The sequence below is a fragment of the Ralstonia flaminis genome (assembly GCF_958415495.1).
Lineage (GTDB): Bacteria > Pseudomonadota > Gammaproteobacteria > Burkholderiales > Burkholderiaceae > Ralstonia > Ralstonia flaminis.
Genome location: NZ_CATZLL010000012.1, coordinates 56,733 through 113,545, shown reverse-complemented (window position 1 = coordinate 113,545; position 56,813 = coordinate 56,733). Strand labels below are relative to the sequence as shown.

56 protein-coding genes (2 of these 56 cut by a window edge) are annotated in these 56,813 nt (G+C 63.6%); 20 read left to right on the top strand and 36 right to left on the bottom strand.

Annotation, left to right across the window (positions count from 1 at the left end):
• The 14 genes from R2N11_RS18375 to R2N11_RS18310 form a co-directional block, all read right to left on the bottom strand.
• Positions 1–80, bottom strand: the start of a protein-coding gene (locus R2N11_RS18375; RefSeq protein ID WP_199030062.1) for a glutaredoxin family protein. The gene continues 196 nt to the left of window position 1, outside the view; the window shows 80 of its 276 coding nt (coding positions 1–80); its start codon is at positions 78–80; its stop codon lies beyond the left edge, outside the window.
• Complete coding sequence (locus tag R2N11_RS18370; protein ID WP_199030063.1) at positions 77–1,591, bottom strand: DegQ family serine endoprotease; 1,515 nt, start codon at positions 1,589–1,591, stop codon at positions 77–79. The genes R2N11_RS18375 and R2N11_RS18370 overlap by 4 nt, the downstream gene beginning before the upstream one ends.
• 76 nt (positions 1,592–1,667) lie before the next feature.
• Positions 1,668–2,777, bottom strand: coding sequence for a MucB/RseB C-terminal domain-containing protein (locus R2N11_RS18365; protein ID WP_199030064.1), 1,110 nt, complete (start codon positions 2,775–2,777; stop codon positions 1,668–1,670).
• Between the two features lie 11 nt (positions 2,778–2,788).
• Complete coding sequence (locus tag R2N11_RS18360) at positions 2,789–3,418, bottom strand: sigma-E factor negative regulatory protein (RefSeq protein ID WP_199030065.1); 630 nt, start codon at positions 3,416–3,418, stop codon at positions 2,789–2,791.
• Between the two features lie 116 nt (positions 3,419–3,534).
• Entirely contained in the window at positions 3,535–4,134 is a 600-nt protein-coding gene (gene rpoE / locus R2N11_RS18355; RefSeq protein WP_199030066.1) for an RNA polymerase sigma factor RpoE, read from the bottom strand.
• 61 nt (positions 4,135–4,195) lie between these two features.
• Entirely contained in the window at positions 4,196–4,558 is a 363-nt protein-coding gene (locus R2N11_RS18350; protein WP_233176869.1) for a hypothetical protein, read from the bottom strand.
• 179 nt (positions 4,559–4,737) lie between these two features.
• Entirely contained in the window at positions 4,738–5,973 is a 1,236-nt protein-coding gene (gene fabF, locus R2N11_RS18345) for a beta-ketoacyl-ACP synthase II (RefSeq protein ID WP_316681915.1), read from the bottom strand.
• A gap of 113 nt (positions 5,974–6,086) precedes the next feature.
• Positions 6,087–6,326 (bottom strand): acyl carrier protein, encoded by a 240-nt coding sequence (gene acpP / locus R2N11_RS18340; protein ID WP_021195372.1) that lies wholly within the window; start codon positions 6,324–6,326, stop codon positions 6,087–6,089.
• Positions 6,327–6,512: 186 nt separating this feature from the next.
• Positions 6,513–7,262, bottom strand: a complete 750-nt coding sequence (gene fabG, locus R2N11_RS18335; RefSeq protein WP_199030070.1) for a 3-oxoacyl-ACP reductase FabG — start codon at positions 7,260–7,262, stop codon at positions 6,513–6,515.
• Between the two features lie 14 nt (positions 7,263–7,276).
• On the bottom strand, positions 7,277–8,206 hold the full coding sequence (fabD, locus tag R2N11_RS18330) for an ACP S-malonyltransferase (RefSeq protein ID WP_316681914.1): 930 nt from the start codon (positions 8,204–8,206) through the stop codon (positions 7,277–7,279).
• Between the two features lie 32 nt (positions 8,207–8,238).
• Positions 8,239–9,219: a beta-ketoacyl-ACP synthase III gene (locus tag R2N11_RS18325; protein WP_316681913.1), complete on the bottom strand. Its 981-nt coding sequence runs from the start codon at positions 9,217–9,219 to the stop codon at positions 8,239–8,241.
• Between the two features lie 37 nt (positions 9,220–9,256).
• The gene (plsX, locus tag R2N11_RS18320; protein ID WP_199030073.1) at positions 9,257–10,318 is read right to left on the bottom strand and encodes a phosphate acyltransferase PlsX; all 1,062 of its coding nucleotides are present in this window, start codon (positions 10,316–10,318) and stop codon (positions 9,257–9,259) included.
• A 188-nt stretch (positions 10,319–10,506) separates the two neighbouring features.
• Positions 10,507–10,686 (bottom strand): 50S ribosomal protein L32, encoded by a 180-nt coding sequence (gene rpmF / locus R2N11_RS18315; RefSeq protein WP_003268823.1) that lies wholly within the window; start codon positions 10,684–10,686, stop codon positions 10,507–10,509.
• 115 nt (positions 10,687–10,801) lie between these two features.
• Entirely contained in the window at positions 10,802–11,338 is a 537-nt protein-coding gene (locus tag R2N11_RS18310) for a YceD family protein (protein ID WP_316681912.1), read from the bottom strand.
• Between the two features lie 220 nt (positions 11,339–11,558).
• On the opposite strand from R2N11_RS18310, the gene R2N11_RS18305 reads away from it, so the two are divergent.
• Together R2N11_RS18305 and R2N11_RS18300 are read left to right on the top strand one after the other, a co-directional pair.
• Positions 11,559–12,155, top strand: coding sequence for a Maf-like protein (locus R2N11_RS18305; RefSeq protein ID WP_316681911.1), 597 nt, complete (start codon positions 11,559–11,561; stop codon positions 12,153–12,155).
• A 3-nt stretch (positions 12,156–12,158) separates the two neighbouring features.
• Positions 12,159–12,890 carry an SAM-dependent methyltransferase gene (locus R2N11_RS18300; RefSeq protein WP_199030076.1) on the top strand — a complete coding sequence of 244 codons (732 nt, stop codon included), beginning with the start codon at positions 12,159–12,161 and terminating at the stop codon, positions 12,888–12,890.
• Here the strand turns inward: R2N11_RS18300 and R2N11_RS18295 are convergent, their stop codons facing one another.
• From R2N11_RS18295 to R2N11_RS18280, 4 genes are read right to left on the bottom strand one after another with little or no spacing between them, the layout of a single operon-like run.
• Positions 12,891–14,003: a S49 family peptidase gene (locus R2N11_RS18295; RefSeq protein ID WP_199030077.1), complete on the bottom strand. Its 1,113-nt coding sequence runs from the start codon at positions 14,001–14,003 to the stop codon at positions 12,891–12,893.
• A gap of 48 nt (positions 14,004–14,051) precedes the next feature.
• Positions 14,052–14,453, bottom strand: a complete 402-nt coding sequence (locus R2N11_RS18290; protein ID WP_316681910.1) for a Rieske (2Fe-2S) protein — start codon at positions 14,451–14,453, stop codon at positions 14,052–14,054.
• Positions 14,446–15,105, bottom strand: coding sequence for an HAD-IA family hydrolase (locus R2N11_RS18285; protein ID WP_316681909.1), 660 nt, complete (start codon positions 15,103–15,105; stop codon positions 14,446–14,448). The genes R2N11_RS18290 and R2N11_RS18285 overlap by 8 nt, the downstream gene beginning before the upstream one ends.
• Complete coding sequence (locus R2N11_RS18280) at positions 15,086–16,126, bottom strand: RluA family pseudouridine synthase (protein WP_316681908.1); 1,041 nt, start codon at positions 16,124–16,126, stop codon at positions 15,086–15,088. Before R2N11_RS18280 ends, R2N11_RS18285 begins: the two co-directional genes overlap by 20 nt.
• 739 nt (positions 16,127–16,865) lie before the next feature.
• Between R2N11_RS18280 and R2N11_RS18275 the strand changes: the two genes are divergently transcribed.
• The 5 genes from R2N11_RS18275 (at position 16,866) to R2N11_RS18255 (ending at position 23,626) form a co-directional block, all read left to right on the top strand.
• On the top strand, positions 16,866–19,886 hold the full coding sequence (locus R2N11_RS18275; RefSeq protein WP_316681906.1) for an Rne/Rng family ribonuclease: 3,021 nt from the start codon (positions 16,866–16,868) through the stop codon (positions 19,884–19,886).
• Positions 19,887–20,067: 181 nt separating this feature from the next.
• Positions 20,068–21,201 carry a GTP 3',8-cyclase MoaA gene (moaA, locus tag R2N11_RS18270; protein ID WP_316681904.1) on the top strand — a complete coding sequence of 378 codons (1,134 nt, stop codon included), beginning with the start codon at positions 20,068–20,070 and terminating at the stop codon, positions 21,199–21,201.
• Between the two features lie 20 nt (positions 21,202–21,221).
• A complete protein-coding gene (mobA, locus tag R2N11_RS18265) occupies positions 21,222–21,836 on the top strand; it encodes a molybdenum cofactor guanylyltransferase MobA (RefSeq protein ID WP_199030082.1) in 615 nt (204 codons plus the stop codon).
• Positions 21,837–21,863: 27 nt separating this feature from the next.
• A complete protein-coding gene (moeA, locus tag R2N11_RS18260) occupies positions 21,864–23,144 on the top strand; it encodes a molybdopterin molybdotransferase MoeA (protein ID WP_316681903.1) in 1,281 nt (426 codons plus the stop codon).
• A 203-nt stretch (positions 23,145–23,347) separates the two neighbouring features.
• Positions 23,348–23,626, top strand: a complete 279-nt coding sequence (locus R2N11_RS18255) for a membrane protein (RefSeq protein WP_021195388.1) — start codon at positions 23,348–23,350, stop codon at positions 23,624–23,626.
• A 68-nt stretch (positions 23,627–23,694) separates the two neighbouring features.
• Here the strand turns inward: R2N11_RS18255 and R2N11_RS18250 are convergent, their stop codons facing one another.
• The 5 genes from R2N11_RS18250 to pncB form a co-directional block, all read right to left on the bottom strand.
• Positions 23,695–25,167, bottom strand: a complete 1,473-nt coding sequence (locus R2N11_RS18250; protein ID WP_316681902.1) for a DNA recombination protein RmuC — start codon at positions 25,165–25,167, stop codon at positions 23,695–23,697.
• A gap of 17 nt (positions 25,168–25,184) precedes the next feature.
• Complete coding sequence (locus R2N11_RS18245) at positions 25,185–26,189, bottom strand: 2-hydroxyacid dehydrogenase (RefSeq protein WP_316681901.1); 1,005 nt, start codon at positions 26,187–26,189, stop codon at positions 25,185–25,187.
• 19 nt (positions 26,190–26,208) lie between these two features.
• Positions 26,209–27,618, bottom strand: a complete 1,410-nt coding sequence (locus tag R2N11_RS18240) for a sodium:proton antiporter (protein WP_316681899.1) — start codon at positions 27,616–27,618, stop codon at positions 26,209–26,211.
• Positions 27,619–27,756: 138 nt separating this feature from the next.
• The gene (locus tag R2N11_RS18235; protein WP_316681898.1) at positions 27,757–28,488 is read right to left on the bottom strand and encodes a LutC/YkgG family protein; all 732 of its coding nucleotides are present in this window, start codon (positions 28,486–28,488) and stop codon (positions 27,757–27,759) included.
• 96 nt (positions 28,489–28,584) lie between these two features.
• Positions 28,585–29,766 (bottom strand): nicotinate phosphoribosyltransferase, encoded by a 1,182-nt coding sequence (gene pncB, locus R2N11_RS18230; RefSeq protein ID WP_316681896.1) that lies wholly within the window; start codon positions 29,764–29,766, stop codon positions 28,585–28,587.
• A gap of 180 nt (positions 29,767–29,946) precedes the next feature.
• On the opposite strand from pncB, the gene prfB reads away from it, so the two are divergent.
• From prfB to R2N11_RS18210, 4 genes are all read left to right on the top strand, one after another.
• A protein-coding gene (gene prfB / locus R2N11_RS18225) for a peptide chain release factor 2 (RefSeq protein ID WP_199031832.1) occupies positions 29,947–31,051 on the top strand; the annotation gives its coding sequence in 2 pieces (ribosomal slippage) (positions 29,947–30,027 and positions 30,029–31,051; 1,104 coding nt in all).
• Positions 31,052–31,073: 22 nt separating this feature from the next.
• Positions 31,074–31,814 carry an SDR family oxidoreductase gene (locus R2N11_RS18220; RefSeq protein WP_199031833.1) on the top strand — a complete coding sequence of 247 codons (741 nt, stop codon included), beginning with the start codon at positions 31,074–31,076 and terminating at the stop codon, positions 31,812–31,814.
• A 24-nt stretch (positions 31,815–31,838) separates the two neighbouring features.
• Positions 31,839–33,374 carry a lysine--tRNA ligase gene (lysS, locus tag R2N11_RS18215; protein WP_316681895.1) on the top strand — a complete coding sequence of 512 codons (1,536 nt, stop codon included), beginning with the start codon at positions 31,839–31,841 and terminating at the stop codon, positions 33,372–33,374.
• Between the two features lie 270 nt (positions 33,375–33,644).
• The gene (locus R2N11_RS18210) at positions 33,645–34,394 is read left to right on the top strand and encodes a glycine zipper 2TM domain-containing protein (RefSeq protein ID WP_316681963.1); all 750 of its coding nucleotides are present in this window, start codon (positions 33,645–33,647) and stop codon (positions 34,392–34,394) included.
• A gap of 81 nt (positions 34,395–34,475) precedes the next feature.
• Here the strand turns inward: R2N11_RS18210 and iscX are convergent, their stop codons facing one another.
• The 9 genes from iscX to iscR all read right to left on the bottom strand — a co-directional run bounded on the left by iscX (position 34,476) and on the right by iscR (position 40,521).
• Entirely contained in the window at positions 34,476–34,670 is a 195-nt protein-coding gene (gene iscX / locus R2N11_RS18205; protein ID WP_199031835.1) for a Fe-S cluster assembly protein IscX, read from the bottom strand.
• A gap of 34 nt (positions 34,671–34,704) precedes the next feature.
• Positions 34,705–35,043, bottom strand: coding sequence for an ISC system 2Fe-2S type ferredoxin (gene fdx / locus R2N11_RS18200; RefSeq protein ID WP_199031836.1), 339 nt, complete (start codon positions 35,041–35,043; stop codon positions 34,705–34,707).
• 44 nt (positions 35,044–35,087) lie between these two features.
• The gene (hscA, locus tag R2N11_RS18195) at positions 35,088–36,953 is read right to left on the bottom strand and encodes a Fe-S protein assembly chaperone HscA (RefSeq protein ID WP_316681894.1); all 1,866 of its coding nucleotides are present in this window, start codon (positions 36,951–36,953) and stop codon (positions 35,088–35,090) included.
• A 72-nt stretch (positions 36,954–37,025) separates the two neighbouring features.
• Complete coding sequence (gene hscB, locus R2N11_RS18190) at positions 37,026–37,553, bottom strand: Fe-S protein assembly co-chaperone HscB (protein ID WP_316681893.1); 528 nt, start codon at positions 37,551–37,553, stop codon at positions 37,026–37,028.
• A gap of 35 nt (positions 37,554–37,588) precedes the next feature.
• Positions 37,589–37,789 carry a DUF3565 domain-containing protein gene (locus R2N11_RS18185; protein ID WP_316681892.1) on the bottom strand — a complete coding sequence of 67 codons (201 nt, stop codon included), beginning with the start codon at positions 37,787–37,789 and terminating at the stop codon, positions 37,589–37,591.
• A gap of 19 nt (positions 37,790–37,808) precedes the next feature.
• On the bottom strand, positions 37,809–38,129 hold the full coding sequence (iscA, locus tag R2N11_RS18180) for an iron-sulfur cluster assembly protein IscA (protein WP_199031840.1): 321 nt from the start codon (positions 38,127–38,129) through the stop codon (positions 37,809–37,811).
• A 34-nt stretch (positions 38,130–38,163) separates the two neighbouring features.
• Positions 38,164–38,565 carry a Fe-S cluster assembly scaffold IscU gene (gene iscU / locus R2N11_RS18175; RefSeq protein ID WP_064804064.1) on the bottom strand — a complete coding sequence of 134 codons (402 nt, stop codon included), beginning with the start codon at positions 38,563–38,565 and terminating at the stop codon, positions 38,164–38,166.
• Positions 38,566–38,633: 68 nt separating this feature from the next.
• Positions 38,634–39,851: an IscS subfamily cysteine desulfurase gene (locus R2N11_RS18170; protein ID WP_316681890.1), complete on the bottom strand. Its 1,218-nt coding sequence runs from the start codon at positions 39,849–39,851 to the stop codon at positions 38,634–38,636.
• A 76-nt stretch (positions 39,852–39,927) separates the two neighbouring features.
• A complete protein-coding gene (gene iscR, locus R2N11_RS18165) occupies positions 39,928–40,521 on the bottom strand; it encodes a Fe-S cluster assembly transcriptional regulator IscR (RefSeq protein ID WP_199031842.1) in 594 nt (197 codons plus the stop codon).
• Positions 40,522–40,947: 426 nt separating this feature from the next.
• On the opposite strand from iscR, the gene R2N11_RS18160 reads away from it, so the two are divergent.
• The 5 genes from R2N11_RS18160 to rbsK are packed head-to-tail and all read left to right on the top strand — an operon-like array spanning position 40,948 to position 46,604.
• On the top strand, positions 40,948–41,919 hold the full coding sequence (locus R2N11_RS18160) for a sugar ABC transporter substrate-binding protein (RefSeq protein ID WP_316681889.1): 972 nt from the start codon (positions 40,948–40,950) through the stop codon (positions 41,917–41,919).
• Positions 41,920–41,956: 37 nt separating this feature from the next.
• Positions 41,957–43,537 (top strand): sugar ABC transporter ATP-binding protein, encoded by a 1,581-nt coding sequence (locus R2N11_RS18155; RefSeq protein ID WP_316681888.1) that lies wholly within the window; start codon positions 41,957–41,959, stop codon positions 43,535–43,537.
• The gene (locus R2N11_RS18150; protein WP_316681887.1) at positions 43,527–44,558 is read left to right on the top strand and encodes an ABC transporter permease; all 1,032 of its coding nucleotides are present in this window, start codon (positions 43,527–43,529) and stop codon (positions 44,556–44,558) included. Before R2N11_RS18155 ends, R2N11_RS18150 begins: the two co-directional genes overlap by 11 nt.
• An 18-nt stretch (positions 44,559–44,576) precedes the next feature.
• Complete coding sequence (locus tag R2N11_RS18145; RefSeq protein ID WP_199032896.1) at positions 44,577–45,617, top strand: LacI family DNA-binding transcriptional regulator; 1,041 nt, start codon at positions 44,577–44,579, stop codon at positions 45,615–45,617.
• Positions 45,618–45,650: 33 nt separating this feature from the next.
• On the top strand, positions 45,651–46,604 hold the full coding sequence (gene rbsK / locus R2N11_RS18140) for a ribokinase (RefSeq protein WP_199032897.1): 954 nt from the start codon (positions 45,651–45,653) through the stop codon (positions 46,602–46,604).
• 289 nt (positions 46,605–46,893) lie between these two features.
• On the opposite strand, the gene R2N11_RS18135 is transcribed toward rbsK, so the two are convergent.
• Together R2N11_RS18135 and uvrB are read right to left on the bottom strand one after the other, a co-directional pair.
• Entirely contained in the window at positions 46,894–48,981 is a 2,088-nt protein-coding gene (locus R2N11_RS18135) for a site-specific recombinase (protein ID WP_199032898.1), read from the bottom strand.
• Between the two features lie 193 nt (positions 48,982–49,174).
• On the bottom strand, positions 49,175–51,265 hold the full coding sequence (uvrB, locus tag R2N11_RS18130) for an excinuclease ABC subunit UvrB (RefSeq protein ID WP_199032899.1): 2,091 nt from the start codon (positions 51,263–51,265) through the stop codon (positions 49,175–49,177).
• A 333-nt stretch (positions 51,266–51,598) separates the two neighbouring features.
• Between uvrB and R2N11_RS18125 the strand changes: the two genes are divergently transcribed.
• Complete coding sequence (locus tag R2N11_RS18125) at positions 51,599–52,795, top strand: amino acid aminotransferase (RefSeq protein ID WP_316681885.1); 1,197 nt, start codon at positions 51,599–51,601, stop codon at positions 52,793–52,795.
• A gap of 195 nt (positions 52,796–52,990) precedes the next feature.
• Complete coding sequence (locus R2N11_RS18120; protein ID WP_199031070.1) at positions 52,991–54,262, top strand: polyhydroxyalkanoate depolymerase; 1,272 nt, start codon at positions 52,991–52,993, stop codon at positions 54,260–54,262.
• Between the two features lie 63 nt (positions 54,263–54,325).
• On the opposite strand, the gene R2N11_RS18115 is transcribed toward R2N11_RS18120, so the two are convergent.
• Complete coding sequence (locus tag R2N11_RS18115; RefSeq protein ID WP_199031071.1) at positions 54,326–55,024, bottom strand: TetR/AcrR family transcriptional regulator; 699 nt, start codon at positions 55,022–55,024, stop codon at positions 54,326–54,328.
• A 140-nt stretch (positions 55,025–55,164) separates the two neighbouring features.
• On the opposite strand from R2N11_RS18115, the gene rsxB reads away from it, so the two are divergent.
• Both rsxB and nth read left to right on the top strand, forming a co-directional pair.
• The gene (gene rsxB, locus R2N11_RS18110) at positions 55,165–55,995 is read left to right on the top strand and encodes an electron transport complex subunit RsxB (RefSeq protein ID WP_316681883.1); all 831 of its coding nucleotides are present in this window, start codon (positions 55,165–55,167) and stop codon (positions 55,993–55,995) included.
• Between the two features lie 9 nt (positions 55,996–56,004).
• Positions 56,005–56,649, top strand: coding sequence for an endonuclease III (gene nth, locus R2N11_RS18105; RefSeq protein WP_048931750.1), 645 nt, complete (start codon positions 56,005–56,007; stop codon positions 56,647–56,649).
• 50 nt (positions 56,650–56,699) lie between these two features.
• Here the strand turns inward: nth and R2N11_RS18100 are convergent, their stop codons facing one another.
• A protein-coding gene (locus R2N11_RS18100; protein ID WP_199031073.1) for a malonic semialdehyde reductase crosses the window boundary here: on the bottom strand, positions 56,700–56,813 show its end. Its footprint extends 474 nt past the window's final position; only the last 114 of its 588 coding nucleotides appear in the window; its start codon lies beyond the right edge, outside the window — the gene reads right to left on this strand; the stop codon is at positions 56,700–56,702.

The window sequence follows — 56,813 nt, the reverse complement described above, 5'->3', positions numbered from 1 at the left end:
CGCCGGAGCGGTTCCAGCGCGACCTTCATGTCGTCGCACAGATGGCAGTACGTGCGGCCGTAGAGCGTCAGCTCAATCACTGACCGCTGCCCGAACGCGCCGCACTCGGACGCATCGTCACCACCTGCGTGGCATCGCCTCGACGCACAAACACGGCCACCATGCGGTTCTTGTCGAGCTTGCCGACCACGTCGTTGAACTGCTTGGCGCTGGTGATGTCGGTATCGCCCACGCGCAGAATCAGGTCACCAGCGCGGATGCCGACCCGTGCCGCCGGACCTTCCGCCACTTGCACCTCGACCCCCACCTTGGTCTTGAACTCGCGCTGCGCGCCCTCAGACAGATCGGCCACCACCAATCCCAGCGCATTCGGCTTGCCTGGACCCTGCTGGCTGTTGTCGGGCTGGGAACCCTTGCCGCGCTGCGCGACCTTGGTATCAGCCTGCAGCTCAGCCACAGTCACAGACAAATCGCGCGTTGTGCCCTTGCGCCAGACCTGCACGGTCGCACGCGTGCCCGGTTTGGTCTCGCCAACCTGGCGCTGCAGGTCGCCCGCGCGCTCGACATCGCGGCCATTGAATTTCAGAACGATGTCGCCCGCTTCGATGCCCGCCTTGTCGGCCGGACCACCCGCCTCGACGTTGCCCACGTAGGCACCGCGCGCCCGTCCCAGGCCCAGCGATTCCGCCGCGTCCTTCGGTACGTTATCGATGGCCACGCCGATGCGACCCCGCGTCACGCGCCCCGACGCCTTGAGCTGTTCAGCCACACGCATCGCCTCGTCGATCGGGATCGAGAACGAGATGCCCATATAGCCGCCGCTCTGGCTATAAATCTGGTTGTTGATGCCGATCACCTCACCACGCAGGTTGATCAGCGGGCCGCCTGAGTTGCCCGGATTGACGGCCACATCCGACTGGATAAACGGCAGATAATCGCCCGTATCGCGCCCCTTGGCCGACACGATGCCAGCCGTGACCGTGTTGTCCAGCCCAAACGGCGAGCCAATCGCCAGCACCCACTCACCCACGCGCACCTTGTCGGAATCCCCTTGTTTCAGGCTCGGCAGGCCACTGGCCTCCACCTTGACGAGAGCGACATCGGTACGCTTGTCCAAGCCGATCAGCTTGGCCTTGAACTCACGCTTGTCGAGCAGCGTCACGTAGATGGTCTCGGCGCCATCCACCACGTGGGCGTTGGTCAAGATGTAGCCATCGCCGGAAATGATGAAGCCGGAACCGACACCACGGCTCTGCTCTTCTTCTTGCGGCTGCGGTGTGCTGCGGCGCTTCTGACCTTGCCCCTGACCGGGCATGCCAGGCATCGGCACGCCGAAGAAACGGCGAAAGAACTCGGCCATGTCATCGTCGCTCGGGCCGCCCTGCATGCGGACCTTCTCGGTCGTACGGATGTTGACGACAGCGGGGCTGACCTTCTCGACCAGGTCGGCAAAATCGGGCAAGCCGTACGTGCCGGTGGCCACGCTGCCGGTCGCATTCTGCGCATGGGCGGGCAAGAGCGCGCCTCCAGCCGCCATGAGGGCAGCAACGCACAACAGACGCAAGGCATGAACGGTTCGAGCGGTACGCATGAAGGCTCCCCGGAACAAAGTCAGATAGAGAAATGCGCTGCGTGATCTAGTCACGCAGCTTGAGGCAGGCGCCGGCTTATTGTGGTGCGTTGGCCGGCTTGTTGGTTGCCGAGTTGGTCGCGTTGGCGGAAACCGGCTTGTAGTCGACCGCTGCACCGAATTGCTTGATGGTAGCAAACGGCACTTCGCCCACCACCGTCAGCCAGAAATCGGCAATGCGGCGCACCATCACGTGTGTCGCACCCTGCGAAATGAAGCCCTCGCGGCGCGTGCGCTTCTCGGAAACCGGCTCGATGAAGAGCGACAATCCGGCGAGCCCGTCGCTGAACACGACCTGCTGCACTTCGAAGCTCGAACTGCCTTTGCCCGCCGGCGCAATATCGCCCAGCGGACGACGCACTTCGCGAATCTTCTGGAAACCCTTGATGGGCGTACCGATGGTCCAACCCTGATCAGCCAGGTTGGTCGGCTGTGTCACGATCTCGTATTGGTTCCAGCCACTCAGATTCTTGAGCGCCGCAATGATCTTCTGCTTTTCCGACGGCACACCCACCTCGACCTGCGAGAAGGCAACCTGTTCCAGCACCTTGCCGTCGTCGCCGATGGTCTGTGCACGCATCAGCAAACCGCTGTTGCGGTCAGCCCAGATGCGATAGGCATAACGGAAGCCATCTTTCGGATCGAGCTGGAAGACTTCGCAATCCATGCCGGCCACGCGCTCAGACGGCAGGTGACGCATGTCGTACTGGTCAAGCACGTCGCCATTGGTCGTGGCGAGCAGCGCCGGGAAGCTGTCTTTGTGCTCCTGTTTCTCGGTCACGACCAGCTTGACGTCGTAGATCAGGTTCCGGACGACGTCGTTCTGACGCAGCATCTCGCGCTGCTTGCCGTCCAGCGCTTCAACGCGCTCGTACTCGTTGTTGAAGAGATCGGCGTAGTGCTGAATGCGCGTGGAATGCATGCCGGTACCACGCTGGTACGTCAGCGTGCCGACATAGTTCTGCTTGAGTGCCGCGCGATGAATCTTGGCCAGCCACGAGGCGGCCTCCTTGCGCGGCATGGGTTCGACTTGCGGCTGCGCAGCGGCAGCCAGCGTCGATGCACAGAGAAGAAGGAAAACGGACCGACGAACGGCCTGCAGCTTGCGGGCGCCTGCCCCGGCAACGGGGTGCCACACCTTCGACATGGATGCCCGCATTATTCCTGATTGGAGTCCTGGGTGTTCGACACCGCGTTGGCCACCGCACGCAGATACGGAACCACCATGCCGTTGGTCGCCGACTGCCGATGCGCGCTCAGGTATTCGTCCAGGCGGGCGTCGCGGATCATGGGCGTATTGTCGGCCGAGGCCAGCGTCACGCCCGGTGCGTCGGCACCCTGTACCGCCTTGGCAACCAGTGCCGGCGAGGCTCCGCTGTCGGCGGGACCACGCAATTGCGGCACGACCACCCAGCTAACGGCCGCCACCGCCGCAGCCACGGCAGTCGTTGGCATGATCCGGCGGACCCACGAGGGGCGGACCAGGAAGCGATGCCTCTCTTCGGCTTGCGCGCGCTGCGCCACGGCCGGCACCAGCAGATGCGGCTCGGCGTCGAGCTTGGCCGAGAACCGGCTAAGGAAATCTTCGGAGGAGCGCGTGTTCAGCAGGTCTTCCGACCGGAGCACGTCACCGATCAGCTGATACTCGCGCCAGTGCGCCGCGCCCTCGCCGTCCTTGGCGAGTTCGACAGCCGACGACACCTCGTGCGCCGCCACTTCACCGTCCATCAACGCGGAAATACGCTGCGCGAATTCCGCTTCTGCTGCCTGCATTTGAGCCTGACCCATTTCCCGACCCCAAAAACTCCAACGTCCAATCAACGATCCGAGAGAAGACTTCCCGAGGTTTCACCGTTTGCAGCCGGGGCTTACGCCCGCGGCCGCCGGCTTGTCATATCGGCTGGCTACCACCGTTTGCCCTCCACCGTTCCCAGCAGGGGGCGCAATTTCTCGGCAATCGCCTCGCGAGCCCGGAAAATCCGTGACCGGACCGTCCCAATTGGGCACGCCATCGCTTCGGCGATTTCCTCATAGCTCAGACCCTCGATCTCCCGGAGCGTGATTGCGGTACGCAATTCCTCGGGCAGCGCCTCCATCGCACGGTTGACCGTTTCGGCCACCTGCTTGGTGTGCAGCATGGAGTCCGGCGTATTGATATCCCTTAGTTGTTCACCGTCGGCAAAAGTTTCAGCCTCTTCGGTGTCAATGTCGCTGGACGACTCAGGGCGCCGGCCCTGTGTCGCCAGGTAATTCTTCGCCGTGTTGACGGCAATGCGATACAGCCACGTATAGAACGCGGATTCACCCCGGAACTGGGGCAACGCACGGTAGGCCTTGATAAAGGCATCCTGTGCCACATCCTCGACTTCGGCCGGGTCACGGATCAGGCGCGAGACGAGACGAATGATCTTGCGGTGGTACTTGACCACCAGCAACTCAAACGCCCGCTTGTCGCCTTGCTGGACGCGCTCGACGAGGATCTGGTCGGCTTCGCGTTCACTCACGGATTCTTCACCTGCAGTGTATCGCCTTGAATTTTTGTGACTTCGAAACGTTGTATTTTACCTACGACACACCGGTCGCCTGAGTAGCCATCGGAGGCGGCCCCAGACGCAACAGACTTCGTATGCGGCGCAGCAGCCCGGCAGTAAACCAGGGTGGCATCAGCACAAAGATCTGTGGACACCACCCGCGCTGCGCGACACCCAGAATCAAGACGCGCTCGCCGAGAGACCAAGACCATAACAGAAGCGCATTTCGGACCGCTTGGGGCATTTCCAACCGGACCTGCCAGATAGGCTGGCCTGGTTCACCATCTGCTTTGAGACGAGCGCGCCACATCAGTTCCATCGCAAGCGGTGAACGGTTCACTGCCAGCGGAATGCAAGCCACCACTGCCAGTGCGCCGATCCCGACCCACGTCAGCATCGGGAGCGCCGCACCCCACGCACAGGCTAACCAGAGCAGGACAAAGCAAACAAGGCTTGCCATGCAGAGCCGACCGACGGCACACAACCGCCGATACGGCGCCGGGAAAACGATGCGCTGAACAACCAAGATGGGGAGCGAAAACGGCGCACAACCCTGAGGCTGCGCGCCGGATAGCGTTACGGACGCGTAAACACCAACGTGCCGTTGGTCCCGCCGAAGCCGAAGTTGTTCTTCACGGCCACGTCGATCTTCATATCACGCGCGGTATTGGCGCAGTAATCGAGATCACACTCGGGATCCTGATTGAAGATGTTGATGGTCGGCGGCGACACCTGGTTGTGCAACGCCAGAATCGTAAACACCGACTCCAGCCCCCCCGCCCCGCCCAGCAAGTGACCGGTCATGGACTTCGTGGAGTTCACGACAACCTTGCTGGCATGGTCGCCGAAAGCCGCCTTGATGGCATCCGATTCGTTCTTGTCGCCCAGCGGCGTCGACGTGCCATGCGCATTCAGGTACTGGACCTGATCGGCGTTGATGCCAGCATCGCGCAGCGCGTTGAGCATGCAACGGCGCGGGCCATCCATATTCGGTGCGGTCATATGGAATGCGTCACCGCTCATGCCGAAGCCCGCGACTTCCGCGTAAATCGTAGCGCCACGCGCCTTGGCGGCTTCGTACTCCTCGAGCACCACCACGCCGGCACCCTCACCCAGCACGAACCCGTCGCGGTCCTTGTCCCACGGACGGGACGCGGTGGCGGGGTCATCGTTGCGGGTCGACAATGCGCGCGCCGCGGCAAAACCACCAATGCCCAGCGGCGAGACGGTCGACTCGGCACCACCGGCAACCATCACATCAGCATCGCCGGCCTGAATCAGGCGAGCCGCCAGACCGATGCTGTGCAGCCCCGTTGTACAGGCCGTCACGGCTGCCAGGTTCGGGCCCTTCAGGCCGAACATGATGCTCAGGTGACCCGAAATCATGTTGATGATCGAACCCGGCACAAAGAACGGCGAAATGCGGCGCGGGCCGCGATTCGTGTATTCAGCGTGGGTATCTTCGATCATTGGCAGACCGCCGATGCCGGAGCCGACCAGCACGCCGATGCGCTCGGCGTTGGCCTCGGTGATCTCCAGCCCGCTATCCTTGAGCGCTTGCACGCCCGCGGCAATGCCGTAGTGGATGAAGGTATCCATGCGGCGCGCCTCATTGGCGGGGATACCATATTCCTCGACATTGAAGCCCTTCACTTCACCAGCGAAGTGCACGGCCAGCGCGGAATGATCGAATTTGGTGATGGTGGCGATCCCAGTCTTGCCGGCGACCAGATTGGCCCATGCTTCGGCGACCGAGTTTCCTACCGGAGAGACCAGCCCCAGGCCGGTTACGACTACGCGACGACGGCTCACTATGCTTTCCTGCAACTCTGTATCAGCGACAAAGGCCACAGAAAGTGCGCCACCCGGTCAAACCGGACAACCGCCCTTTCTGTGGCCCGCGATGTCAAGAGATCGATTGACGCTTACGCCTTGACGTGGGCGGTCGCGTAATCGATAGCTTGTTGCACCGTGGTGATCTTCTCGGCTTCCTCGTCCGGGATTTCCATGCCGAACTCGTCTTCCAGTGCCATCACCAGCTCAACCGTATCGAGCGAATCCGCGCCCAGATCGTTCACGAACGACGATTCGTTCTTGATGTCGCCTTCAGCGACGCCGAGTTGTTCAGCGACGATCTTCTTGACGCGTGCTTCGATGTTGTCCATTTAACCCTCCAGGGAAGTATTCGACAAAAAGTGCGCGCATTCTAGCAGGTTTGCGCGGCGAAAAACCGCGCTTGAATCCTTGCAAAAACTGCGCCCAACATGATGCTAAAAGCCTGTTAATTCAGCGATTCCACAGAATTCTGCGCATGCGCAAGACCCTGCACAATCGCCGCCGGGACGGCTTCCTTATCCCATGTACATGCCGCCGTTGACGTGCAGCGTCGAGCCCGTAATGTAGCCCGCTGCCGGTGACGCCAGAAAGGCAACCGCGCTGGCAATGTCTTCCGGCGCGCCCAGACGGCCCAGCGGAATCTGCGCCTTCAGCGCTGTATGTTGCTCTTCCGACAGAACCTTGGTCATATCGGTATCGATGAAGCCCGGTGCGATGCAATTGACCGTGATGTTGCGGCTGCCGATTTCGCGAGCCAGCGCACGCGCCATGCCTTCCACGCCAGCCTTGGCAGCGGCGTAGTTGGCCTGACCAGGATTGCCCGCCGAGCCCACCACCGAGGTGATGTTGATGATGCGACCACCGCGCGCCTTCATCATCGGGCGCAGCACGGCACGCGACAAGCGGAACACGGCGGAGAGGTTCGTGTCAATGACGGACACCCACTCCTCGTCCTTCATGCGCATCGCCAGGTTGTCCTGCGTGATGCCGGCATTGTTGACCAGAATGTTCAGGCCACCATGCGTTTTGATGGTCTCGTCGATGACGGCTTCGCAGCGCGCAGCATCGTTCACGTTGAGCACCACGCCTGCGCCCTTCACACCGGCTTCGGCAAAGTAAGCCGTGATGGCTTGCGCGCCAGCATCTGACGTGGCTGTACCGACTACCGTCGCGCCTTGGCGCGCCAGTTCCAGCGCAATGGCACGACCGATGCCGCGCGACGCGCCGGTGACGAGCGCAACTTGGTTGTTCAATGCTTGGGTCATACGAATCCCGTTGATTATTTGAGTTGGCCCAGCACAGCCTCAAGCGAAGCCGGATCGAAGATCGCATCGCCGATGATTTCGCCATCAATACGCTTGACTAGACCCGCCAGCACCTTGCCCGGGCCACATTCGACCACGCGGGTAATGCCATCAGCCTTCATCTTCTGGACGGTCTCAACCCAGCGCACCGGCGAAGCAGCTTGGCGCACCAGCGCTTCCTTGATGGCTGTGGGATCGCTCACCACTGCCACATCCACGTTGTTGATAACGGGGATGACCGGCGCGTTGACGGTCACGTTGGCGAGGTACTCGCGCAGACGGTCCGACGCCGGCTTGAGCAGCGACGAGTGGAACGGCGCCGACACCGGCAGCGGCAACGCGCGCTTGGCGCCCTTGGCCTTGGCGATCTCGCAGGCCTTCTCGACAGCGGCCTTGGCACCAGCAATCACCACTTGGGCCGGCGCGTTGAAGTTCACGGCTTCGACCACGCCAGCAGCCGACGCCTCGGCGCAGGCAGCGCGCACGTCGTCATCCGACAAGCCGAGAATGGCAGCCATGCCGCCCTCGCCCACCGGCACGGCTTCCTGCATGGCCTTGGCGCGAAAACGCACCAGCGGCACGGCGTCCTTGAAGGCGATCGCGCCTGCTGCCACCAGCGCCGAGTACTCGCCCAGGCTGTGGCCCGCCACGACGGTCGGCGCCGGGCCGCCCGCTGCCTGCCATGCACGATAGACAGCCACTGCCGCCGTCAGCATGACCGGTTGCGTGTTGGTCGTCAGATTCAGCTCTTCAGCCGGACCGTCGGCGATCAGCTTACCGATGTCCTGACCCAGCGCATCGGAGGCTTCGGCCAGCGTAGCCGCCACCGCGGGATGGTCAGCAAACGCATTGAGCATACCGACCGATTGCGAACCCTGGCCGGGAAAGACGAAAGCGAATGTCATGGCTCGTATTGTTCGTTCTGGAAATTCGTCGATCAGAAGCGCAGCAATGCGGCGCCCCACGTAAAGCCGCCGCCCACGCCTTCAAGCATCACGTGCTGACCACGCTGGATGCGACCATCGCGCACGGCAACATCGAGTGCCAGCGGAATCGAAGCGGCCGACGTATTGCCGTGTTCGTCAACGGTGACGATCAGGCGTTCGTTCGATAGACCCAGCTTCTTGGTCGTGCCCTGCATGATGCGGATGTTGGCCTGATGCGGAATCAGCCAATCCACCTGCGAGGCCTCAAGTTCGGCAGCCGCCAGCGCTTCGCGGGCGACCTTGTCGAGCACCGTCACGGCCAACTTGAAGACAGCCTGACCATCCATGTACAGGAAAGCACTGCCCTGGATCGCGCCCGCGGCCACGTTACCGGGCACGCACAGAATATTGGCGTGGCTGCCGTCGGCGTGCAATGCGGTCGACAGGATGCCCGGTTCGTCCGAGGCTTGGAGCACCACAGCGCCGGCACCATCGCCGAACAACACGCAGGTCGTGCGATCGCTGAAATCGATGATGCGCGAGAACACTTCCGAACCGATCACCAGCACATTGCGGTAAGCACCCGCACGGATGAACTTGTCGGCCGTCGACAGCGCGTAGACAAAGCCGGAGCACACGGCCTGCACGTCAAACGCAGCGCAACCGTTGGTGATGCCCAGCTTCTGCTGCACGAGGCAGGCGGTGCTCGGGAACACAAAATCTGGCGTGGACGTCGCCACCAGAATCAGGTCGATCTCGGAGCGGTCGATGCCAGCCGCCTCGATGGCACGCTCGGCCGCCTGGACGGCGAGATCGCTACACGTGACATCGGGCTCGGCAAAGTGGCGCGCACGAATGCCGCTGCGCGTGACGATCCATTCGTCGCTCGTCTCGATGCCCTTTTCGGCCAGTTGTGCAGCCAGTTCTTGATTGGTGACCCGCTTGGGCGGCAGATAGCTGCCCGTGCCGATGATCCTTGCGTAACGTGTCATGTGCAGTGGGGTGAGTGCTGACTCGGGGGCAACGCGCTCAAGCGGCGTCGGCGGCCGGAGTGGAAGTGGAGACCGGCGCAGCGCCCGCTGCGTCGTGGTGCGATTCGAACGCCTGCGCAATACGGGCGATCACGCCGTTGGCCGCTGCGTCGTAGGCGCGCTTGATCGCCCATTCAAACGCATAGGCATCGGCCGAACCGTGACTCTTGATGACGAGACCCCGCAGGCCGAGCAACGCGGCGCCATTGTAGCGCCGATGATCAACACGGCGTTTGAAACGCGAAAGCACCGGCAGCGCCACCACAGCGAGCAGCTTGGTAAACCACGAGCGACTGAATTCTTCTCGCAGCATCTCGCCGATCATCTTGGCGAGGCCTTCCGTGCTCTTGAGCGCCACATTGCCGACAAAGCCGTCGCAGACGACGATGTCCGTGGTGCCTTTGAAGATGTCGTTGCCCTCAACGTTACCGAAGAAATTGAGGTCAGAGCCGCGCAGCAATTCACCGGCCTGCTTGACGACCTCATTACCCTTGATGACTTCTTCGCCGATGTTAAGCAGGCCCACCGTCGGGCGCGGCTTCTGCTCAACGACCGACACCATCGCCGAGGCCATCTGCGCGAACTGCAAAAGGTGTGCGGGCTCGCAATCTGCGTTGGCACCGAGATCCAACACCGTGGTACCAGCGCCCTTTTCGTTCGGGATAGCGGTGGCGATGGCCGGGCGATCGATACCGTCCAGCGTTTTGAGAACGTAACGCGACACGGCCATCAAGGCGCCGGTGTTGCCGGCGGAAACGCACGCCTGCGCGGCACCTTCCTTGACTTGGTTGACGGCCACGCGCATCGAAGAATCTTTCTTCTTGCGCAGCGCGATCTCCACCGGATCATCCATCGACACCACCTCAGAGGCGGGGACGACATGGATGCGCGGATTCGCGGTAGCGTGAAGACGCTTGAGCTGCGCTGCGATGGCATCGGGCTGCCCCACGAGCAGCATTTCGACGTCTTCGTGTGCGGCGAGAAATTGGATCGCTGCAGGGATCGTCACGCCAACGCCGTGATCGCCACCCATGCAGTCGATGGCAAGCTTGATGGTCATGCGAGTCTGAGTTGCGGTTTCACGTGCGGCTTCAGCATAGGCGCCGTATGGTACACAAACCCGACCACGCCTTGCCGAATTCTGCGCAACAAAAAAGCGGCAAATTGGCTTGCCGCTTTTCTGTTTGCATCATGAACCTGTGCGTTCAGACCAGCCCAACGCGCTTGCCAGAGACCTGGCAAATCGCATCAGTCGTTCTTGGTCTTCACAACCTTGCGGCCACGATAGTAGCCGTTCGGGCTCACGTGGTGACGCAGATGGACTTCACCCGTGGTCGGCTCGACAGCGATCGGGGCCGTGGTGAGGAAGTCGTGCGAACGATGCATGCCGCGCTTGGACGGCGACTTCTTGTTTTGTTGAACAGCCATGACTGACTCCTAAGCAATTTGATCGATTTTATCACATCACACGGAGCCGGAGCGTAGCCATTCCGGTAGGCGTGTGAAACGTACTGCCATCAGCGCACGCAAACCCTGCGCACGCCTAATGTTTGGTCTTCAGATTGGCCAGCACCGCGAACGGCGACGGCTTCTTTTCCGCTTCCGTTTCTTCCGGCAAGACTTCATCCGGACAGACTGCATGACGCGGCGACACCGGCAATGCCAGCAGCAACTCGTCTTCGATCTGCGTGATCAGGTCGAAGTGGCGGGAGCCGACAATGACATCTGCCTCATCGTCATCCAGAGGCGCGGCGTCAGCCTCATCCTCCGAACGCATCACCTCCAGGCGTGTACGCACCGGTAGCGATTGCTCGTAGGCGTGCAGGCAACGCTGGCATTGCAGCCAGACCGAGCCATCCACCTCCAGATCAACGAAGAGACGCTGGCGGGCCGATTGACCCGCGGTGGCTTCCTCGCGCACCGCACCCTGCATCTGCCAACGGAATTGCTTGCTGGCATCAACCGGCGCATCGGCGGCTTGCTCGGCCAGCAGACGGGGCATATCGGCCAGGGCGACCGTGCCGCTTACCTGCTCTCCGCTGCGGATGAACGCGAAAAGATCGAATGATCGAAAATTCATGATCGAACCCGCTGAACGCGTTGCCGCCTGTTGCTGATACGTGCGAGAAACCTGATTTGTGCCGCCCTGAGCGCGAACCCCGACACCTTTCGGCATCTTGCGCCTGGGCGCCTGGTTTGCGACACTGCGCGGCCAAACCGCGAAACGCGGGATTATAGCGAACGAAAACCTCTGACGTCAAAAGGTTTTCGCTCAAAAACCACTGCATCTTCAAGCACTTATGACTTCTGCCTCGCGCCCGCCGCTGATTCTCGGCTCCAGCTCGCCCTATCGGCGGGAATTGCTCGAACGCCTGTGCCTGCCGTTCGAAATCGTGGTGCCGAACATTGACGAGACCCCCGCGCCCGGCGAATCGCCCGACCAAACCGCACTGCGCTTGGCACGGCAGAAGGCGGAGAAGGTGGCGTTGGACCATCCAGGCGCACTGGTGATCGGCTCCGATCAGGTGGCCACGCTGGACGGCAAGCAGGTCGGCAAGCCTGGCGATCATGCTCGCGCACTCGCTCAATTGCATTGGATGCGTGGACGCACCGTCACATTCCATTCAGCGCTGTGCCTGTACGACGGCCGCACCGGGCAACATCAAAGTGAAGATGTCCGCACGCTAGCGACGTTCCGCGACCTCTCCGATGCCGAACTGGACGCCTATCTGCATCTGGAACACCCGTACGACGTGGCCGGCAGCGCAAAATCCGAAGGGTTGGGCATCGCTCTGCTGGAGCGCGTGGAATCGTCCGATCCAACCGCACTGGTCGGCCTGCCGCTCATCGCGCTGACCAGCATGCTGCGCAACGTGCACTACCCTCTCTTCGTTTAAGCCATGGCTGGCACGCTTTACCTCATCCCGAACACACTCGGCTCGCGCGATGCGGCCGACCCGCTGCCCGATGTGATTCCCGCGGGTGTGCAGCAGATCACTGCTCGGCTCGACTACTTCGTTGCCGAGCACGCCAAGACCGCACGCGCGCTGCTCAAGAAGCTGGCAGATACCACGCCGCTGGCGCGCCCGCTGCAGGAAATCACCATCCGCGAACTCAACGTCAAGACGCCGGACTCAGAACTGAAAGCACTGCTGGCGCCGGTCATTGCCGGGCAAGACGCGGGGCTGATGTCGGAAGCCGGTGTGCCGGCCGTTGCCGATCCGGGTGCAAACCTTGTGCGCCTCGCCCACCAGCACGGCGTGCGCGTAAAGCCGTTGGTGGGGCCGAGTTCGATTCTGCTGGCGGTGATGGCATCCGGCCTGAACGGCCAGAGCTTTGCGTTCAACGGCTACCTGCCGGTGGATGCAGCCGAGCGCAAGACCAAGCTGCGTGCGCTGGAGCAGCTTTCGCGCTCGGCGGGGCAAACCCAGGTCTTTATCGAGACGCCGTACCGCAACGGCGCGCTGCTGGAAGCCATCCAGGCGGGTTGCGCGCCGGGCACGCTGCTTTCCATCGCGGTGGATCTGACACTCCCCAGCGAGCAGGTGGTGACCCTGCCCGTGAGCGACTGGCGCGCCGACCGCATGGACTTGCACAAACGGCCAGCGATCTTCTCGTTGCTGGCGCGCTGATTACTCCTTCATCAGCAGCTTGAGCTGGCCCGTCGAGGCCAGCGCCTTGACGGCCCCTGCGCCCATCGCCGTACCGAGCTTGCGGGCAACACGCGAGGCGAAGTTTTCCTTGACGGTGTAGTCGACCACATCCGGCGCCTTGATGACGTTGCGCGCCACGAAATCCGCACTGCCAAGCCCATCGGCCAAGCCCAGTTCAACCGCCTTCGAGCCGGTCCAGAACAAGCCCGTGAACAATGTCGGATCGTCCTTCAGACGGTTGCCGCGGCCTTGCTTGACCACGTCGATGAACTGCTGATGGATGTCGTTGAGCATGTCCTGCGCGTACTGCTTCTGCTGCGGCGGCAGCGGCGAGAACGGGTCCAGCATCCCCTTGTTTGAGCCCGCCGTCAGCAGGCGGCGCTCAACACCAATCTTGTCCATCAGGCCGGTAAAGCCGAAACCATCCATCAGCACGCCGATCGAACCGACGATGCTGGCCTTGTCAACGTAGATCTTGTCCGCCGCCGCGGCCACATAATAGCCACCCGAAGCGCACATCTCTTCTACCACCACATACAGCGGGATGTTCTTGTACTTGGCGCGCAGGCGGCGGATGTCGTCGTTGATCATGCCTGCCTGCACCGGCGACCCACCCGGCGAGTTGATCTTGAGGATCACGCCGACCGTGTTGTCATCAGCAAACGCCGCCTCAAGAGAGGCGTTGATGTTCTCGGCGCTGGCGTTCGTGTTGGCGGCAATCTCGCCATCAAGGTTGACCACAGCGGTGTGGCGGCCGGTGCTGACGGTCTCGCCCTCGAAGCTTGCGAACGCCCAGAGAATCAGGCCGACGATACCCAGCGACACGAAGCGGAAGAAGATGCGCCAGCGGCGGGCAGCGCGTTGCTCGCGCACCGTCGCCATGAGCACCTTTTCGAGCACCTCGCGCTCCCAGCCACTTGGCTGCGCCTGCGCCGACGCGGGAGCCGCAGATGCAGGCTTGCCGGCGACCGGGTCACGCAACTCGGCCTCGAGCGGGTGATCGGCATGCTGCGTGACTTCCAGCGCTTCCGGTTTGCCGGCGCCCTCTTCGGGAGCGTTTTCAGGCCTTTTCGGCGGATTCGAGTCGGTCATAAACGAAGTGGAGAACGTTCGAGGAGGTCAAAAAGATGGACGGCACCATCAGGCCGGTGGAATCGGCGTCGCCGTGGGCGCCGGCATACGAAACAACGCATCGGGCTGCCACCAGACCTCGCCGTTGCGCTCGGCAATATCAAGCTTGGACAGATGCGAGCCTCGGCACGGCCCGCCAACACAGCGACCGGTATCCGGCTCATAGATGGCGCCATGCGTCGCGCACATCAGATACAGCCCGGAGCTTTCAAAAAACTGACCTTCCTGCCAGTCCATCTCCATCGGCACGTGCGCGCACTGGTTCAGGTAGCCATGCACGCCGCCTGCGTAGCGGACGACGAAAGCGCTCACCGTACGCCCACGCACTTCCACGGGGAAGCGCACGCCCAGACCGCCATCTTCCAGCGCGGTGCTTTCGCAGATGCGAACCGGCTCGGTCATTTCAGGCATGGTCGGTCAGCCAGCGGTGCAGATCAGCGACCGATTGAGCGCAGTACAGCGGCGTGAGCGCATGCAGTACATCGGCAGGGTGCGCGCCGTATGTGACGGCGACACCGGCAGCACCTGCATTGGCGGCCATCTGCAAATCGTGTGTGGTGTCGCCAATCATCAGCGTGCGCCCGACATCCATGCCGAGGTCTCGCGTGAGCTCGAGCAACATCGCCGGATGCGGCTTGGAGAACGTCTCGTCAGCACAACGTGTGTTGTCGAACACGCCAGACAAACCGGTGACCTCCAGCGCACGCTGCAGGCCGATACGCGATTTGCCGGTCGCTACAGCCAGCAGATAGTTCTCGCGACGCAGTGCATCGAGCATCTCGCGCACACCCTGAAACAGCACCAGTTGCGAATCGCGGCTGAGGTAATGAAAGCGATAACGCTCAGCCAGCTTGCCGTAGTCCGCCGGGTCGAGCGTCGGTACGGCGTATTCAAGCGCGTCACGCAAACCCAGACCGATCACGTGGCTGGCATGCGCATCATCCGGCACGGGCAGATCGAGATCCCGGCACGCAAGCTGGATCGACCGGGTAATGGCCGACGTCGAATCCATCAAGGTACCGTCCCAGTCGAAGACGATCAGGTCAAAGCGCTGCTGCGGCATCGGAATCGGGGCTTGGAGATTGGAAAGCGTTGAGAAAATCGGAGCACTCGGCCGGCAACGGCGCATTGAATGTGACGATTTCACCGCTATGCGGGTGCGTCAACTGCAGCCGATGTGCGTGCAGGAACATCCGCCCCAGCCGCGGCGAAGCGTTCGCACGCGACAGCGCCTTGTTGAGCGCGAAATCGCCGTATTTGTCATCGCCAAGAATGGGAAACCCCGCATGCGCCAGGTGCACCCGAATCTGGTGCGTGCGGCCGGTCTTCAACTCGGCCTCCAGCAGGGTGTAAGGCCCAAACACCCCAACCTTGTTGAAGATCGTGTGCGACGGCTGCCCGTCGGCCTGCACGCGCACGCGGCGCTCGCCTTCGGGCGTCGTGAATTTGTGCAGCGGCGACTTGATGTGCTGGCGCTTGTGCGGCCAGACGCCCTTTACCGCAGCGAAATAGCGCTTGTCGAGCTGACCTTCGCGAATCTGTTCATGCAACGCCACCAGTGCCGAGCGCTTCTTGGCCAGCAACAAGACACCGGAAGTCTCGCGATCGAGGCGATGCACCAGCTCAAGGAACTTGGCCTCCGGGCGCGATTGACGCAGTTGCTCGATCACCCCGAACGCGACACCCGAGCCACCATGCACCGCCACGCCGGCCGGCTTATCGATCACCAACAGATGCGCATCTTCGTAGAGGATCGTAAATTCGGCCGCCGGCACCGCGCGCGGCGCTTCCGCCTGCTGAGCAATTCGAAGCGGCGGAATGCGCACCAGATCACCGAGTTTCAGGCGATATTCGGCGTCGATACGGCCCTTGTTCACGCGCACTTCGCCGGAGCGCAGGATGCGATAGATATGACTCTTGGGCACGCCCTTGGCCAAGCGCATCAGGAAATTGTCGATGCGCTGCCCTTCGGCGTCTTCACCGACTTCAACATAAGCGACGGATTTGCCGTCGAGTGCGTCACCGAGAGTGCCACGTGCGGCCTGTTGAATGCGCCCATCAAATGGATGGCGTAACTCATTCATTTTCAATATAATTTTCTCGCTGGACAGTCGTTTAGGCGCCAGCAACAGCCGGTCGGGACGAAACAACAGGTATTGTACACAGCCACCGTTTCCGTCCGGAACGTGCCGATTCCCCACCCACTTGTGTTACAAAGCTAATCACGTGGCCGGTCAAATCGGCACGAAAGCAGCACGCACCGCTGTCCCGTTGCGCAGGACGTGAACCAAAGATCACGTCGGCAAAACCGGCCAGCGTAGAACGAGCAGCTGGTAGAACAGAATTCAAAAGCGGGCGCCACATGGTCTCCATACGGCGCCCGCTTGGTGAAAGAAGCCCTTGCCGCACCATAGTTGGTGCCGGCCGGCTCAGTATCCGGTTACCGCGTTGCCATGCGGTCCGGCGGCAAAACTCCAACAAGCAGCACGCCGCCCGATTCGCCCGCCGCGGGTTTCGCCCGGACACGCCGCGCCGTCTATTCGCTCTTTGTGGTCGCTTCACGCGACTCGCCGCCGCCGGCCCACCCGCACAACGCGTTGGGCCCGTGGCACGAGTGACAGGACGCGCGACAGGACGCCAACCGCGTCCGCGAACTCCGCCCTGACATCCATGGTGACGCGTGTAATGTCCTCATTTCTTTCGCCCGTGCCCCGTCGTACCGTCTTTTTATCGGTCGACACTCCGGCAATTCTTTGACCACCCGCTCCGCCTTCGCGTGCTCCATGAAGCGCCGTGCTCGCACGGCATTGGAGTGAGGTTGCAATGAAACGCATGTTGTTCAATGCGACGCAGCAGGAAGAATTGCGCGTTGCCATTGTCGACGGTCAGAAACTGATCGACATCGACATCGAAACCGCCGGGCGCGAACAGCGCAAAGGCAACATCTACAAGGGTGTCATCACCCGCATCGAACCGTCGCTGGAGGCCTGCTTCGTCAATTACGGCGAAGAGCGGCACGGTTTTCTCCCCTTCAAGGAAGTCGCCCGCGCCTATTTCAAGGCCGGCGTGGACGTGCGCACCGCGCGCATCCAAGACGCCCTGTCTGAGGGCCAAGAGCTGATCGTCCAGGTCGAGAAGGAAGAACGTGGCAACAAGGGCGCTGCCCTGACCACCTTCATCTCGCTGGCCGGCCGCTACCTGGTGCTGATGCCGAACAACCCGCGTGGTGGTGGCGTGTCGCGCCGTATCGAGGGTGAAGACCGCCAGGAACTGCGCGAAACCATGGCGCAGCTGGAAGTGCCGGATGGCATGAGCATCATCGCCCGCACCGCCGGTATCGGCCGCTCGGCCGAAGAGCTGCAGTGGGACTTGAACTACCTGATGCAGTTGTGGAAGGCCGTGGATGGCGCTGCCGTCGACAACAAGGCGCCGCTGCTGATCTATCTCGAATCCAGTCTGGTGATTCGCGCAATTCGCGATTACTTCCAGCCGGATATCGGTGAAATCCTGATCGATACGGATGATATCTACGATCAGGCCCGCGCCTTCATGAGCGTGGTGATGCCCGACAACATGAATCGGGTGAAGAAGTACCGCGACGACGTTCCCCTGTTCTCGCGCTTCCAGATCGAACACCAGATTGAATCGGCGTATTCGCGCATGGTGATGCTGCCCTCGGGCGGCGCCATCGTGATCGACCACACCGAGGCGCTGGTCGCCATCGACGTGAACTCGGCCCGCGCCACCAAGGGCGCGGATATCGAGGAAACCGCCGCGCGCACCAACCTCGAAGCCGCCGACGAAATCGCCCGCCAGCTCCGCCTGCGTGACTTGGGCGGCCTGATCGTGATCGACTTCATCGACATGGAGTCGAGCAAGGCCCAGAAGGACGTCGAGACCCGCCTGAAAGACGCGCTGCGCCACGACCGCGCCCGCGTGCAGATGGGCAAGATCAGCCGCTTCGGCCTGATGGAGCTGTCGCGCCAGCGCCTGCGTCCGTCGCTGTCGGAAGGCTCGCACGTCACCTGCCCGCGCTGTAACGGCACGGGCCACATCCGCGATACCGAATCGTCCGCCCTGCAGGTGCTGCGCATCATCCAGGAAGAGGCGATGAAGGAAAATACCGCCGCGCTGCACTGCCAAGTGCCGGTGGAAGTGGCTGCGTTCCTGCTCAATGAGAAACGCCCGGACATCAACCTGATCGAGACGCGCTTCAAGGTCAATGTGCTGCTGATCCCGAACAAGCATCTGGAAACGCCGCACTACAAGCTGGAGCGCCTGCGCCACGACGATCCGCGCCTGGACGACACCAAGGCCAGCTACAAGATGGCCGAGGAAGCCGCCAAGGAGCTGGAAGCCGACACCGCTTACAGCACCCGCAAGGAAGCGGCCAAGCCGCGTCAGGAAGCGGCCGTCAAGGGCATCACGCCGGAACAACCCGCACCGGTGTCGGTGCCGCGTCCGGAGCGTCCAGCTCGCGCCGAAGCCACCCCGGCCCCGCAAGTGGCTGCGCCGGTACCTGCCCAAGGCGGATTCATCTCGTGGCTGAAGTCGCTGTTCGGCGGCAAGCCGGCTGAGCCGGTGGTTGCAGCGCCGGTCGAAGCACCGAAGCAACGTGCGGAAGATGGCAACCGCCAAGGTCGTGGCAATCGCCAAGACCGTGGTGGTCGTGGCCAGCGTGGTGAACGCGCGGAACGTGGCGAGCGCCAGGGTCAAGGCCAGCAACAAGGTGGCCGCGACGGCAACCGCCAAGGCCGTGACCGCAACGAAGCCCGCGAAGGCCAGCAACAACAAGGCCAGCGCGAAGGTCAACGTGACGGCCAACGCGGCAATCGCGACCGCAACCGCCAGCCGGCCCAGATCGAAGGCGGTGCACGCGAAACCGCTGAAGCCCGTCAGCCGCAACAGGGTCAGGAAGCCCGCGGTGAAGGCCAGGGCCGCCGCGAACGCAATCAGGAACGCCGTGAGCGCCAGCCGCGCGAAGGTGCCCGCGAGGGCCGTGAAGGTCGTGAGACCCGCGAACCGCGCGAGCCGCGTGAAAACCGCGAGCGTGATCAACAAGCCAAGGAAGCCGCTGCCGTGGCCGCTGAAGGCCTGATCGATCAAGCCGCGCCGCAAGTGCCGGAAACCCTGCTCGACACCACGGTGCCGGCGGAAGCCGTGACCGCGGAAGGCGTTGTGCCGGGCGCAGAAGGCAACGGTGAGGGCGAAGAACGCCGCCGCCGTGGCCGTCGTGGCCGCAACCGCTATCGCCGTGACCGTGAAGGCGCAGAAGGCGTGCGCGCGGAAGGTGAAGACGACGCGGAAGGCAGCGAAAGCGCCATCGCAGAAACCGAAGTGCATGCTGCGCCTGAAGGCAACCAGCCCGCCGAGCCGGCACCGCACACGACCGTGACTGAGCCGGTGCAGACCGCCTCGTTCGCACCGGTCGAGGCGCCGGCCCCGGTGGTCCAGGAGCCCGTGCTTGCGGCTGACGCCGTGGCACCGGTCGCTGCCGCGCCTGCTGTGCAGCCGACTGAACCGGCCGTGGTGGTGGCTGCCCCTGCAGTTGAAGCTGCCAAAGCTGCTGTCGCAACTGCAATGGCCGCTGCACCGGCACCGGTCAGCACGATCGCCAAGGCTGCGCCGCTGTCCGTCGAAACGCTGCAAAGCGTGGTGACCAACGTCGGCATGACGTGGGTTCACACGGACGCACAGAAGCTGCAAGCCTCGCAGGAAGAGGCTGCCCGCACCGTCACGCCGCCGCGCGTGCCGCGTGAGCGCAAGCCGCTGCCGCCGATCCAGCAAGGTCCGATGATCCTGGTTGAGACCGGCCGCGTGCAAAGCGGCGCTGACCAACAGTAAGCGCTCTACTGGCGGGTAACCGCCGGCGCATTGCCTGAGGGCGGCTTCGGCCGCCCTTTTTCCTGTGCACGGCTCGTGGGGACTGAATTGTGCTCCCCGCGTCAAACAGGGGCTGCGCTACACTCGAAGATGTCTCCAGCGTGATCGTCCCGCCTTGTGGATTGATGCGCCGCAACACACCATGACCGAAACCGTCATCCCCCTCTACGATCTGCGCGACGGCCAGCACCATCGCGCTACGGTGCCAGCCGTGCCGGACACGCTCGTCCCTGCACAGGGCTGGCTGACGGACACACGCGGCCGCCGGCTGCACGATCTGCGTATCTCGGTCACGGATCGCTGCAATTTCCGCTGCGTCTACTGCATGCCGAAGGATGTGTTCGACAAGGACTACCGCTTCCTGCGTCACTCCGAACTGCTGTCGTTCGAGGAGATCGAGCGCATGGCCCGCCTGTTCATCGAACACGGCGTGGAGAAGATCCGCCTCACGGGCGGCGAGCCCTTGTTGCGCAAGGACATTGAGCGCCTGGTCGAGATGCTCGCGCGCCTGACCACCGCAGAGGGCAAACCGCTGGACCTGACGCTGACGACCAACGGTGCCCTGCTGGCACGCAAGGCACAGTCGCTCAAGGACGCCGGTCTGAACCGCGTGACCGTCAGTCTGGATGCCATCGACGATGTGGCCTTCCGCCGCATGAACGACGTCGATTTTGCCGTGAGCGAGGTACTGCACGGTATCGAGGTTGCACAGAAGGTGGGCCTTGCGCCGCTCAAGGTCAACATGGTCGTCAAGAAAGACGACAACGACAGCCAGATCGTGCCGATGGCGCGCCATTTCCGGGGCAGCGGCATCATCGTGCGTTTCATCGAATACATGGACGTGGGCACGACCAACCACTGGGAGATGGGCTCCGTCGTGCCGTCGGCCGAGGTGGTCAAGCGCTTGTCTGCCGCGTTTCCGCTGGAGCCGGTTTCGGCCAACTACAGCGGCGAGACTGCCGAGCGCTGGCGCTACGTGGATGGCGCGGGCGAGATCGGCGTGATCTCCAGCGTCACGCAAGCGTTCTGCCACGACTGCACGCGCGCGCGGCTCTCGACCGAGGGCAAGCTGTACCTGTGCCTGTTCGCGACCGAAGGCTTCGACCTGCGCGCCCTGCTGCGCGGCGGCGCGACTGATCTTGAACTCTCCAACTCAATCCGCGCCATCTGGCAGGGCCGTGCAGATCGCTACTCGGAACTGCGCGCCAATGGCCAAGCCCATCCGGCGGGCCCGCAGGGCGGACGACGTATTGAAATGTCCTACATCGGCGGCTGAGCCCGCCAGCCACCCACCACATGATTTCCACATCCGACATCACCGGCCTGATACTGGCCGGCGGCCGGGGCAGCCGCATGGGCGGAGTCGACAAAGGCCTGCAGACATTCCGCGGCGCGCCGATGGCGATGCATACGCTGATGCGCCTGTCGCCACAGGTTGACCACATGCTGATCAACGCCAACCGCAACCTGGCCGCGTACGAATCGTTTGGCGTGCCGGTGGTGGTGGACTCGGTGCCGGATTTCGCCGGACCGCTGGCCGGTGTGCTTGCGGGGCTGGAGCAATGCCAAACGCGCTATCTGCTAACCGCGCCGTGCGATTCGCCGTTCGTGCCAACCGATCTGGCTGCCAGGCTATCGGCCGCGCTTGAAGATGCAAACGCGCGCATCGCCATGCCGGTAACGCTGGAGCCCGACGCGCATGGTCAACCGCGCAGGCAGGTGCAGCCGGTGTTCTGTTTGATCGATGCGCTGCTGGCAGACGACCTGACCGCTTACCTGCAAGGTGGCGGCCGTAAGATCGAAACCTGGACTGCGCGCCACTCGACGGTAGAAGTGTTGTTTGACGACACCGCCGCCTTCGCCAACATCAACACGCTGGAAGAACTGCACCACCTGGCCGAGCGCCGCTAGAGCGCTGCCCCCTCCCTCATCGACGTCATGACCACCCTCGCCTCCGTCGTTTCCTGCCTGTCCGATTACGATCCGAACGCGCTGCCGGTCGCGCAGGCGCAAGCCATCATGCGCGACTTCGTGCAGCCCATCAGCGGCTTTGCACGGGTACCAATCCGCAGCGCGCTCGACCGTGTCCTGGCCGAAGATGTGCTGTCGTCCATCGACGTGCCTTCGCATGACAACTCGGCGATGGACGGCTTTGCCTTTGCCAGCGCCGAACTCTCACAGGGTACGGGCGACGTGTCGTTGCGCGTGATCGGCACGGCGTACGCCGGTGTTGCATTCGATGGGGTTCCCGGCGCGGGCGAAGCCGTACGCGTCATGACCGGTGCGGTGATGCCTGCCGGCTGCGATACGGTGATCCCGCAGGAATTCACCCAGGGCGACGCAAACAACGTCCGCTTTGCTCGCGACGCCGTGCGCACCGGCGACAACCGCCGCCTGCGTGGCGAAGACCTCGCCCGGGGCAGCGCAGCGCTGGCGGCCGGCCGCATCCTCCGCCCAGCCGATATCGGTTTGCTCGCCTCGCTTGGCATCGCCGAAGTGGCAGTGCGTCGCAAGCTGCGCGTGGCGTTCTTCTCCACCGGCGACGAGCTGCGCTCCATCGGCGAACCACTCGACGCCGGCTGCGTATACGACTCGAATCGCTACACGCTGCACGGCATGCTCTCGCGCCTAGGCGTGGAGTTGATCGACATGGGCGTCGTGCGCGACGATCCGGCCGCGCTCGAAGCCGCCTTCCGCACCGCCACCGAGAACGCCGACGCGATCATCACCTCAGGCGGCGTGTCCGTCGGCGAGGCCGATTTCACCAAACAGATGATGGCCAAGCTCGGCGACGTGACGTTCTGGAAGATCGCCATGCGCCCAGGCCGACCCATGGCCTTCGGGCGCATTGCGTCCAACGGCCGCAGCGCCTTCCTGTTTGGTCTGCCGGGCAACCCGGTGGCGGTCATGGTGACGTTCTATCACTTCGTGCGCGGCGCCCTGCTGCGCATGATGGGCGCAACGGAATCAGGCACGCTGCTGGTACCGGCCGTGAGCGTGGCGCCAATCCGCAAGCGCCCCGGCCGCACGGAGTATCAGCGCGCCATTGCTGCGCTGAACGATCGCGGCCAGCTCGAAGTCCGCCTGACCGGCCAGCAAGGCTCGGGCGTGCTGCGGTCCATGAGTGAGGCGAACTGCTTCGTGGTGCTCGCACACGAGCAGGGCCAGGTGAACGCGGGGGATGCCGTACAGATCCTGCTGTTCGATGGGCTGATCTGAGACCTGAGACCTGTGTCGTCTGACATATTGTCGTTGCAGGCAGGCCCCATCACAGTGCGAGCGTGGCGCTCACGGCGCCTCGTGCTTAAAGCAAGGCTGCATATTGTCGGTTTTTTGCGTCACCCTCAGGGCGCGGGTATCGGCGAGTCGGTCGATTCGCTACACTTTGCGCCAGTTTGAATGATTAGAGCTTGCGTGACGCCATGATGAAAAGGGAGATTGTCTACCTCCACCCCGCCCACACCGCGCGTGCGCTGGTGTTGGTGTACCTATGTTTCTCGCTCCCGATCGTCGGGCTGGTCTTCTTTACCGGCTTTGTCCGCACGGGTGAACTCCCGGCCATTGCCATTCTGAGCGGTTTGCTCCTCAACGCGCTCATCGGTTTTGGCGCGCTCTGGCTTGGCTGCCACGCGTATAACTGGGTCGCCGCACGCTTTGGCGGCATCGAGATCGCATTGCGCGATGTACCGGAAGAAGCCTGACCCGGGCGAAGACGGATAAAAGAAGGGGCGGAAATTTCCGCCCCTTTTCTTTTGCTGATGCCGTTGGCTTATTCTGCCTCGACCTCGTCATCCAATGGTGCGGCTGACTCCAAACCCAATACGTTCTGCGCAGATTCGCTCGGCAGCGCCTCCACCGCCTTGAGCTTGCGATTCATCTGGCGCGTACGCACCTCGGCCTGCTCGATGTTGCTGACCGCGCGCTCCAGCGTCTTCTTGGTCGCGGCCAGCACATCGCCGAACTTGCCGAACTCGCTCTTCACCGCGCCCAGCACCTGCCAGACCTCGCTGGAACGCTTCTCCAGTGCCAGCGTGCGGAAACCCATCTGCAGACTGTTGAGGATGGCCGTGAGTGTGGTCGGCCCCGCGACCGTCACGCGGAACTTGCGCTGCAACTCATCCGTCAGGCCCGGACGGCGCAGCACTTCAGCATAGAGTCCTTCGGTGGGCAGGAAGAGAATCGCAAAATCCGTCGTCGCTGGCGGCGCGATGTACTTCTCATGAATGGTCTGCGCTTCCTTGCGCACTGCCACCTCAAGCTCGCGGCTGGCAGTAGCGGCGGCCTCCGCATCGGCGCGTTCCTGCGCGTCGAGCAGGCGCTCGTACTGCTCCTTCGGGAACTTGGCGTCGATGGGCAACCAGACCGTGGCGTCACGATCCGCATCGGTCTTGCCGGGCAGGCGGATGGCAAATTCAACGCGTGCGCCGGTGCCACGCACGGTTTCGACGTTCTTGTCGTACTGCTCGGGCGTGAGCATCTGCTCCAGCAGCATTTCAAGCTGGACTTCGCCCCAGGTACCGCGCGTCTTCACGTTGGTCAGCACCTTCTTCAGGTCGCCTACGCCTTGCGCCAGCGCCTGCATTTCGCCCAACCCACGGTGCACCTGCTCCAACCGGTCGGACACCAGCTTGAACGATTCACCCAGGCGCTGCTCCAGCGTTGCATGCAGCTTTTCGTCAACGGTGCGGCGCATCTCATCAAGCTTGGTCGCGTTGTTGGCCTCGATGTCCTTGAGCTTTTGCTCCAGCGTGGCACGCACCTCAGCCAGGCGACGCTCGTTGCCCTCGCCCAGTTGGGCGAGCTGCTGTTGCATCGCCTCGCCAAAGCGGCGCAGCGCGTTGCCCTGCTCCTCGCGCGCTTGTTGGGCCTGCTGCTGCAGGCTCTGGCGCACGGCTTCCAACTGCTGGGTGTTCGTCTCCGTCAACTTGGTGAGCTGCTGGGCGAACGTGTCGATCTGATTGTTCTGCAGCGTGGCGACGCTGGTGAGCTGCGTCGCCAGCACCTGCTGGAACTGCCCCAGCTGTTGCGTGATGTCGCTGCGGCCGATACGTGCCGACTCGCCAATCTCGCCGCGCAACTCGCGCTCGATGCGTTCATTGCCGCGCGCAAGCTCATCGCGTAGCGCCGCAAGCATCGGCGACACATCATTTGCAGCCGGGCGCGAGACGCCTCGCCAGATCAGTACACACAGCACGGCCACAATGGCCACGCCAAACAGCGTCAGTAAAGCCAACCAATCCATAAGGGCGTTCAGTTCGATCAGGAAGCGGCGCGCTGCACAGCCAGCGCGTCCGGGTTCAACAGGTTGGGCGGCTGGCCTGCGCGCGGGCCGAAACCGAGTGCGGCAATCAGGTTGTCAGCGGCCATGTTGGCCATGCCCAGGCGCGTGCCCAACGTGGCGCTGGCAATGTGCGGCGTGAGCGCGACATGCTCGGCCTCCAACAGCGCCGGATGCACCTTCGGCTCGCCTTCGTACACATCGAGGCCGGCCGCGAAGATGCGCTTGTCAGCCAGTGCCTGCGCCAGCGCAGCATCGTCGACGATGCCGCCGCGCGCGAGGTTGACCAGCGTGGCGGTGGGCTTCATCTGTGCCAGCTCGGCCGCGCCGATGGCGTGATGGCTTTCCTTGGAATACGGCAGCACCAGCACGAGGTGATCGGCCTGCTTCAGCAGTTCCTCTTTACTGACGTACGTTGCACGTGTGTCCTGCTCGATCTCGGGCGCGAGCCGGCTGCGGTTGTGATAGATCACGCGCATCGAGAAGCCGCTCGCACGACGCGCCAGTGCTTGCCCGATCCGGCCCATGCCGAGAATGCCCAGCGTGCTGCCGTACACCTCGGCGCCGAGGAACATGTCGTACGTCCAGCGCTTCCACTGCCCCGCACGCAACCAGTGCTCGGACTCCGGCACGCGGCGGGCGGCCGCCATCAGCAGCGCCCAGCCAAAGTCCGCCGTCGTCTCGGTCAGGATGTCTGGCGTGTTGGTGGCGAGAATGCCCGCGCGCGTCATCGCCGGCAGATCGAAGTTGTTGTAGCCGACCGCCATGTTGCACACCGCACGCAGCGTCGGTACACGGCTGATCAACTCGGCGTTGATGGTGTCGGCGGCATTAGACAGCAACCCCACGCGGCCCTGCAGGCGCTCGGCCAGGGCTTCGGGCGGATAGACGACATCCGCCTGGTTGTCGATCACGTCGAAGGTTTCGCGCAGGCGCTCCAGCACTTCAGGAAACATCGCGCGGGTGACAAGGATTCCGGGTTTCATACGCTCAGCACACGTTCGGTTAGCGGAAGAAAACGAAGGTCATCAGCCCAAAGATCGGCACCAGAATGCCCACAGACCACAACATGTAGCCGAAGAAACTCGGCATCTGCAGGCCACGGCTCTCGGCAATGGCCTTGACCATCAGGTTGGGCGCGTTGCCGATGTAGGTGTTCGCGCCCATGAACACGGCCGCAGCCGAAATGGCCGCCAGCGTGGAGGCGCCCTCGGTCATCAGCATCTTGGCGTCGCCGCCGGCAGTATTGAAAAACACGAGATACGTCGGCGCGTTGTCGAGGAAGGACGACAGCAACCCCGTTGCCCAGAAGTACATCGCGTTGTTCGGCTGCCCGGCGCTGTCGTTGACGAGGCGAACGATCATCGCGAACGGACCGTCCACACCCGACTTGAGCATGGCGATGACCGGCCCAATGGTGATGAAGATCCCGGCGAACAACTTGGCGACCTCGAGGATGGGCTCCCAGTTGAATTCGTTGCCGGCGCGCGCGCTGCCAGGCGTGAGCCAGAGCGAGAGCAAAGCGATGCAGACCAGACCAATGTCACGCACCACGTTCTGCAGCAACACCTCGGTGCCCATCACGTTGAAGACGATGCCGGGCTTCCACAACCCGCTCATCAGCACGAGGCCCAGGATGCCGGCCAGCAGGATGAAGTTGACGTTGCCCTCGAAGCGCAGCGGGCCCGCCTCGTCGGGTGTGGCATCGGTGATGTTGGGCAGTTCTTCCTTGCCCGTGTGATAGAAGTAGCTGTCGACAGCAAAGAAGATCGCCAGGAGCAGCACCCACATCATCAGCGTCTCGCGCCAGAGGTACTTGGCAGTCCAGAAAAAATCGACGCCCTGCAGGAAACCGAGGAACAGCGGCGGATCACCCAGCGGCGTCAATGCCCCACCCGCGTTGGCCACCAGAAAGATAAAGAACACGACAACGTGCGCACGGTGCCGGCGCGCCTCATTGGCGCGCAGCAGTGGCCGGATCAGCAGCATGGCCGCCCCGGTCGTGCCCATGATGCTGGCGAGAACCGTGCCCAGCCCGATGAGGCCCGTATTCAGTTTTGGGGTGCCGTGAATATTGCCGCGAATGCAGATACCGCCGGCCACCACGTACAGTGCGGCGATCAGCGCGATGAACGGAATGTACTCCCCAAGCGCGGCGTGGATGACCGAGGCAACGGCGGACTCACCGCCAAAGCCGATGCCGAATGGCACCAGAAACGCCAGCGCCCATGCTGCTGCAATCTTGCCGTAGTGGTCATGCCAAAGCTTGGGCGCCACCAGCGGTGCGATGGCAATCGACAGCAGGATGCCGGCAAACGGAGCGCCCCACCACAACGACAGCTCGGCGCCACTCACGTCGGCGGCACGCGCCAGGCCACAGAAAAACAGGAAGGCAAGGGGCCAGAGGCGTTTCACGTAGACGTTCTCCTAAGCATTGGCGCGCCGCAAAGTTACGCGCCACACGAACAAAGACGCCAGTGTAAACGCCTAGGGGCGGTTACCCGATGAAACGTACACACATGTTTGACAGGACCGCCTGGGCAAACCCAGGTATCAGGCGCCTGTCACGACAATGACGTGCACGCGGTACGGGCCGTGCGCGCCGAGCACGATGGTCTGCTCGATATCGCCCGTGCGGGAGGGCCCACTGATGACGTTGGTCGCGCGCGGCAATTCGCCCCGCTCCGAGCGCATCAACGTGTAGGCATCCTCCAGGTGGGCGACGATGCGCGACTGCGGCACCACGGCGATATGCGTCTCGGGCAGCAACGCGGCAGAGGCCACGTTTTCCGGCCCCGACAGCAGCATCAACGAGCCAGTCTCGGCAATCGCGCAGAAGCAGCCGGTAATGCCAACGAGGTCACCGTGGTCATGGTCGGCTTGTGGCTCGCGCACCGGCGGACGGAATTCGACCGTGACGCCAGCGGCCGCCCAGTCGAGCGATTGCAGCGTAGTCCAAGCGACGGCGCGCGGTGCAAGGTTCAAGCTGGACAGATAACGCGCCGCAGCCGCTGGCACGTCAGCCAGCGTGGCAACAGACTCCAGCGTGGAGGCCATCTTCAGTGCCTGCTCGGCAAAGTGCGTAGCGAGGTCTTCGGGCATCGGCGGACGCGGGCCAGCTGGATGGCGCGCAATATAGTCCGCCACAGCGTCGCGCTCGCCTTGCGTAGGTTGCTTCGGACGATGTTGCGCGTTGCGGATGCGCGCGAAAATGGCGTCGCGTGCGCGGGTCGTGTCGAGCGGATCAACAGGATCCTGCGCGGGGGAATCGGCTCGTGTGGTCATATCCGGAACGGCTGGCGTGGGATCGGTCGATTATACGAGCCGGTCAACGCCAAACCGCACAACGCCGCTGAAACTTATTGGGCGATCGCGTGAACCTTATTGCACGCCAAACACCTGCTTGAGATACGTAAGATAAGCAGGATCGTCGCACATGGTCTTCTCGGGCGCGTCCGATAGCTTGGCCACCGGCTGGCCATTGCAGCGGACCATCTTGATGACGATCTGCAGCGGCGTGTAGCCCAGGTCGTTGGTCAGGTTGGTCCCCACGCCGAACGCCAGCTTGCAGCGGCCATGAAAACGCTCATACAGAGCGATGACCTTGGGCATATCCAGGCTGTCGGAGAAGATCAGCGCCTTCGATTTGGGCTCGGCGCGCATGTCGTCGTAATGCTTGAGCATGCGCTCGCCCCATTCGAACGGGTCGCCGGAATCATGGCGCACGCCATCGAAGAGCTTGCAGAAGAACATGTCGAAATCGCGCAGGAAGGCGTCAAAGCCGTAGGTGTCCGACAGCGCGATACCGAGGTCGCCGCGATACTCCTTGGCCCACGTCTCCAGCGCAAAGATCTGCGAATCGCGCAGGCGCGGGCCCAGCGCCTGGCAGGCCTGCAGGTATTCATGCGCCATGGTGCCCAGCGGCGTCATGCCGTGCTTCATGGCGAAGTAGACGTTGCTGGTGCCGGCGTATTGGGCGCCGAGCTGCGCGCGTGTCTCCAGCAGCACATGCTCATGCCAGGTGTGTGAAAAGCGGCGGCGCGTGCCGTAGTCGGCGATACGGCAGTCTTCCAGGCCGGGGCGCATCAGCGAGCCCAGCTTGTTGGTCAGGCGGCGCTTGCCTTCGTCCCATTGCGGGTGACTCTGCGTGCGGCTAAAGAACACCTCGTTGACGATGGCCAGCACCGGCACCTCAAACATGATGGTGTGCAGCCACGGCCCGGCGATGACAATCTCGATCTGCCCGTCGCTGCCGGCGCCATTGGTCGATGCGGGGCGCACCTCGATGTACTTCTCGTTCAGGTGGAACAGGCCGAGAAAATCGACGAAATCGCTTTTGATGAAGCGCAGGCCGCGCAGGTAATCCAGTTCCGCCTCGGTAAAGCGCAGCGTGCAGAGATGGCGGATTTCGGCGCGGATCTCCTCGATGAACGGCACCAGGTCAACGCCCGTGTTGCGGCACTTGAAGCGGTATTCAACGTGCGCACCAGGAAAGTGATGCAGCACCACCTGCATCATGGTGAACTTGTACAGATCGGTATCGAGCAGCGAGTGGATGATCATCGGGTAGTGCCAAAAACCACGTGGATTGGCCGCCATGCTAACCGAAGCCCGCCCAAGCGCCCGCCTCCATCACAGAAATCCCGCACGGGATGCCGGAAAAGGCCGGGTTCACCCACCCGCGCGGGCTGGGAACCCCTTGATTCCGCTATAATTTCTCGTTTCCGACCGGATTTTTGCACCATGGAAGCAGAACGCCTCAATGCCATCCAGAACACGTTGGCCGACCTGAAGACGCGCGCCGACGAACTTCGGAGGTATCTTTGACTACGACGTCAAATCTGAACGTCTAGTTGAAGTCGACAAAGAGCTCGAAAACCCGGAGGTCTGGAACGACCCCAAACGTGCCCAGGACCTGGGCCGCGAGAAGAAATCGCTTGAGGGCGTGGTCCATACGCTGACCAAGCTCGACGAAGACCTCAATGGCGGCGCCGAGCTGTTCGAGCTGGCCCGCGAAGAGGGCGACGACGACACCATCGAGGCCGTCGAGGCTGACACCGCAGGCATGCGCGCCATTGTCGAAGACATGGAGTTCCGCCGCATGTTCTCGGGCAAGATGGACGCCGCCAACTGCTTCATCGACATCCAGGCCGGTGCCGGCGGCACCGAAGCGTGCGACTGGGCATCGATGCTGCTGCGCCAGTATTTGAAGTACTGCGAACGCAAGGGCTTCAAGACCGAAGTGCTGGAAGAGTCCGAAGGCGACGTTGCCGGTATCAAGAGCGCGTCGATCAAGGTCGAGGGCGAATACGCATTCGGCTTCCTGCGCACGGAAACTGGCGTGCACCGTCTGGTGCGCAAGTCGCCGTTCGATTCGGCGGGTGGTCGCCACACGTCGTTCTCGTCGATCTTCGTGTACCCGGAAGTGGATGACTCGATCGAGATCGAAGTCAACCCGGCGGACCTGCGTGTCGACACGTACCGTGCATCGGGCGCGGGTGGTCAGCACATCAACAAGACCGATTCGGCCGTGCGGATCACGCACATCCCGACGGGCATCGTCGTGCAGTGCCAGAACGACCGCTCGCAGCACCGCAACCGCGCCGAGGCGATGACGATGCTGAAGTCGCGCCTGTACGAGCACGAACTGCGCAAGCGCCAGGCCGAAGCCGACGCGCAAGAAGCCGCCAAAACGGACGTGGGCTGGGGCCACCAGATCCGCTCCTACGTGCTGGACCAGAGCCGCATCAAGGATCTGCGCACCAACGTGGAAATCTCCAACACGCAGAAGGTGCTGGACGGCGATCTCGATGCCTTTATCGAGGCCAGCCTGAAGCAAGGCGTATAAGCACGTAACGGAGCCGATCATCATGGCCGACACGTCCCTGTTCATCCTGACCGGTGCCTCGCGCGGCCTGGGCGCCGCGCTGGCCCAGGCGCTGATGCAGCCGGGAAACCGCCTCATCTGCGTGGCGCGCGGTGACAACGCTGAGTTGCGCGCGCAGGCGGCTGCCGCTGGCGTTGCGCTCGACTGGTACCAACTCGATCTGTCCGACGCGCACGCCGCCGAGGCCTGGATGACCAAGACGCTGGCCGCCCTGCCCGCCCACAAGAACGTGACGCTGGTACTCAACGCCGGCGCAGTCGAACCGATCGGCACCATCGACACGCTGCGTGCAGACACGCTGCTATCGCATCTGCAATTGAACCTGGCCGGCCCGATGGCGCTGACCGCTGCCCTGCTACGCGGCACCGCCGCGTGGAATGCACAGCGCCGCGTGCTGGCGATCTCGTCGGGCGCTGCGCGCCGGCCGATCGCCGGCTGGGCTGCGTACTGCACGGGCAAGGCCGGGCTCGACATGTTCGTGCGCGCGCTCAACGCCGACGGCGACGCCAGCGTGCGCGCCGTGGCGCTGGCCCCGGGCGTGATCGACACCGATATGCAACGCACCATCCGTGGCGCCGACTTTGCCGGCGTGCAGCGCTTCCGCGATCTGCACGCACATGGCGAGCTGGTCTCGCCGCAAGACGCCGCCATGCGCATCGCCGCCTACCTCGTCCGCCCCGATTTTGGCGCGACCGAGCTAGACGACCTGCGCAACCACGCCTGACACGACTTTCCTCTCATCACCACCATGACCGAACAGAACAACCCGGCCGAATCGAACGCCGTGCCCGCGCAGGATGACAACAAGATCATCGCCGAGCGCCGCGAGAAGCTGGCAGAGATCCGCCAGCAAGGCGTCGCCTTCCCCAACGATTTCCGCCCGACGCACCACGCTGCCGACCTGCAAGCCAAGTACCGCGAGCTAGAACAGACCGCGCTGGAAGCCGAGCCGGTGCAAGTAGCCATCGCCGGCCGCATGATGCTCAAGCGCGTGATGGGCAAGGCCAGCTTTGCCACCGTGCAGGACGCCACCGACCGCATCCAGTTCTACATCAGCCGCGACGCGGTGGGCGAAGACGTCTACGCCAGCTTCAAGAAATGGGACCTGGGCGACATCGTGGCCGCCCGCGGCACACTGATGAAGACCAAGACCGGCGAACTGTCGGTGGCCGTGACGGAACTGCGCCTGCTCTCCAAGAGCCTGCGTCCGCTGCCGGGCGACTACTACGGCCTGGCCGACCAGGAGCAAAAGTACCGCCAGCGCTATGTCGACCTGATCGTCTCGAAGGAGACGCGCGACACCTTCCGCGCCCGCACCAAGGCCATGGCCTCGCTGCGCAACTTCATGGCCGGCAACGGCTTCATGGAGGTGGAGACGCCGATGCTGCACCCGATTCCGGGCGGCGCCGCAGCCAAGCCGTTCATCACGCACCACAACGCGCTGGACATGCAGATGTTCCTGCGCATCGCGCCGGAGCTCTACCTCAAGCGCCTGATCGTGGGCGGCTTTGAGCGCGTGTACGAGATCAACCGCAACTTCCGTAACGAAGGGGTGAGCCCGCGCCACAACCCCGAGTTCACGATGATGGAGTTCTACGCGGCCTACACGGACTACCGCTGGCTGATGGACTTCACCGAGAACCTGATCCGCCAGGCCGCCATCGACGCTTCGGGCACCGCTACCCTGACCTACCAGGGCCGTGAGCTGGATCTGGCCAAGCCGTTCCATCGCCTGACGATCTGCCAGGCCATCCAGAAATACGCGCCGCAATACACCGACGCGCAACTGGCTGATGTCGACTTCCTGCGCGCCGAACTCAAGAAGTTCAAGATCGACACCAACGCGCCGCAGTTCCTGAACGCCGGTGTGGGCACGCTGCAGCTCGTGCTGTTTGAGGAGACGGCAGAGTCGCAACTGTGGGAGCCGACCTTCATCATCGACTACCCGGTGGAAGTGTCGCCGCTGGCGCGCGGCTCCGACACGCTGCCGGGCATCACAGAGCGCTTCGAGCTGTTCATCACCGGCCGCGAAATCGCCAATGGCTTCTCCGAGCTGAACGACCCGGAAGACCAGGCCGAGCGCTTCCGCAAGCAAGTCGAGCAGAAGGATGCCGGTGACGAAGAAGCCATGTTCTACGACGCTGATTACATCCGCGCGCTGGAATACGGCATGCCCCCGACCGGCGGCTGCGGCATTGGTATCGACCGCTTGGTCATGCTGCTGACTGACAGCCCGAACATCCGCGACGTGATCCTCTTCCCGCACCTGCGCCGCGAAGACTGACCGTCCGGTTGTCCTGACTGAAAAAACGCCCCTTCGAGGGCGTTTTTTCTTGACCACACGAGGCGAAAATCCCGCGCCTCCCCCGCGATTTGTAACATCCCCCTGGCTTCACAATGTGTATCAACAATCGCTAAGTCACTGATTTTTCATAACAAAACCGAGCTACAGATGCTTACAAATTAAAACGGCATCCATTTGGGCGATAGACCACACTGTGATCATCGAAGGGCCAAAGCGATCACCAACGATCATGGCCGCAGGAGAACGATGATGAACAACAGCATTCAACCGAACCAAGGTCAACCGTACGGCGGCACGTCGCCGGGCCAAGTCACCCCGACGCCCAATTCGCGCCGTATGCACCCGCTGATGACCACGGCCGCCGTTGCCGTAATCATCGCCAGCCTGACGGCAGTGGCTGCCATCACCGGCGTGCTGCCGACATCGAAGGCCACGCAGGGCAGCACGGATCCGAACGTCGCCGCACAATCGGCCACGGCAACGCCGGGCGCTTCCGCGCCGCTGGCCCTGGCAGCACCGGGCCAGACGACCCAGCCGAATCAGGCGGCGCCCTACCCTACCCAGAACGTGGCGCCAGCCCCGGCACAGGCGCGTGAGCCCTCTTATGCTGAACGTGCTCCGTCGACCAGCCCGAGCTATACGCAAACGCAGCCACGCCAGTCGGCAAGCCCCTACGCCGGCCGCGTGACATCAATCACGCCCATCACCACACAAGGCAAGGAAACGGGCCTCGGCGCGATCGGTGGTGCCGTGGTGGGTGGCCTGCTGGGCAACCAAGTGGGCCGCGGCAATGGCCGCACGTTGGCCACGGTTGCCGGTGCGCTGGGTGGCGGTTACGCCGGCCACGTGGCAGAAAACCACTACAGCCGCGATACGCAATACCGCGTGAACGTGCACATGGACAACGGCACAAACCGCAGCTTCACCTACAAGGCTGCGCCGGGCTTCCAGTCGGGTGACCGCGTGCACATCGAGAACGGCACGCTGGTAGCAGGCTGATTCGCCGCTACCTCCGCGCCAAAAGAAAACCGGCCTTTCGGGCCGGTTTTTTCATGCGTGCGCGTTATATGAACGACGCGCTTACTCCGCCTCGTCAATCCATGCTTGCTGGATCGCTTCCAGGAATTTCTCGCCACCACGCTTGTGGTCGTCGTCAAACCCGTCCAGGCCGACCACCTTGTTGTGCAGATCGACAAAGTTCAGTTTCGTCGGGTCGACGTCGGGGTAGGTGTCGTACAGCGCTTCCGCGATCTGCTGGATGTCGTTCCATTTCATGATGGGTGCTCCCTTCCACCACCGGCCACGCGGCTCAGTGGTTTTCCTTGGCGTGGTTGATGGTGTACTTCGGGATCTCGATGGTGAGGTCTTCGTCCGTCACCTTGGCCTGGCACGACAGGCGCGAGTTCGGCTCCAGGCCCCAGGCCTTGTCGAGCAGGTCTTCTTCCTTCTCGGTGGCTTCGTCCAGCGAGTTGAAGCCCTCACGCACGATCACGTGGCAGGTGGTGCAGGCACACGACTTTTCGCAGGCGTGCTCGATCTCGATATCCGCGCCCAGCAGTGCGTCGCAGATGGTTGTGCCGGTCTTGGCTTCGATCACGGCCCCTTCCGGGCAGTATTCGACGTGAGGAAGGACAACGATTTGGGGCATGAAGAAACTCGTTCGATGGGTGTGTTGGGTGACGCAATCGGCAATCAGCCGAGCTCCTCGATACGTTTGCCGGCCAGCGCGCGGCGGATGCCGCGGTCCATGCGGCGCGCGGCGAACTCGTCGGTGGCGTGCGACAGCGCATCCACGGCGTCCTTGATGGCGCGGTGATCCTCGCCCTGGATGGTGGTGCGTAGCGCGGCGATTTCAGTGTCGATGGCGGCGCGTTCGTCAGCCGAAAGCAGATCGCCGTCGGCCTCCAACGCATGCGTCAGTGCTTCGAGCAGGCGTTCGCCTTCGACGCGCTCTTCGGCCAGCGCGCGGCGGCGCATGTCGTCTTCTGCAGACTGGAAGCCCTCTTGCAGCATGCGGGCGATGTCGTCATCGCCCAGGCCATACGACGGCTTCACGATAATCGATGCTTCCACGCCAGAGACCGTCTCGCGTGCGGAGACCGACAGCAGGCCATCGGCGTCCACCTGATACGTCACGCGGATGCGCGCCGCGCCCGCCACCATCGGCGGAATGCCGCGCAGCTCGAAGCGCGCCAGCGAGCGGCAATCGCTCGCCAGTTCGCGCTCGCCCTGCAGCACGTGAATCGCCATGGCCGTCTGGCCATCCTTGAAGGTGGTGAATTCCTGTGCGCGCGCCACGGGAATCGTGCTGTTGCGCGGGATGATCTTCTCGACCAGACCGCCCATCGTTTCAACGCCCAACGACAGCGGGATCACGTCGAGCAGCAGCCAGTCTTCGCCCGGTGCGCGGTTGCCGGCCAGCAGGTTGGCCTGCATGGCCGCGCCGATGGCGACCACCTGATCCGGGTCAAGGTTGGTGAGCGGCGTACGGCCGAACAGTTGGCCCACGGCACGGCGGATGATGGGCATGCGGGTCGCGCCGCCCACCAGCACCACGCCCTTGACCTCGTCCACGGTGACGCCCGCGTCGCGCAGCGCACGGCGCACCGGCCCCAGCGTCTTCTGCACGAGATTGGCGGTCAGCTCGGCGAAGGTCTCGGCGCTCAGCACGAGGTGCACGGTCTCGCCTGTGGAGAGCATCGCGTCGATCTCGGTGCTGTCGGCGGTGGAGAGCCATTCCTTGGCGGCGCGCGCCTTGTTCAGCAGCAGGCGGGTGTCTTCGGCAGACAGCGGCTGCAGGCCGGCTTGCTCGACGATCCAGCAGACGATGCGCTGGTCGAAGTCATCACCACCCAGCGCCGAGTCGCCGCCGGTGGACATCACCTCGAACACGCCCTTGGTGAGCTTGAGCACGGAGATATCAAACGTGCCCCCACCCAGGTCGTACACGGCGTAGACACCCTCGGCCGCGTTGTCCAGGCCATAGGCAATGGCGGCAGCGGTCGGCTCGTTCAGCAGGCGCAGCACGTTCAGGCCGGCCAGCTTGGCGGCGTCCTTGGTGGCTTGACGCTGTGCGTCGTCAAAGTACGCCGGCACAGTAATCACCGCCCCAACCAGCTCGTCGCCGAGTGTGTCTTCCGCGCGCTGGCGCAGCGTGGCAAGAATCTCCGCCGACACTTCCACCGGGCTCTTCACACCGGCCACGGTCTTCAACTGCACCATGCCGGGCGCGTCGACAAAGTCGTAGGGGGTGTTCTCGATGTGGGCGACGTCCTTCAGGCCGCGACCCATGAAGCGCTTGACCGAGATGATGGTGTTCTTCGGATCGCGCACGGCTTCGGCCTGGGCCTTGTAGCCGATATGTGCGCCGCCGGCGGGCAGATAGCGCACCACGGATGGCAGCAGCGGGCGGCCCTGATCATCGGGCAACACTTCCGGCACACTGCTGCGCACGGACGCTACCAGCGAGTTGGTCGTGCCCAGGTCGATGCCTACCGCCAGACGGCGTTGGTGCGGTGCGGGCGATTCGCCGGGTTCGGAAATCTGCAGTAAAGCCATGGGATGTCTCGATTGCGCGGAAGTCGCAGGATGCCGGCCTCGGCAACCCGCCATTGTCGCAAATTCTGTGTTTTAGTCGTCCAGCCGGTCGATTGCCTCGGCAGTGTCGCGCTCGATCTTTTCAATGAACATCAACTGGCGGACGGCATCTGCGGCAGCGACACTGTTGCCGTCACCGTTGAGCAACCCTGCCAGCGCAGCGTAGCGCACACGCTTTTCCTTGCGCAGCATGCCAAGCAATGCATCCAACGCATCAACGTCACGCGCTGCCTTGGCGTCGCCCAGCGATTCACGCCACTCCATCTGCTGCAGCAGAAACGCGGGCGGCATGGCGGTGTTGTTCTCTGCCTGCACGTCGATGCCCTTCAAATGCAGCAAATAGGTGGCGCGCTTGAGCGGATCACGCAGCGTCTGATACGCCTCGTTGGCGCGCGTGGCCCACTGCATGGCAACGCGGCGCTCGGCGTCACCTGCGTGCGCGTAGCGATCAGGATGCGCCTGCGATTGCACGGTGCGGTACGCAGCGTTCAACGCGTCTTCGTTGACCTCGAAATCCTCGGGCAAACCGAACAAGGAGAAATGCGTATCGCTGACGTTCATGAATAAAAAAAGCGGCCGCGCCGCCGTTGTGTTGCTTACTCGATCGGCTCGCCCCGATCGCACTTCAGGCACTCCACCACCACGCCGATTTTGCTGGCACGCCCTGCCTCGGTTTCAGTCCAGGGCCGTTGCTGCCAGGGCGGATCGTGGCGCATATGTTGCCCGTGCCCGCAAGCGAGACGGGCGACCCAGTGGCCTTCCTCGTCCCGCTCGAAACCGACAATCGCCTGCTTCAACTCACTCGGCCGCGCGCGCTCAAACGCGGAACGACTCGCCGCAACCGCACTCGTCCTTCACGTTCGGGTTATTGAAGCGGAAGCCTTCATTCAGCCCTTCGCGCGCGAAGTCCAGCTCGGTGCCATCGATGTACGGCAGGCTCTTCGGATCGACGATCACCTTGATGCCGTTGGATTCGAACACCTGGTCTTCCGCGGCAATCTCGTCCGCATATTCGAGCTTGTAGGCTAGGCCCGAGCAACCCGTGGTCTTCACGCCCAGGCGCAGGCCCACGCCCTTGCCACGGCGGGCAAGGTAGCGGGAAACGTGTTGCGCGGCCTTGTCGGTCAGGGTGATCATGCTGCGTCCTTTCTATTGATGCTGGATGCGCGGCTTAAGCAGCCTTCTGCTCGGCGGTGCCGTGCTTTTCCTTGTAGTCGGCCACGGCCGCCTTGATGGCGTCCTCAGCCAGGATCGAGCAGTGGATCTTCACCGGCGGCAGCGCCAGTTCTTCAGCGATCTGCGTATTGCGGATCTCCAGCGCTTGGTCCAGCGTCTTGCCCTTCACCCACTCCGTCACCAGCGACGACGAAGCGATGGCCGAGCCGCAGCCGTAGGTCTTGAACTTGGCGTCTTCAATCACGCCTTGCTCGTTCACCTTGATCTGCAGCTTCATCACGTCGCCGCAAGCCGGCGCGCCGACCATGCCGGTGCCGACCGTGTCGTCGCCCTTCTCGAAGGAGCCGACGTTGCGCGGGTTTTCGTAGTGATCCAGAACCTGGTTGCTGTAAGACATTTCACACCTCTTTCAATCGTTGGCTGGCGCGAGAGGCGCCGCTATCCGTTGTCCGTCAAACGCCGCGCTTAGTGCGCCGCCCATTGAATGCTGTTCAGATCCACGCCGTCCTTGTACATCTCCCACAGCGGAGACAGGTCGCGCAGCTTGTCGATCTTGCCCTTGAGCAGTTGGATCACGTAGTCGACTTCTTCTTCCGTAGTGAAGCGGCCCACCGTGAAGCGGATCGAGCTGTGGGCCAGTTCGTCGTTGCGGCCCAGGGCACGCAGCACGTACGAGGGCTCCAGCGAGGCCGACGTGCAAGCCGAACCCGACGACACGGCAACGTCCTTGATCGCCATGATCAGCGACTCACCTTCCACAAAGTTGAAGCTGATGTTCAGGTTGTGCGGCACACGGTGTTCCATGTCGCCGTTCACGTACACCTCTTCCATGGTGTTCAGGCCTTGGTACAGGCGATCGCGCAGCATGCGGATGCGCTCGTTCTCGGTGGCCATTTCTTCCTTGGCAATGCGGAAGGCTTCGCCCATGCCGACGATCTGGTGCGTAGCCAGCGTGCCCGAACGCATGCCGCGTTCGTGACCGCCGCCGTGCATCTGCGCTTCGATACGGATACGCGGCTTGCGACGCACGTACAGCGCGCCGATACCCTTTGGCCCATACGTCTTGTGCGCCGAGAACGACATCAGGTCGACCTTCAGCTTCTGCAGGTCGATACCCACCTTGCCCGTGGCCTGTGCGGCATCCACGTGGAAGATCACACCCTTCTCACGGCAGATCTCGCCGAGCTGCTCGATGTCCTGAATGACGCCGATCTCGTTGTTCACCATCATCACGGAAGCGAGGATGGTGTCGGGGCGGATGGCCTGCTTGAAGACCTCGATGTCGATCAGACCGTTGTCCTTCACATCCAGGTACGTGACTTCAAAGCCTTGGCGCTCCAGCTCACGCGTCGTGTCCAGCACAGCCTTGTGCTCGGTCTTGACGGTGATGATGTGCTTGCCCTTGCTGCTGTAGAAATTGGCCGCGCCCTTGATCGCCAGGTTGTTGGACTCGGTAGCGCCAGACGTCCACACGATCTCGCGCGGGTCAGCGTTCACCAGCGCGGCAACCTGCTCGCGTGCGGTCTCGACGGCCTTCTCGGCTTCCCAGCCAAACGGATGGCTGCGCGAGGCCGGGTTGCCGAAGCTCTCACGCAGGTACGGGATCATCTTGTCGACCACGCGCGGATCCACCGGCGTCGTCGCGGAATAGTCCATGTAGATGGGAAGTTGCAGGGTGCTCATATCTTGTCTGCCTTGTGTGGGGGGCGATGTTCTACATGTGGGGCTGGCGTCATGGCCAGACCTCACGCTGACGCAATCACGACTGCGCCAGACTGAAAACGGAGTTGACCAGCGGTGCACGCTTGACCGGCTCGGCGGCCACCGACGTGGCCGGCGCATCAACGGCGCGGGCACGGGCCGGCGACCGTTCGCGACGTGCAGGACGCGCTTCACGCATGTCCTGAATCACTTCGGGCTGGCGTTCGCGCTGCTGGTCGACCAGGTTCTGCAGCGACACCGAATCGAGGTACTCGACCATCTTCTGGTTGAGCGTGGCCCACAGGTCGTGCGTCATGCAGCGACCGTGCCCGGGGTGCCCAGCATGATCCTCGCCGCCGCAATTGCCCTTGCCGCCGCACTGGGTGGCATCAAGGGGCTCATCCACGGCGATGATGATGTCGGCAACCGTGACGTCGTCTGCACGGCGCGCGAGGCTGTAGCCGCCGCCCGGGCCACGCACGCTCTCCACGATTTCGTGGCGGCGCAGTTTGCCGAACAGTTGCTCAAGGTACGACAGCGAAATCTTCTGACGTTGGCTGATGCCAGCCAGCGTGACCGGACCTTGCTCTTGGCGCAGCGCCAAGTCAATCATGGCGGTGACCGCAAAGCGGCCTTTGGTGGTCAATCTCATGGCGTCGGGGAAATACCTGATCGTTTTGCTCAAGTATAAAGGAACCCGACAAAATCGGTCAACTAAGGTGTCGGGGGATTCCGCGTCGCAGCAAGGGGATTTGCTGATCCCACCTGGGTGGGCAACCGCGCGGCAGGCCGTATTGTGGACTAAAACAATCAACCACATCGGGTAGGGCTATCTCACCGCTCCTGCACCGCACCTTGCTAGCGCGATGCGCGAAGCGGCACCACTGCGGGTTTTTCCTTATGCAGTAGACAACCTAAATTCATTGACTTTTGCTACGCGCCCGTCGAGACTGTTAAATACGCAAACGTTTGCGAATGACGCGGTGCGATTGCCCTTAGGATTGGCTTACGATTCTTCGGGCAACGACAACCGCCTCCACCCCAGCCCCAGACAGGCCCCCTTCCTGGAGGAGACACCATGGATATCCGCCGTCGCCGCGCCCTGCAAATTGGCGCGGGCTCTGCTGTAGCCCTTGCCCTGCCCCTGCCGCTCATCTTCCAATCCTCGCTGGCGCGCGCCGCCAATCAGCCACCCAAGGTGGCACTGGTGATGAAGTCGCTGGCCAACGAGTTCTTCCTGACCATGGAGAACGGCGCACGGGCCCATCAGAAAGCCCACGCCTCGGAGTACGCGCTGCTGACCAACGGCATCCGCGACGAAACCGATACCGGCGGCCAGATCCGCTTGGTCGAGCAGATGATCGTCGCGCGCGTGGATGCACTGGTGCTGGCGCCGGCCGATTCCAAGGCGATGGTGCCCGTGGTCAAGAAGGCAGTGGACGCGGGCATCCTCGTCATCAATATCGACAACCGGCTGGACCCGGCCGCACTCAAGGAAAAGGGCCTGAACGTGCCCTTCGTGGGCCCGGATAACCGCAAGGGTGCGCGCCTGGTCGGTGACTTCGTCGCCAAGGGGCTCAAGCCGGGCGACGAGGTGGGCATCATCGAAGGCATTCCGACCACCACCAACGCCCAGCAGCGCACCGCCGGCTTCAAGGACGCTGCCGAGGCCGCCAAGCTGAAGATCGCCAGCGTGCAATCGGGCGAGTGGGAAATCGACAAGGGCAACAAGGTGGCCGCCGCCATGCTGCGTGCACAGCCGGACCTCAAGGCTCTGCTGTGCGGCAACGACAACATGGCGATCGGCGCCGTATCGGCCGTGCGTGCGGCGGGCAAGCTGGGCAAGGTACTGATTGGCGGCTACGACAACATCGACGCCATCAAGGCCATGCTGGCCGACGGGCGCGTGGTGGCCACGGCAGACCAGCACGCCGACCAGCAAGCCGTCTATGGCATCGAAACCGCCCTGAAGGCCCTGGCCGCCAAGACGCCGCAGGCGAAGTTGTCGGGCGTGGTTGAAACGCCGGTCAACCTCGTCACGCGCACCTGACCCCCTGACCCGATCGACAGGCAAGCCGCCGCCAGCCATGTCTGCAGCCTACGAACCGCGCCCGCTGCTACTGCGTGCGTCCGCCATCAGCAAGCACTACGCCGCCCCCGTGCTGCGCGAGATCGATCTCGACGTGCACGCGGGCGAGGTGCTTGCGCTCACGGGCGAGAACGGCGCCGGCAAGAGCACGCTCTCCAAGATCCTCTGCGGGCTGGAGACGGCAACATCCGGTTCGATGACGCTGGCGGGTTCGATGTACGCACCCGCTTCGCGCAGCGCGGCGGAAGCGCTGGGCGTGCGCATGGTGCTGCAGGAGCTGAGCATGGTGCCGACGCTCACGGTGGCCGAAAACCTGTTCCTTGGCCAATTGCCGCACCGGCTGGGCTTTGTCGACCGCCCCACCCTGCGCCACCAGGCCGAGCAGGCACTGGCGCGCGTCGGGCTGGAGCTCGATCCGTGGACCCCCGTAGACACGCTCGGCATCGGCCACCGGCAGATGATCGAGATTGCCCGCGCACTGGCCAGCGCCTGCCGCGTGCTGATCCTCGACGAGCCGACCGCCATGCTGAGCGCGCACGAAAGCGCGACGCTGTTCACGCGGATCGACGCGCTGCGCCGCGAGGGCGTGGCAATCATCTACATCTCACACCGGCTGGATGAACTCGCCCGCATTGCCGACCGCATCGTCGTACTGCGTGACGGCAAGCTGATGACCGACGCACCGGCGGCTACCGTCACGCAAGATGCGCTGATCCAGGCGATGGTCGGACGGGACATCACCGCCTCGTCCGAAGGCGAGCGTGCCGCACGCGAACCCTGGCAGGGCGACGGCTCCCCTGCCCTGCGCGTGACAGGGCTCACGCGCGCGCCGGCAGTGCGCGAGGTGTCGTTCGAGGTGGCGCCGGGCGAAATCTTTGGCATTGCCGGACTGGTGGGCGCGGGACGTACCGAGTTGTTACGCCTGATCTTCGGCGCGGACCGCGCGGATGCGGGCACCATCGAAGCCGGCTCGCCGCTCAAGCCAGTGCGTATCCAATCACCTGGCGACGCGGTGCGCCAGGGCATCAGCCTGCTCACCGAAGACCGCAAGGACGAGGGCCTGATGCTAGGCCTACCGATTGCAACCAACATCGCACTGGGCAACATGCCAGGCGTGACCACGCGCGGCTGGCTGCAGCCTGCGCGCGAACGCGCGCTGGCACAGCGGCACATCGACGCCCTGCGCATCCGCTGCGCAGGGCCCGAGCAACCGGTAGGCGAACTCTCCGGCGGCAATCAGCAGAAGGTGGCGATTGCCCGCTGGCTGGAGCGCGACACCCCGGTGCTGCTGTTCGACGAACCGACGCGTGGCGTGGACGTGGGCGCCAAATTCGACATCTACGCCCTGCTCGACGCGCTGGCTGCACGTGGCAAGGCGCTCGTCGTGGTGTCCAGCGATCTGCGCGAGCTGATGCAGTTGTGCGATCGCATCGGCGTCATGCGGGCCGGGCGCCTCACCCATATCTTCCAGCGTGGCGGCTGGAGCCAGGATGCCCTGCTCGCGGCCGCGTTTGGTGAGTCGGGCGAATCCAACCCACCCGCTCCCAAGTCATCCCCGGAGACCGCCGATGCGCTCTGATTCCACCCTGCCGCCGGCCGGTACCGACAACACGCCAACAGCCGGGGCCACCAACCCGCGCGCGGCGGTGGGCATGTCGCTCGGCACCATCGGCGGGCTGCTGGCCGCGCTGATCGCCATGCTTGTGCTGTTCGGCACACTGTCGCCGACGTTCTTCTCGCTGCCCACCTTCACCACCATCGCCAACGAGATTCCCGATCTGCTGGTGATGGCGGTGGGCATGACGTTCATCCTGATGATCGGCGGCATTGATCTGTCGGTGGGGTCGGTGCTGGCGCTGGCCGCCTCGGTGCTGTCGGTCGCCATGACCAAGCTCGGCTGGGGCGTACTACCGGCGGCGTTGGCGGGCGTTCTGGTGGCAACGGCGGCCGGTGCGGTAACCGGCACGGTCACGGTGCACTGGGGCATCCCGTCGTTCATCGTGTCGCTGGGTGTGCTGGAAATGGCGCGTGGCCTCGCCTACAGCCTGACCGATTCGCGCACCGCCTATATCGGCAGCGCGGTCGACTGGCTGGCCAACCCGATTGCACTGGGGATTGCGCCGTCGTTCCTGATTGCGATTGCCGTCACGGTGATCGGCCAGATCGTGCTGGTGCGCACCGTGTTCGGGCGTTATCTGGTCGCCATCGGCACCAATGAAGAGGCCGTGCGGCTGGCGGGCGTGAACCCGCGCCCCTACAAGATTGCCGTGTTCGCACTGATGGGGCTGCTGTCGGGGTTGGCCGCGCTGTTCCAGGTGTCCCGCCTGGAAGCGGCGGACCCGAACGCGGGCGTCGGCATGGAATTGCAGGTGATCGCAGCCGTGGTGATCGGCGGCACGAGCCTGATGGGCGGGCGCGGCTCCGTCGCGCGCACGCTGTTCGGCGTGCTGATCATCTCGGTGCTCGAATCCGGCCTCGCACAGATCGGCGCCTCCGAACCCACCAAACGCATCATCACGGGCGCGGTCATCGTTGCGGCCGTGGTCATGGACACCTATCGCACCCGCCGCAATCAATCCGGCCGTAGCAAGCACCACTAAGAGACAGAGGAGATCGTCATGGCAACCATCAAGGACGTGGCCGCATTGGCCGGGGTTTCGTTCACCACCGTCTCACACGTTATCAACAACACCAGGCCGGTGAACGCCGAGACCCGCAAGCGCGTGGAAGAAGCCATCCGCGCCACACGCTATGTGCCCAGCGCGGTAGCACGCTCGCTCAAGCACCGGACCACACGCACTATCGGCGTGCTGGTGCCGACCGCCACCAACCCCTACTTTGCGGAGCTGGCGCGTGGCATTGAAGACGTCTGTGCCGCCGCCGGCTACAGCGTCATCCTCTGCAACTCCGACGACGACCCGCGCAAGCAGCGCGACTACCTGCGCGTGCTGATGGAGAAGCGCGTGGACGGCATCATCGTCAGCAGCGCCGGCCCGGACAACGCACTGGTCGAAGCACTGGGCGAATCCTCCCTGCCCGTGGTGATGGTCGACCGCCCCACCGAAGGCATCCAAGCCGATCAGGTGCAGGTCGATCACGAAAAGGGCGCCTACATGGCGACCCAGCATCTGCTGGAGCTTGGCCACCGGCGCATTGCCTGCATCAGCGGGCCATCGGAGTTGAGCGTGACGGCCGGCCGCCTGGCGGGCTTTCACCGCGCACTGCGCGAAGCCGGCGTGCCAGAAGCTTCCGCGCGCGTGGCCGAAGGCGACTTCACCAGCCCCGGCGGCTACCGCGCTGCGCGCCAGCTGCTGACCGAGGGCGAGATGCCCACGGCCATCTTTGCCAGCAACGACCTGATGGGCATCGGCGCACTGCGTGCAGCGGCCGAGTTGGGTATTCCCGTGCCGAAGGCGCTCTCCGTGATCGGCTTTGACGACATCGAACTCAGTCGCTACGTGTATCCGGCGCTGTCCACCGTCGGCCAGTCGATCCGCCAGTTGGGCGAGACCACGGCGCAGACGCTGCTCGAACACCTGACTGATGCCGCCATGCGCCACCCCGCGGAGGAACCGCGCGCGCGCCGCATCGTGCTGCCGCCGCGCCTGTCGCTGCGCGAGTCGACCGCCGAGCCGGCGCGCCCGGCCCGCGCCGCTTAAGAACATTCACTCACTCTCTCAACGTAGTCCGCCATGGTGGCCAAGCGCCCTTCCGCCTCCGCAGTTGCCGACGTGCTGATCGTCGGCAGCCTCAACATGGATCTCGTGATCCGCACGCCGCGTCTGCCCCGCCCTGGGCAAACGGTTGCGGCGCCCGCCTTGGAGACGATTCCTGGTGGCAAGGGTGCCAACCAGGCAGTGGCTGCGGCTCGCCTGGGGGGCAAGGTCGCCATGCTCGGCTGCGTGGGCGACGACGCGTATGGCACGGCCCTGCGCGATGGCCTGCGGCGCGAAGGCGTCGAGACATCGATGGTGTCGGTACACGCGGGCGCCGCCACCGGCATCGCCTGCGTGACGGTTGCCGACAGCGCTCAGAACACCATCGTGATCGTGGCGGGTGCCAACCAATTGCTCACGCCCGCCATGATCGAGGCACAGCATGCAGCGTTCGAGCGCGCCCGCGTCGTCGTCTGCCAGTTGGAATCCCCGCCGGATGCGGTGGAATGCGCGCTCAAGCTCGGCCGGCGGCTGGGCAAGACCGTCATCCTGAACCCGGCGCCAGCCATCGGCCCACTGCCGACACCCTGGCTGGCTGCGTGCGACTACCTGATCCCGAATGAAACCGAAGCGGCACTGCTGACTGCGCGCGCCGTCGATTCCCCCGAAGCCGCGCTGGATGCAGCAGCCGACCTGCACGCGCAGGGCGCGAAACACGTGATCGTCACGCTGGGCGCGCGCGGCATCGCCTATGTCGATGCCACCACACGGCTGCTGATGCCGGCCCCCAGCGCGCTGGCTATCGATACCACCGCCGCCGGCGATACCTTTGTCGGTGCGCTGGCCACGGCACTGGCCGAAGGCGCAGCGCCGAATGCGGCCATCCAGTTTGGGCAGGCAGCCGCAGCGGTGTCGGTTACACGGCTGGGCGCACAGCCCTCCATTCCGTTCCGCAGCGAGGTGGGAACGCTTGCCATGCAGGCGCCCTGAGGCGCGATCGGGTTCGGAACGCCGACGCCGGAGCTCTGGGTTCCGTCACCGAGGCTCTGAGCTCCGTGATCGGACCCCAAACCCTCGCGCGCGCACCTGCGAGGTGCATCGCCGGACCTCTGGACCTCCACCGTCGGGGCTTTGCGCTCCGTCGCCGGAGCCCTGAACCCCGGTGTCGGACCTCAAACCCCCGCGTGCGCACCTCTGAGGTGCGTTGCCGGACCTCCCGACCTCCGACGCTGGAGCTTTAAGCGCCGTCGCCGAGGCTTTGAGCCCCGCCGGGCAAGCGCTAGGCGGGTGTGCTGGAGCTACTCGGCGGCGTGGCCGCGGTCGGGGGACGCGGCACCAGCAGACACAGCGGATCGCGCAGAATGCGCCGCCACACCGCACCGGTAATACGCTTGCGATCGAGCCCGCGCAGGTTGCGCGAGCGCATCGCCATGTTGAACGCCAGCGCGAACGACACCATCACGTTGAGCACCCCCATCAGCGCGATGCCGGCAACGGCCAGCCAGAACGGGGCCGTATGCATCACACTCGGCCCAAGGACGCCCACCGCCGTTGCTACCGCACCGGTCGAAAGCGTGACGTGGCGCACCTCCACGTGCGGCCCAAAGAACGACACGATCTCTGGGCCCAAGCCCAGCATGAAGCCCAGCGACACGTTGGCGACGATGCCCGAGAGGTTGCGCTTCCAGAACTCGGCAATGCGATGTGCACCGCGCTCACCCACCATGAAGCGCAAGCGCCGGTGGTAGGCAATCACATCGCCCACGCGATGCAATGCAAACCAGTTGTCGGCCCAGCCCGCAGCCAGGCTTGAAGCCCACAGCAACACGCCCGTGAAGATCGCGTACGCCGGCGTTGGCCCAAGGATCGAGAAGGAGTCGATGGTCGCCACCGCCTTGGCCGGCGAGATCAGGTTCGCATGAAACAGCCGACCCGCCGCCCATTGCACCAGAAACGCTACCGGGGCCACCGCAACGAGGTTCCCGACAATTGCCGCCGCGTTGGTGCGGATCATGGCGACGGTGTCGTCCACGAAGCGCTCCAGCCCCTCCGGGCGGCCCACCTGGTCGAGCTGGTGCGCCAGCGCAGGTGCCGTCATGGCCGGCTGCTTGGTGGCCAGCGTGAAGTGGGCAAAATGGATGCCGAGAAAGCTGACCGCGTAGTTGATCGACGCCAACAACCCTTCGGTAAAGCGCGTCAGGTGGGCGCCGGTGATGAAGAACTTGATGTACACCGTGGCCGCCGTGATGACACCCCCGCCGGCCGCAGCCTTCACCATTGCGCCGTATTCCTTGCTGTCGCGGGTGATGTAGTGCTCGCCGCTCTCGGCAGAACGCTCGACCACCTTGCGCGCCAGATCGGCAAACGTGGAACGGATCAGATAGCCAACACTGCGACGATGCTGGCTGGCCGAAACAAGCTCCGCCGTCAGGTGCACGAAGCGGCGCGAGGCGCGTGTGTCCGCCCAGGCGGTCAGCAGCAGATCGATGCGCCCCAGCCACGCCTTCATGCGCTCCACCTGAAACACCACCTCGACGGAGACGCCGTTCTCGTCCAGATGCTGGTACACGCTGGCCGTGGCAGTGCGGCACTGGTCCAACACCGCGCGGAAGTAATTGAGCTGCTGCGGAAAGCGCTCTGGTGTGGCAAGCGTCTCGTCCGGGCGTTCAAGGAAGATGGCGTTGGCCGCATCGGCCAGCCGGTAGAACGGCGAATCGGTAACGTCCGGATACTCCATGCGCAGGCGGATGCCGCGCGACAACCCTGCCGCTCGCACCTGGCTGATCAGGATCTGGATACCGATGCCAAGGCTGCGTTCCAGTCGCGTCTGACCCGCGGCTTCATCCTCGTCGCTCAGCCCTGCGCGGAACAGCGCATGCAGGCGTGCGACCAGTTCATCGTCCAGGCCATCCACCCACTGCGCATCGGTCGGGCCGACAAACAGCAGCGCAAACAACGTGGCCAATTGCGATTGATTGGGTGCCGGCGGCAGGAAGCGCGCCTGCCAGCGATCGACCAGTTCACCCCAGAAGCCAGAGCGCGATGACAACCCCGTATCGCACAGCAGCGAGACCGGATCGTTGTCCTGCACGATCGCGCGCAGCGTCTGCCCGACGCGCTCGGCCAGTTCAGGGTTGTTCTCCAGCACCTGCAGCAAGTAGCGCAGGCGTGCATAGCGCCACGATTCTGACGTGGCCCCGGTCGGGCGATCTGCGCGGCGCAGCCAATAGGCCAGCTCGATCAGCCATTCATTGCGTTCGGCCAGGCTGCGCGTCGGCGCGAACTGCGCCAGGATGGCATCGAGTTGATGGCTGGCGTGCCGGGAAGCGCGCCATTTGCGCCACGGATTGAGCAAAAACTTGAACATCGAACTCCCTAGTTGGCGGACACGCTCGGCTGGGCCCCGCTCCCGGGGCCGATGCTTCTACTTAACGTGCTGATGCCGCGATCAGGCGACGCGTTGCGCTTGAAAATGTGTCCGCAATTGTGTCACGACTGCCCCGCCGTCAGCCTCGGGCGAGGCTGCGGTGCCGGTCTGACGCATCAACCGCCCGTGAGGTTCAGGCGGCCGGAACGATATGGTCTTCGCCGCTGGCCCCGAAGAGCTGCGACTTGAGCTTGGCAAGTTGGTCGCGCACCGCCGCCGCCTTCTCGAACTCGAGGTTCTTGGCGTGATCGAGCATCTGCTTCTCCAGGCGCTTGATCTCCTTGGAGGCTTGCTTCTCGCTCATGTCTTCGTACTTGGCAGCCTCTTGCGCGGCCTTGAGTTCTGCGCGTGCATCGTCGACGTTGTACACGCCGTCGATGATGTCCTTGATGCGCTTGACCACCCCGCGCGGCGTAATGCCGTGGGCCTCGTTGTGGGCGATCTGCTTGGCGCGGCGGCGCTCGGTCTCGCCAATGGCCTTCTTCATCGACTCGGTGATGCGGTCGGCATAGAGGATGGCGGTGCCATTCACATTCCGCGCCGCACGGCCAATGGTCTGGATCAGCGAACGCTCGGCGCGCAGGAAGCCTTCCTTGTCCGCATCGAGAATCGCCACCAGCGACACTTCTGGAATATCCAGGCCCTCACGCAGCAGGTTGATGCCGACCAGCACGTCAAACGTGCCCAGGCGCAGGTCGCGGATGATCTCCACCCGCTCCACGGTATCGATGTCGGAGTGCAGGTAGCGGACCTTGACGCCGTTCTCCGACAGGAACTCGGTCAACTGTTCGGCCATGCGCTTGGTCAGCGTGGTGACCAGCACGCGCTCGCCGGCTTCAACGCGCACGTGGATTTCCGACAGCAGATCGTCGACCTGCGTGGTCGCCGGCCGCACGTGAATGATCGGGTCGACAAGGCCCGTCGGGCGCACCACCTGCTCCACGACCTCGGTGCCGGCGGTCTGCTTTTCATAGTCGCCTGGCGTGGCCGAGACGAACGTGACCTGCCGCATCTTGGTCTGGAACTCGGCGAACTTGAGCGGCCGGTTGTCCAGCGCAGACGGCAGCCGGAAACCAAACTCGGCCAGCGTTTCCTTGCGCGCGCGGTCGCCGTTGTACATGCCGTTGAGCTGGCCGATCAGCACGTGCGACTCATCCAGGAACATCAGCGCGTCCTGCGGCAAGTAGTCGACCAGCGTAGGCGGCGGCTCACCCGGCGCGGAACCTGACAGATGCCGCGAGTAGTTCTCGATGCCCTTGCAGAAGCCCAGCTCCTGCAGCATCTCCAGGTCAAAGCGGGTGCGCTGCTCCAGGCGCTGCGCTTCTACCAGCTTGTTTTCCTTGTAGAAGAAATCGAGCCGCTCGCGCAGTTCCGCCTTGATGGTCTCGATGGCGCGCAACACGGTCTCGCGCGGTGTCACGTAGTGGCTCGATGGGTACACCGTAAAGCGCGGAATCTTCTGCCGCACGCGTCCGGTGAGCGGGTCGAACAGTTGCAGCGACTCCACCTCGTCGTCGAACAGCTCCAGGCGCACGGCCATCTCGGCATGTTCGGCCGGGAAGATGTCGACCGTGTCGCCACGCACGCGGAAGGTGCCGCGCTGGAAATCCGTTTCGTTGCGCGTGTACTGCATGGCGATCAGGCGGGCGATCACGTCGCGCTGGCTGATCTTGTCACCCGCGCGCAGTGTCAGGATCATCTGGTGGTATTCAGTCGGATTGCCGATACCGTAGATGGCCGACACCGTGGCCACGATCACCACATCGCGGCGCTCCAGCAGGCTCTTGGTGGCCGACAGGCGCATCTGCTCGATGTGCTCGTTGATCGACGAATCCTTCTCGATGAACAGATCGCGCTGCGGCACGTAGGCTTCGGGCTGGTAGTAGTCGTAGTACGAAACGAAGTACTCGACCGCATTGCGCGGGAAGAACTCGCGAAACTCCGAATACAGCTGCGCCGCCAGCGTCTTGTTGGGCGCGAACACGATGGCCGGACGCCCCACCTGCGCGATCACATTGGCCATGGTGAAGGTCTTGCCCGAGCCCGTCACGCCCAGCAAGGTCTGGTACGACAGGCCGTCCTCGATGTTCTCAACGAGCTGCCGGATCGCCTCCGGCTGGTCGCCTGCCGGCGGATACGGCTGGTACAACTGGAACGGCGAGCCCTCGAAGGTGACGAACTTCGACTCGTCGTGGGGGCTGGGGACTTGGCTCAGATCGGTCATGGCGGCGGGTGGGATGGCGACGCGAACAGTCAATAAGTGACGCGCACGCCCCCAACAGATCGGGGTGGCGGCGGCAATTGCAACCAATCGTCTAGTGTAGCCTGCTGCCCCAGCAATCGTTTAGGCGTTCCAGCACACGCATCTGTAGTGGCCGTTCAACCGCTTTAGGCCCCTGTTCTGCAAGGATTTTTCGGGCGATTAGAGCCTGTATTCGGTACAATTCAGTCTTGTGCCCGCTTCATGCATTCGGCGTCGGCAGCCCTGCCGACCGCTTGCGGCGCACCGCCTGCAGCACTCCACCGAATTCCGAACCAACCGATCGAGACACATCTCATGTCGCTTTTCTCTGCCGTCGAACTGGCCCCGCGCGACCCCATCCTGGGCCTGAATGAAGCTTTCAACGCCGATACCCGCAGCACCAAAGTGAATCTGGGCGTGGGCGTGTACTTCACCGACGAAGGGAAAATTCCGGTGCTGCGCGCCGTGCAGGAAGCTGAAAAGGCCCGCCTGGCTGCCACGTCCCCGCGCGGCTACCTGCCGATCGAAGGCATTGCCGCCTACGACCAGGCCGTGCAGAAGCTGCTGTTCGGCGCGCAATCGCCGCTGATCGCCGAAGGCCGTGTGGTCACCGCGCAGGCCCTGGGCGGCACGGGCGCGCTGAAGATCGGCGCGGATTTCCTCAAGCGCCTGTACCCGGACGCCAAGGTCGCCATTTCCGACCCGAGCTGGGAAAACCACCGCGCGCTGTTCGAATCTGCTGGCTTCTCTGTCGTCAACTACGCGTACTACGATGCCCCGTCGCACGGCCTGAACTTTGCCGGCATGCTGGAGTCGCTCAACAGCTACGCGCCGAACACCATCGTCGTGCTGCACGCCTGCTGCCACAACCCGACCGGTGTGGACATGACCACCGAGCAGTGGAAGCAGGTCGTGGAAGTCATCAAGGCCAAGAGCCTGATCCCGTTCCTCGACATGGCCTACCAGGGCTTTGCCGACGGCATTGAGCAGGACGGCCAGGCTGTGCGCCTGTTTGCTGACTCCGGCCTGTCGTTCTTCGTGTCGAGCTCGTTCTCGAAGTCGTTCTCGCTGTACGGCGAGCGTGTTGGTGCCCTGTCGATCGTGACGGGCAGCAAGGACGAAGCCACCCGCGTGCTGTCGCAGGTCAAGCGCGTGATCCGCACCAACTACTCCAACCCGCCGACGCACGGCGGCACGGTGGTTGCCAGCGTGCTGACCAGCCCAGAGCTGCGTGCGATGTGGGAACAGGAACTGGGCGAGATGCGTGACCGCATCAAGTCGATGCGCAACGCGCTGGTCGACAAGCTGGCCGCCAAGGGCGTGAAGACCGACTTCTCGTTCGTGAAGGCACAGCGCGGCATGTTCTCGTACTCGGGCCTGACCTCGGCCCAGGTGGATCGCCTGCGCAACGAGCACGGCATCTATGCCGTGTCGACCGGCCGGATCTGCGTGGCCGCACTGAACACCCACAACATCGACGCCGTGGTCAACGCCATCGCCGACGTGCTGTAAGCGCCACGCTGAGCGGGCAATTGCAAAATTAAAAGCGGCTTCGGCCGCTTTTTTGTTGCATATCGCTAGACTGACATGGGCGCATCATACAAGCCGCGCAACACTCTGTTATCAGGGTTTCTGCTGCATCGCAGTAATATGCGCCTAGGTGCATAATCGTTTGCGTCGCCCTCGCCACCACAGATCGGTCCAGCCATGCTTTACCAGCTCCATGAATTCCAACGCGCCCTGCTCAGCCCCATGACGGCTTGGGCACAGGCGACCGCCAAGACCTTCACCAACCCCTTGAGCCCGCTATCGATGGTGCCTGGCGCCCAGCGCTACGCCGCTGGCTACGAACTGCTCTATCGCCTGGGCAAGGAATACGAGAAGCCGGAATTCGGCATCCGCTCGGTCAAGTCCAACGGGCGCGACATTCCGATCGTCGAGCAGACGATCATCGAGAAGCCGTTCTGCCGCCTGATCCGCTTCAAGCGCTACGCTGACGACGCCGAGACCATCAAGCTGCTCAAGGATGAGCCGATCGTGCTGGTGTGCGCGCCCCTGTCGGGCCACCACTCCACGCTGCTGCGCGATACCGTGCGCACACTGCTGCAGGATCACAAGGTGTACGTGACCGACTGGATCGACGCCCGCATGGTGCCGGCCGAGCACGGTGCCTTCCACCTGTCGGACTACATCAACTACATCCGCGAATTCATCAACCACATTGGCGCTGACAAGCTGCACGTGATTTCGGTGTGCCAGCCGACTGTGCCGGTGCTGGCCGCCATCTCGCTGATGGCCTCGGACGGCGAAAAAACACCGCGCACCATGACCATGATGGGCGGCCCGATCGACGCGCGTAAGAGCCCGACCGCCGTCAACTCGCTGGCAACCAACAAGTCGCACAGCTGGTTCGAGAACAACGTGATCTACACGGTGCCGGCCAACTACCCGGGCCATGGCCGCAAGGTCTATCCGGGCTTCCTGCAGCACGCCGGCTTCGTGGCAATGAATCCGGACCGCCACCTGTCGTCGCACTACGATTACTACCTGAACCTGATCGAAGGCGACACGGAAGACGCGGAAGCCCACGTGCGCTTCTACGACGAATACAACGCCGTGCTCGACATGGCCGCCGAGTACTACCTGGAAACCATCCGCGACGTGTTCCAGGAGTTCCACCTGGCCAACGGCACGTGGGTCATCGAAGGCAAGCCGGTGCGCCCGCAGGACATCAAGAGCACTGCGCTGTTCACCATCGAAGGCGAACTGGACGACATCTCCGGCAGCGGCCAGACTGAGGCAGCCCATGGCCTGTGCACCGGCATCCCGAAGACGCGCAAGCAGCATTTGACGGCACCAAAGTGCGGCCACTACGGCATCTTCTCGGGTCGCCGCTGGCGCGAGCAGGTGTATCCGCAACTGCGCGACTTCATCCGCCAGTACGATCAGGGCGCACAGCGCATCAAGGCCGTCGCCTAAGCCCGCTGCACCAAAAAAAGCCTCGCAACCGCGAGGCTTTTTTGTTTTGGACCGGCGCACTGCTCAGCCCTCTGGCCGCTCCAGATACGCCAGCAGCATCTTGATGTGCAGCTGCGCGAAGGCTTCGTGCTCGTCAGCCGAGGCAATGTCTCGGCCAATCACCGCGCTGATCGTGTAGCGGTTGGACAGCACGTAGTAGCCCAGTGCAGAGATCGTGAGGTACAGCCGCGAGACATCCACATCCTTGTGGAAGATGCCGCTGCGCTGACCGCGCTCGACCACACCACGCAGCACGTCGATCACCGGGTTGACCAGCTCCCCCAGATGCGGCGATGTCTTCAGGTGCCGTGCCTCGTGCAGGTTCTCGCTGTTGAGCAGACGGATGAACTCGGGGTTCTCGTAATAGAAATCCCAGACGAAACGCGCCAGCTGGATGACCGCTTCACGCGGGTCAGACGACTCGATCTGCACCTGTTCTTCAGCCTGCTTGAAGCGGAAGTACATGTGCTCAAGCACGGTCAGGAAGAGCTTTTCCTTGCTGCCGTAGTAGTAGTACAGCATGCGCTCGTTGGTCTCGGCGCGGCGGGCGATGGCGTCGACACGGGCGCCGGCAAAGCCACCGCGTGAGAACTCCTCAAGCGCAGCGGCAAGGATGCGCCGGCGCGTACCTGCAGGGTCGCGACGCGCGCGGGGTGCGGCAGAATCGCCCGAGGCGTCGACGGGATCGATGTCGGCGAGCGGCGCGGCTGGGTAAGACGGCATGGCACGTCGGTCCGTTTAGAACCCAAAGATTATGTCATACGGTTAAGACATGGCCGCTGCGGCCCATGTCAGGGCATGCACGCCTTGCGCGACTGCCAAATCAGCGATAATGGCAGGCTATTCAAACAACAAGTCCCATCGTGGTTTCCTTGGTCCCCGCATTGGCCACGTCCCTGGCCGACCGGCTCGAACACCTCCTGCCGCAAACGCAATGCACCAAGTGCGGCTACAACGGCTGCCGTCCGTATGCGCAAGCCATGGCGAACGGCGAGGCGTTGCCCAACCGCTGCCCGCCGGGCGGTGTGGAAGGCATCCGCCGCCTGTCCGACGCACTCGGCCGCACAGGTGACCTGCTGCCGCTGGATCCTGCGAATGGCATCGAGCAGCCACGCGCGATTGCCGTCATCGACCCCGAACGCTGCATCGGCTGCACGCTGTGCATCCAGGCGTGTCCGGTCGACGCGATCGTCGGCGCACCCAAGGCCATGCACACGGTGCTTGAAGATTGGTGCACCGGCTGCGACCTCTGCGTGCCACCCTGCCCGGTCGATTGCATCGACATGATCCCCATCAGCGGCGAACGCACGGGCTGGGACGCCTGGAGCCAGGCACAGGCCGACGTCGCCCGCGATCGCTACGAGTTCCGCAACGCGCGCCTCAAGCGCGAGCAAGCCGAGAACGAAGCGCGCCTGGCCGCCAAGGCCGCTGCCAAGCTGGCCGCTGTCAGCGCAGAACAACCCGCTGATGACGCCGAGCGTGCCGCCCAGACACGCAAGAAAGCCATCATCCAGGCGGCGATCGAGCGTGCCCGCCAGAAGCAGGCGGAGATGGCCGCACGCGGGCAAGGTCCGCGCAACGTCACCGATGTGTCGGCAGACGTGCAGGCCCAGATCGACGAAGCCGAAGCCCGCCGCAAGCGCATCGCCGACCAGATCGAGCAAAGCGCCAACCCTGACGCAGACAAACCCTGACCCCCGACGATGAATCCCGCCAAGCGCCACGCCATCTTCGAGACCCTGCGCGAGAACAACCCCACGCCGACCACCGAGCTGGAATACACCTCGCCGTTTGAGTTGCTGATTGCGGTGCTGCTTTCTGCGCAGGCGACCGACGTGGGCGTGAACAAGGCCACGCGCAAGCTGTTTCCGGTGGCAGATACGCCGGCCAAGATGCTGGCGCTGGGCGAGGAAGGCATCACCGAATACATCAAGACCATCGGGCTGTACCGCACCAAGTGCAAGCACATCCTGCAGACGTGCCGCATCCTGCTCGACCAGTACGGCGGTCAGGTGCCGCGTGATCGCGCCGCCCTGGAAAGCTTGCCGGGCGTGGGCCGCAAGACCGCCAATGTGGTGATGAACACGGCCTTCGGCGAGCCGACGATTGCAGTAGACACGCACATCTTCCGCGTGGCCAACCGCACCGGGCTGGCGCCGGGCAAGAACGTGTTGGAAGTCGAACTGAAACTGCTGAAGGTGGTGCCGGAGGAGTTCCGCCAGGATGCGCACCACTGGCTGATCCTGCACGGACGCTACGTATGCAAGGCGCGCAAGCCCGAGTGCTGGCACTGCGCGATCGAGCCACTGTGCGAGTTCAGGCCAAAGACGCCGGCGCCGAAGGAATAAAAAACGGGGACATCCGAGTCCCCGTTTCCTTTTGCGCGATCGGCTATCGATCAGACGATCTTGCAGGCCTCTTCAAACGACAGACGCGGGTTGCGCGGGTGCAGCTTCTCCACGTCGCCGTAGCCGATGTTCATGATGAAGTTGACCTTCCACTGGCCATCGGG

Coding starts and splice junctions, on each gene's coding strand:
- R2N11_RS18370 (WP_199030063.1), bottom strand. CDS start 1,591: ATGCGTACCGCTCGAACCGTTCATGCCTTGCGTCTGTTGTGCGTTGCT.
- R2N11_RS18365 (WP_199030064.1), bottom strand. CDS start 2,777: ATGTCGAAGGTGTGGCACCCCGTTGCCGGGGCAGGCGCCCGCAAGCTG.
- R2N11_RS18360 (WP_199030065.1), bottom strand. CDS start 3,418: ATGGGTCAGGCTCAAATGCAGGCAGCAGAAGCGGAATTCGCGCAGCGT.
- R2N11_RS18350 (WP_233176869.1), bottom strand. CDS start 4,558: ATGCTGACGTGGGTCGGGATCGGCGCACTGGCAGTGGTGGCTTGCATT.
- acpP (WP_021195372.1), bottom strand. CDS start 6,326: ATGGACAACATCGAAGCACGCGTCAAGAAGATCGTCGCTGAACAACTC.
- fabG (WP_199030070.1), bottom strand. CDS start 7,262: ATGACCCAAGCATTGAACAACCAAGTTGCGCTCGTCACCGGCGCGTCG.
- fabD (WP_316681914.1), bottom strand. CDS start 8,206: ATGACATTCGCTTTCGTCTTTCCCGGCCAGGGTTCGCAATCGGTCGGT.
- R2N11_RS18325 (WP_316681913.1), bottom strand. CDS start 9,219: ATGACACGTTACGCAAGGATCATCGGCACGGGCAGCTATCTGCCGCCC.
- plsX (WP_199030073.1), bottom strand. CDS start 10,318: ATGACCATCAAGCTTGCCATCGACTGCATGGGTGGCGATCACGGCGTT.
- rpmF (WP_003268823.1), bottom strand. CDS start 10,686: ATGGCTGTTCAACAAAACAAGAAGTCGCCGTCCAAGCGCGGCATGCAT.
- R2N11_RS18310 (WP_316681912.1), bottom strand. CDS start 11,338: ATGAATTTTCGATCATTCGATCTTTTCGCGTTCATCCGCAGCGGAGAG.
- R2N11_RS18305 (WP_316681911.1), top strand. CDS start 11,559: ATGACTTCTGCCTCGCGCCCGCCGCTGATTCTCGGCTCCAGCTCGCCC.
- R2N11_RS18300 (WP_199030076.1), top strand. CDS start 12,159: ATGGCTGGCACGCTTTACCTCATCCCGAACACACTCGGCTCGCGCGAT.
- R2N11_RS18295 (WP_199030077.1), bottom strand. CDS start 14,003: ATGACCGACTCGAATCCGCCGAAAAGGCCTGAAAACGCTCCCGAAGAG.
- R2N11_RS18290 (WP_316681910.1), bottom strand. CDS start 14,453: ATGCCTGAAATGACCGAGCCGGTTCGCATCTGCGAAAGCACCGCGCTG.
- R2N11_RS18285 (WP_316681909.1), bottom strand. CDS start 15,105: ATGCCGCAGCAGCGCTTTGACCTGATCGTCTTCGACTGGGACGGTACC.
- R2N11_RS18280 (WP_316681908.1), bottom strand. CDS start 16,126: ATGAATGAGTTACGCCATCCATTTGATGGGCGCATTCAACAGGCCGCA.
- R2N11_RS18275 (WP_316681906.1), top strand. CDS start 16,866: ATGAAACGCATGTTGTTCAATGCGACGCAGCAGGAAGAATTGCGCGTT.
- moaA (WP_316681904.1), top strand. CDS start 20,068: ATGACCGAAACCGTCATCCCCCTCTACGATCTGCGCGACGGCCAGCAC.
- mobA (WP_199030082.1), top strand. CDS start 21,222: ATGATTTCCACATCCGACATCACCGGCCTGATACTGGCCGGCGGCCGG.
- moeA (WP_316681903.1), top strand. CDS start 21,864: ATGACCACCCTCGCCTCCGTCGTTTCCTGCCTGTCCGATTACGATCCG.
- R2N11_RS18255 (WP_021195388.1), top strand. CDS start 23,348: ATGATGAAAAGGGAGATTGTCTACCTCCACCCCGCCCACACCGCGCGT.
- R2N11_RS18250 (WP_316681902.1), bottom strand. CDS start 25,167: ATGGATTGGTTGGCTTTACTGACGCTGTTTGGCGTGGCCATTGTGGCC.
- R2N11_RS18245 (WP_316681901.1), bottom strand. CDS start 26,189: ATGAAACCCGGAATCCTTGTCACCCGCGCGATGTTTCCTGAAGTGCTG.
- R2N11_RS18235 (WP_316681898.1), bottom strand. CDS start 28,488: ATGACCACACGAGCCGATTCCCCCGCGCAGGATCCTGTTGATCCGCTC.
- pncB (WP_316681896.1), bottom strand. CDS start 29,766: ATGATCATCCACTCGCTGCTCGATACCGATCTGTACAAGTTCACCATG.
- R2N11_RS18220 (WP_199031833.1), top strand. CDS start 31,074: ATGGCCGACACGTCCCTGTTCATCCTGACCGGTGCCTCGCGCGGCCTG.
- lysS (WP_316681895.1), top strand. CDS start 31,839: ATGACCGAACAGAACAACCCGGCCGAATCGAACGCCGTGCCCGCGCAG.
- R2N11_RS18210 (WP_316681963.1), top strand. CDS start 33,645: ATGAACAACAGCATTCAACCGAACCAAGGTCAACCGTACGGCGGCACG.
- iscX (WP_199031835.1), bottom strand. CDS start 34,670: ATGAAATGGAACGACATCCAGCAGATCGCGGAAGCGCTGTACGACACC.
- fdx (WP_199031836.1), bottom strand. CDS start 35,043: ATGCCCCAAATCGTTGTCCTTCCTCACGTCGAATACTGCCCGGAAGGG.
- hscA (WP_316681894.1), bottom strand. CDS start 36,953: ATGGCTTTACTGCAGATTTCCGAACCCGGCGAATCGCCCGCACCGCAC.
- hscB (WP_316681893.1), bottom strand. CDS start 37,553: ATGAACGTCAGCGATACGCATTTCTCCTTGTTCGGTTTGCCCGAGGAT.
- iscA (WP_199031840.1), bottom strand. CDS start 38,129: ATGATCACCCTGACCGACAAGGCCGCGCAACACGTTTCCCGCTACCTT.
- iscU (WP_064804064.1), bottom strand. CDS start 38,565: ATGTCTTACAGCAACCAGGTTCTGGATCACTACGAAAACCCGCGCAAC.
- R2N11_RS18170 (WP_316681890.1), bottom strand. CDS start 39,851: ATGAGCACCCTGCAACTTCCCATCTACATGGACTATTCCGCGACGACG.
- iscR (WP_199031842.1), bottom strand. CDS start 40,521: ATGAGATTGACCACCAAAGGCCGCTTTGCGGTCACCGCCATGATTGAC.
- R2N11_RS18160 (WP_316681889.1), top strand. CDS start 40,948: ATGGATATCCGCCGTCGCCGCGCCCTGCAAATTGGCGCGGGCTCTGCT.
- R2N11_RS18155 (WP_316681888.1), top strand. CDS start 41,957: ATGTCTGCAGCCTACGAACCGCGCCCGCTGCTACTGCGTGCGTCCGCC.
- R2N11_RS18150 (WP_316681887.1), top strand. CDS start 43,527: ATGCGCTCTGATTCCACCCTGCCGCCGGCCGGTACCGACAACACGCCA.
- R2N11_RS18145 (WP_199032896.1), top strand. CDS start 44,577: ATGGCAACCATCAAGGACGTGGCCGCATTGGCCGGGGTTTCGTTCACC.
- rbsK (WP_199032897.1), top strand. CDS start 45,651: ATGGTGGCCAAGCGCCCTTCCGCCTCCGCAGTTGCCGACGTGCTGATC.
- R2N11_RS18135 (WP_199032898.1), bottom strand. CDS start 48,981: ATGTTCAAGTTTTTGCTCAATCCGTGGCGCAAATGGCGCGCTTCCCGG.
- uvrB (WP_199032899.1), bottom strand. CDS start 51,265: ATGACCGATCTGAGCCAAGTCCCCAGCCCCCACGACGAGTCGAAGTTC.
- R2N11_RS18125 (WP_316681885.1), top strand. CDS start 51,599: ATGTCGCTTTTCTCTGCCGTCGAACTGGCCCCGCGCGACCCCATCCTG.
- R2N11_RS18120 (WP_199031070.1), top strand. CDS start 52,991: ATGCTTTACCAGCTCCATGAATTCCAACGCGCCCTGCTCAGCCCCATG.
- R2N11_RS18115 (WP_199031071.1), bottom strand. CDS start 55,024: ATGCCGTCTTACCCAGCCGCGCCGCTCGCCGACATCGATCCCGTCGAC.
- nth (WP_048931750.1), top strand. CDS start 56,005: ATGAATCCCGCCAAGCGCCACGCCATCTTCGAGACCCTGCGCGAGAAC.